Annotated in this window: 46 protein-coding genes and 1 pseudogene (1 of these 47 running past the window's edge); 16 read left to right on the top strand and 31 right to left on the bottom strand. The window is 69.3% G+C overall.

The window, feature by feature from the left end; genetic code table 11:
- Positions 1 to 244 (top strand): annotated as a pseudogene (locus AC07Y4_RS01310) (DNA helicase II); the annotation flags it as partial.
- Positions 245 to 289: 45 nt separating this feature from the next.
- Here the strand turns inward: AC07Y4_RS01310 and AC07Y4_RS01305 are convergent.
- The 3 genes from AC07Y4_RS01305 to AC07Y4_RS01295 form a co-directional block, all read right to left on the bottom strand.
- On the bottom strand, positions 290 to 1,120 hold the full coding sequence (locus AC07Y4_RS01305; protein ID WP_095744262.1) for a BPSS1780 family membrane protein: 831 nt from the start codon (positions 1,118 to 1,120) through the stop codon (positions 290 to 292).
- A gap of 171 nt (positions 1,121 to 1,291) precedes the next feature.
- Positions 1,292 to 2,341 carry a homoserine kinase gene (locus tag AC07Y4_RS01300; RefSeq protein ID WP_487850136.1) on the bottom strand — a complete coding sequence of 350 codons (1,050 nt, stop codon included), beginning with the start codon at positions 2,339 to 2,341 and terminating at the stop codon, positions 1,292 to 1,294.
- Positions 2,342 to 2,414: 73 nt separating this feature from the next.
- Positions 2,415 to 2,789 carry a hypothetical protein gene (locus AC07Y4_RS01295; RefSeq protein ID WP_062468938.1) on the bottom strand — a complete coding sequence of 125 codons (375 nt, stop codon included), beginning with the start codon at positions 2,787 to 2,789 and terminating at the stop codon, positions 2,415 to 2,417.
- Positions 2,790 to 2,886: 97 nt separating this feature from the next.
- Here AC07Y4_RS01295 and polA point away from each other — a divergent pair, with 97 nt between their 5' ends.
- From polA to AC07Y4_RS01265, 6 genes are all read left to right on the top strand, one after another.
- A complete protein-coding gene (polA, locus tag AC07Y4_RS01290) occupies positions 2,887 to 5,700 on the top strand; it encodes a DNA polymerase I (RefSeq protein ID WP_487850137.1) in 2,814 nt (937 codons plus the stop codon).
- Positions 5,701 to 5,763: 63 nt separating this feature from the next.
- Positions 5,764 to 7,050, top strand: a complete 1,287-nt coding sequence (locus tag AC07Y4_RS01285; protein WP_495274102.1) for a M20/M25/M40 family metallo-hydrolase — start codon at positions 5,764 to 5,766, stop codon at positions 7,048 to 7,050.
- 22 nt (positions 7,051 to 7,072) lie between these two features.
- Positions 7,073 to 7,975, top strand: a complete 903-nt coding sequence (locus AC07Y4_RS01280) for a LysR family transcriptional regulator (RefSeq protein WP_062468929.1) — start codon at positions 7,073 to 7,075, stop codon at positions 7,973 to 7,975.
- Between the two features lie 41 nt (positions 7,976 to 8,016).
- Positions 8,017 to 8,376, top strand: a complete 360-nt coding sequence (locus AC07Y4_RS01275; RefSeq protein WP_487850138.1) for a hypothetical protein — start codon at positions 8,017 to 8,019, stop codon at positions 8,374 to 8,376.
- Positions 8,377 to 8,493: 117 nt separating this feature from the next.
- A complete protein-coding gene (locus AC07Y4_RS01270) occupies positions 8,494 to 10,659 on the top strand; it encodes a TonB-dependent receptor (RefSeq protein ID WP_487850139.1) in 2,166 nt (721 codons plus the stop codon).
- A 17-nt stretch (positions 10,660 to 10,676) separates the two neighbouring features.
- Positions 10,677 to 12,251, top strand: a complete 1,575-nt coding sequence (locus tag AC07Y4_RS01265; protein ID WP_487850140.1) for a PepSY domain-containing protein — start codon at positions 10,677 to 10,679, stop codon at positions 12,249 to 12,251.
- Here the strand turns inward: AC07Y4_RS01265 and AC07Y4_RS01260 are convergent.
- Positions 12,184 to 13,410, bottom strand: a complete 1,227-nt coding sequence (locus tag AC07Y4_RS01260) for a D-amino acid dehydrogenase (RefSeq protein ID WP_487850141.1) — start codon at positions 13,408 to 13,410, stop codon at positions 12,184 to 12,186. The genes AC07Y4_RS01265 and AC07Y4_RS01260 overlap by 68 nt on opposite strands.
- Before the next feature lie 201 nt (positions 13,411 to 13,611).
- On the opposite strand from AC07Y4_RS01260, the gene AC07Y4_RS01255 reads away from it, so the two are divergent.
- The 5 genes from AC07Y4_RS01255 to AC07Y4_RS01235 all read left to right on the top strand — a co-directional run bounded on the left by AC07Y4_RS01255 (position 13,612) and on the right by AC07Y4_RS01235 (position 17,667).
- Positions 13,612 to 14,502, top strand: coding sequence for a transporter substrate-binding domain-containing protein (locus AC07Y4_RS01255; RefSeq protein ID WP_062468917.1), 891 nt, complete (start codon positions 13,612 to 13,614; stop codon positions 14,500 to 14,502).
- A 29-nt stretch (positions 14,503 to 14,531) separates the two neighbouring features.
- Positions 14,532 to 15,272, top strand: a complete 741-nt coding sequence (locus tag AC07Y4_RS01250; RefSeq protein WP_307584776.1) for an aspartate/glutamate racemase family protein — start codon at positions 14,532 to 14,534, stop codon at positions 15,270 to 15,272.
- 127 nt (positions 15,273 to 15,399) lie between these two features.
- A complete protein-coding gene (locus AC07Y4_RS01245) occupies positions 15,400 to 16,299 on the top strand; it encodes a dienelactone hydrolase family protein (protein WP_487850142.1) in 900 nt (299 codons plus the stop codon).
- Positions 16,300 to 16,411: 112 nt separating this feature from the next.
- Complete coding sequence (locus AC07Y4_RS01240; protein WP_159274565.1) at positions 16,412 to 17,317, top strand: ZIP family metal transporter; 906 nt, start codon at positions 16,412 to 16,414, stop codon at positions 17,315 to 17,317.
- Positions 17,318 to 17,448: 131 nt separating this feature from the next.
- Positions 17,449 to 17,667, top strand: coding sequence for a hypothetical protein (locus AC07Y4_RS01235; protein WP_062468907.1), 219 nt, complete (start codon positions 17,449 to 17,451; stop codon positions 17,665 to 17,667).
- A 19-nt stretch (positions 17,668 to 17,686) separates the two neighbouring features.
- On the opposite strand, the gene AC07Y4_RS01230 is transcribed toward AC07Y4_RS01235, so the two are convergent.
- From AC07Y4_RS01230 to AC07Y4_RS01165, 14 genes are all read right to left on the bottom strand, one after another.
- Positions 17,687 to 19,072 carry an amidase gene (locus AC07Y4_RS01230; protein ID WP_487850143.1) on the bottom strand — a complete coding sequence of 462 codons (1,386 nt, stop codon included), beginning with the start codon at positions 19,070 to 19,072 and terminating at the stop codon, positions 17,687 to 17,689.
- Between the two features lie 63 nt (positions 19,073 to 19,135).
- Positions 19,136 to 20,767 carry a dipeptide ABC transporter ATP-binding protein gene (locus AC07Y4_RS01225; protein ID WP_487850144.1) on the bottom strand — a complete coding sequence of 544 codons (1,632 nt, stop codon included), beginning with the start codon at positions 20,765 to 20,767 and terminating at the stop codon, positions 19,136 to 19,138.
- 2 nt (positions 20,768 to 20,769) lie between these two features.
- A complete protein-coding gene (locus tag AC07Y4_RS01220) occupies positions 20,770 to 21,720 on the bottom strand; it encodes an ABC transporter permease (RefSeq protein WP_487850145.1) in 951 nt (316 codons plus the stop codon).
- Between the two features lie 21 nt (positions 21,721 to 21,741).
- Complete coding sequence (locus tag AC07Y4_RS01215; RefSeq protein ID WP_062468895.1) at positions 21,742 to 22,683, bottom strand: ABC transporter permease; 942 nt, start codon at positions 22,681 to 22,683, stop codon at positions 21,742 to 21,744.
- Positions 22,684 to 22,812: 129 nt separating this feature from the next.
- A complete protein-coding gene (locus AC07Y4_RS01210) occupies positions 22,813 to 24,405 on the bottom strand; it encodes an ABC transporter substrate-binding protein (RefSeq protein ID WP_487850146.1) in 1,593 nt (530 codons plus the stop codon).
- A gap of 6 nt (positions 24,406 to 24,411) precedes the next feature.
- Complete coding sequence (locus tag AC07Y4_RS01205) at positions 24,412 to 24,951, bottom strand: MarR family winged helix-turn-helix transcriptional regulator (RefSeq protein WP_487850147.1); 540 nt, start codon at positions 24,949 to 24,951, stop codon at positions 24,412 to 24,414.
- A gap of 234 nt (positions 24,952 to 25,185) precedes the next feature.
- A complete protein-coding gene (locus AC07Y4_RS01200) occupies positions 25,186 to 26,643 on the bottom strand; it encodes an N-acyl-D-amino-acid deacylase family protein (protein WP_487850148.1) in 1,458 nt (485 codons plus the stop codon).
- 13 nt (positions 26,644 to 26,656) lie between these two features.
- Complete coding sequence (locus AC07Y4_RS01195) at positions 26,657 to 27,664, bottom strand: ABC transporter ATP-binding protein (RefSeq protein WP_487850149.1); 1,008 nt, start codon at positions 27,662 to 27,664, stop codon at positions 26,657 to 26,659.
- Positions 27,661 to 28,695 (bottom strand): ABC transporter ATP-binding protein, encoded by a 1,035-nt coding sequence (locus tag AC07Y4_RS01190; RefSeq protein ID WP_487850150.1) that lies wholly within the window; start codon positions 28,693 to 28,695, stop codon positions 27,661 to 27,663. Before AC07Y4_RS01190 ends, AC07Y4_RS01195 begins: the two co-directional genes overlap by 4 nt.
- Before the next feature lie 13 nt (positions 28,696 to 28,708).
- Positions 28,709 to 29,623 (bottom strand): ABC transporter permease, encoded by a 915-nt coding sequence (locus tag AC07Y4_RS01185; RefSeq protein ID WP_487850151.1) that lies wholly within the window; start codon positions 29,621 to 29,623, stop codon positions 28,709 to 28,711.
- A 25-nt stretch (positions 29,624 to 29,648) separates the two neighbouring features.
- Positions 29,649 to 30,584: an ABC transporter permease gene (locus AC07Y4_RS01180; protein ID WP_056574393.1), complete on the bottom strand. Its 936-nt coding sequence runs from the start codon at positions 30,582 to 30,584 to the stop codon at positions 29,649 to 29,651.
- A 15-nt stretch (positions 30,585 to 30,599) separates the two neighbouring features.
- Entirely contained in the window at positions 30,600 to 32,177 is a 1,578-nt protein-coding gene (locus tag AC07Y4_RS01175; RefSeq protein ID WP_487850152.1) for an ABC transporter substrate-binding protein, read from the bottom strand.
- Positions 32,178 to 32,226: 49 nt separating this feature from the next.
- On the bottom strand, positions 32,227 to 33,678 hold the full coding sequence (locus AC07Y4_RS01170) for a M81 family metallopeptidase (protein WP_487850153.1): 1,452 nt from the start codon (positions 33,676 to 33,678) through the stop codon (positions 32,227 to 32,229).
- Between the two features lie 33 nt (positions 33,679 to 33,711).
- Positions 33,712 to 34,872, bottom strand: coding sequence for an NAD(P)/FAD-dependent oxidoreductase (locus tag AC07Y4_RS01165; RefSeq protein ID WP_487850154.1), 1,161 nt, complete (start codon positions 34,870 to 34,872; stop codon positions 33,712 to 33,714).
- Between the two features lie 204 nt (positions 34,873 to 35,076).
- On the opposite strand from AC07Y4_RS01165, the gene AC07Y4_RS01160 reads away from it, so the two are divergent.
- Both AC07Y4_RS01160 and AC07Y4_RS01155 read left to right on the top strand, forming a co-directional pair.
- Positions 35,077 to 35,790: a helix-turn-helix domain-containing protein gene (locus AC07Y4_RS01160; protein ID WP_095946835.1), complete on the top strand. Its 714-nt coding sequence runs from the start codon at positions 35,077 to 35,079 to the stop codon at positions 35,788 to 35,790.
- A 43-nt stretch (positions 35,791 to 35,833) separates the two neighbouring features.
- The gene (locus AC07Y4_RS01155) at positions 35,834 to 36,178 is read left to right on the top strand and encodes a DUF2200 domain-containing protein (protein WP_487850155.1); all 345 of its coding nucleotides are present in this window, start codon (positions 35,834 to 35,836) and stop codon (positions 36,176 to 36,178) included.
- Positions 36,179 to 36,191: 13 nt separating this feature from the next.
- Here the strand turns inward: AC07Y4_RS01155 and AC07Y4_RS01150 are convergent, their stop codons facing one another.
- The 8 genes from AC07Y4_RS01150 to AC07Y4_RS01115 all read right to left on the bottom strand — a co-directional run bounded on the left by AC07Y4_RS01150 (position 36,192) and on the right by AC07Y4_RS01115 (position 42,270).
- Positions 36,192 to 37,007 (bottom strand): class I SAM-dependent methyltransferase, encoded by an 816-nt coding sequence (locus AC07Y4_RS01150; RefSeq protein WP_487850156.1) that lies wholly within the window; start codon positions 37,005 to 37,007, stop codon positions 36,192 to 36,194.
- Between the two features lie 208 nt (positions 37,008 to 37,215).
- Positions 37,216 to 37,614 carry a DUF2845 domain-containing protein gene (locus AC07Y4_RS01145; protein WP_487850157.1) on the bottom strand — a complete coding sequence of 133 codons (399 nt, stop codon included), beginning with the start codon at positions 37,612 to 37,614 and terminating at the stop codon, positions 37,216 to 37,218.
- Between the two features lie 11 nt (positions 37,615 to 37,625).
- Positions 37,626 to 37,922, bottom strand: coding sequence for a hypothetical protein (locus tag AC07Y4_RS01140; RefSeq protein ID WP_487850158.1), 297 nt, complete (start codon positions 37,920 to 37,922; stop codon positions 37,626 to 37,628).
- Between the two features lie 132 nt (positions 37,923 to 38,054).
- On the bottom strand, positions 38,055 to 38,513 hold the full coding sequence (locus AC07Y4_RS01135) for a chromate resistance protein ChrB domain-containing protein (protein ID WP_487850159.1): 459 nt from the start codon (positions 38,511 to 38,513) through the stop codon (positions 38,055 to 38,057).
- On the bottom strand, positions 38,510 to 39,436 hold the full coding sequence (locus AC07Y4_RS01130) for a Fe-Mn family superoxide dismutase (protein ID WP_487850160.1): 927 nt from the start codon (positions 39,434 to 39,436) through the stop codon (positions 38,510 to 38,512). Before AC07Y4_RS01130 ends, AC07Y4_RS01135 begins: the two co-directional genes overlap by 4 nt.
- 10 nt (positions 39,437 to 39,446) lie before the next feature.
- Entirely contained in the window at positions 39,447 to 40,820 is a 1,374-nt protein-coding gene (chrA, locus tag AC07Y4_RS01125; protein ID WP_487850161.1) for a chromate efflux transporter, read from the bottom strand.
- 170 nt (positions 40,821 to 40,990) lie between these two features.
- On the bottom strand, positions 40,991 to 41,431 hold the full coding sequence (locus AC07Y4_RS01120) for a surface-adhesin E family protein (RefSeq protein WP_487850162.1): 441 nt from the start codon (positions 41,429 to 41,431) through the stop codon (positions 40,991 to 40,993).
- A gap of 74 nt (positions 41,432 to 41,505) precedes the next feature.
- Entirely contained in the window at positions 41,506 to 42,270 is a 765-nt protein-coding gene (locus tag AC07Y4_RS01115) for an AraC family transcriptional regulator (RefSeq protein WP_487850163.1), read from the bottom strand.
- 133 nt (positions 42,271 to 42,403) lie between these two features.
- Between AC07Y4_RS01115 and AC07Y4_RS01110 the strand changes: the two genes are divergently transcribed.
- Complete coding sequence (locus AC07Y4_RS01110) at positions 42,404 to 43,204, top strand: sulfite exporter TauE/SafE family protein (RefSeq protein ID WP_487850202.1); 801 nt, start codon at positions 42,404 to 42,406, stop codon at positions 43,202 to 43,204.
- A 20-nt stretch (positions 43,205 to 43,224) separates the two neighbouring features.
- Here AC07Y4_RS01110 and AC07Y4_RS01105 read toward each other — a convergent pair whose 3' ends face one another.
- Together AC07Y4_RS01105 and AC07Y4_RS01100 are read right to left on the bottom strand one after the other, a co-directional pair.
- Entirely contained in the window at positions 43,225 to 44,877 is a 1,653-nt protein-coding gene (locus AC07Y4_RS01105; protein ID WP_487850164.1) for an ankyrin repeat domain-containing protein, read from the bottom strand.
- A gap of 176 nt (positions 44,878 to 45,053) precedes the next feature.
- On the bottom strand, positions 45,054 to 45,836 hold the full coding sequence (locus AC07Y4_RS01100; RefSeq protein WP_487850165.1) for a class I SAM-dependent methyltransferase: 783 nt from the start codon (positions 45,834 to 45,836) through the stop codon (positions 45,054 to 45,056).
- Between AC07Y4_RS01100 and AC07Y4_RS01095 the strand changes: the two genes are divergently transcribed.
- Complete coding sequence (locus AC07Y4_RS01095; protein WP_487850166.1) at positions 45,829 to 47,100, top strand: M20/M25/M40 family metallo-hydrolase; 1,272 nt, start codon at positions 45,829 to 45,831, stop codon at positions 47,098 to 47,100. The two genes, AC07Y4_RS01100 and AC07Y4_RS01095, sit on opposite strands and share 8 nt — an antisense overlap.
- Before the next feature lie 40 nt (positions 47,101 to 47,140).
- Here the strand turns inward: AC07Y4_RS01095 and AC07Y4_RS01090 are convergent, their stop codons facing one another.
- From AC07Y4_RS01090 to AC07Y4_RS01080, 3 genes are all read right to left on the bottom strand, one after another.
- A complete protein-coding gene (locus AC07Y4_RS01090; RefSeq protein ID WP_487850167.1) occupies positions 47,141 to 49,366 on the bottom strand; it encodes a DUF3300 domain-containing protein in 2,226 nt (741 codons plus the stop codon).
- 186 nt (positions 49,367 to 49,552) lie between these two features.
- A complete protein-coding gene (locus AC07Y4_RS01085) occupies positions 49,553 to 50,179 on the bottom strand; it encodes a DUF3299 domain-containing protein (RefSeq protein ID WP_487850168.1) in 627 nt (208 codons plus the stop codon).
- 2 nt (positions 50,180 to 50,181) lie between these two features.
- Positions 50,182 to 50,431 carry the 3' end of an ABC transporter permease gene (locus AC07Y4_RS01080; RefSeq protein ID WP_307694440.1) on the bottom strand. The gene runs 1,013 nt beyond the window's last position, so 250 of the gene's 1,263 nt are visible here — the last part of the coding sequence; its start codon lies beyond the right edge, outside the window; the stop codon is at positions 50,182 to 50,184.

Genomic DNA, 50,431 nt, shown 5'->3' with positions numbered 1-50,431 from the left:
CCGCTACGGCGGGGGCGGTGGCAGCGCGAGCAAGGACACCTTCGCCAGCCCACCCGTGCCACCGCAGAAGACCGCGCCGTCGCACGGCCTGCGCTCAGGCATGCAGGTGTTCCACAACAAGTTCGGCGAGGGCACGGTGACCGCGCTCGAAGGCACCGGCGACGATGCGCGGGCGCAGGTGAAGTTCGCGCGCCACGGCGTGAAGTGGCTGGCGCTGTCGGTGGCGAAGCTCACGCCGGTCTGAGGCCGGCGGTCCCGCTTGCCCGAAAGGGCAGCGGGCGATGCCCGCTCAGTTCGCGTCGAAGCTGTCGCGGAACGTGAACCAGGTCGAGGCCAGCGACATGGCCGCCAGCACCAGCGCGGTGCCGATCATCAGGATGTTGCCGATCGCCAGGGCCGCGCCGTCGGAGCCCATGGCGCCGACGCCGATCAGCACGGTGGCGAGCAGGCCGATGGCGATGCCCGCGAGCATGAACACGCCGAACCACGCCAGGCCGAACAGCGCGTAGGCGCCGAAGTTGCGGAACAGCGCGACGATGCTGAAGAAGACGCTCTTCACCGGCTCCACGCGGTGCCAGTGCACCAGCGCCGGCGCATGCCACATGGCCAGCGACAGCGGCAGGTTCAGGCACATCAACAGCGTGCGCGCCGTGAGGAACTCGCTGCTCTTCATGACCTCGGGCGTCACCACCTCGTCGAACAGGTAGGCGCGCATGAGCTGGCCGCCGTCGACCAGCGCCGTCAGCGTGACGGCCAGCACGAAGTACACGGCCGAGATCACGCCCAGCACCACCAGCGAGCGCCATTCGGTGCGCATGGCGTCGAACACCGCGATGAACATGGCCGAGCCCGTGGGGCGGCCCAGATCGCCCGCGTTGCCCAGGCCATCGGCGTTGTCGGTTGCGGCCACCGAGGTCGCGACCATCAGGCCGAGCGTCATGAAGGGCAGCAGGATCGGGGCGAGCACGCTGCCGAGCAGCGGCAGCATCGACACCGTCGAGATCATCGCCATCAGCAGGAAGAACAGCGAGATGAAGGCCAGCGGCTGGCGCCAGAAGGTCTTGAGTCCGAGGCGGACCCAGTCGAAGCCGGTGCGCGCCGGCACGAGGTGGAGTTTCATGTGGGGGGTCAGAAGGTGTGAATGAATCCGGCGTGGCCGAGCAGGCCGCCCAGACGCGCCCAATCAAGGCGCAAAGCGCAGCCATAGCTTGGGCTATGGCGAGCATTTGCAACGCAGAGTGGGTGTGTCTGGGCGGGATGAGCGGGCATGGCGGGTTCGGTCACACCTTCTTTAGGCTGCCAGCGCCGGCTCGAGGACGTGGGCGATGGCGTGCGGGTGGGTGGCGCGCTCGCGCAGCACGCGCTCGAAGTGCGTCGGGTCGTGGGGCTTGAGCATGCTGGCCTCGCGCGGCAGGTGGAAGTCCCACAGGCGCGAGATCCAGAAGCGCAGCGCGGCGGCGCGCAGCATCGCGGGCAGCAGGGCGCGCTCGGAGGTGTTCAACCTGCGCACGCTCTCATACGCGGCGAGCAGGGCGTCGGCGCGGGCGGCGTCGTGCCGGCCGCTGGCCAGGTCGATGGCCCAGTCGTTCAGGCACACGGCCAGGTCGAACAGCCAGGTGTCGGTGCCGGCGAAGTAGAAGTCGAACACGCCCGTGAGGCGCGGCGGCGCATCGGGCTCGCCGCCGGTCGCGAACATCACGTTGTCGCGGAACATGTCGGCATGCACCGGGCCGCGCGGCAGCGCCGCGTAGGCCGACGATTCGGCGACGTGGTTCTGGTAGGCCAGCTCGGCGCGCAGCAGCGCGGACTGCGCCTCGTCCATGTGGGGCAGCACCACCGGGGCGGTTTCGTTCCACCAGGGCAGGCCGCGCAGATTGGGCTGGATGCGCGGGTAGTCGCGCCCGGCCAGGTGCATGCGGGCCAGCATGGCGCCCAGTTCGGCGCAGTGGGCGGCCGTGGGGGCCAGCTCGCTGCGGCCCGACAGCTTCTGCACCAGCGCCGCGGGCTTGCCGGCCACGCGGTGCAGCAGCTCGCAGGGCGCCTGCGCGGGAATCGACAGCGCATGGCCGGTCGGCGGCGCCACGGCCGGATCGGCCACGGGCGCGGGCACCGGCAGGCCGGCACCGGCCAGGTGCTTCATCAGGCAAAGGTAGTACGGCAGCTGCTCGGCGCTCAGGCGCTCGAACAGCGTCAGCACGAATTCGCCCGACTCGGTGGTGGCGAAGTAGTTGGTGTTCTCGATGCCGCCCTCGATGCCGCGCAGCTCGCGCAGGGCGCCCATGCCAAGGCGCTGGACGAGCGCGTCTGCCTCGCCGAACTGAACTTCGGTAAAAACTGCCATGGCGATGCTCAGCGCCGGACGGCGGCTGCGGGAGAAAAGAGGGAGGGCGGGAAGGAGAACGGCGACGTCACGGTCAGAACTTCAGCACGTTCCAGACACGCGGGCCGTTGCCGCCGCTGTTCGCGTCGCCGGTCGTGCCGGGGCGGGCGCTGCCGCCGTCGTTGGGCAGCACTTCGTAACCGGGCATGTTCGACTTGGGCTTGACGTTGATGCTCTGCGTGCGGCCGCCGTAGCGCACCTCGTCGACCGAGGCGCCGCTGTCTTCCGTGTGGATGTGCTCGACCTTCTGGTTGCGTCGGCCGTCGGCCTGCTCCTGATTTTGTAGCGGTTCCGCCGGGGCCGGCTTGGCGGCGGGCGCGGCCGGCGCCTGCGCGAGGGCGGCAACGGGGGTGGCGAAAGCCAGCGCCAGCAGGATGCGGCGGGCGACCAGGAGTGGGGAGCTAGGCATGCACGGATTGTAGGCGTGCACCCGCTGGCGGCGTGTCGGCCGCCAGCCGACCCTGGTGTCGTTCCGGACGCCGGTCCGGGCACGGCAAAATGCCCCGATGACCGACAAGAAAACGCTGCTGCTCGTCGATGGCTCGAGCTACCTGTACCGGGCCTTCCACGCGATGCCCGATCTGCGCGCCGTGCCCGGCGACCCCAAGAGCCCGGCCACCGGGGCGATCCGGGGCATGATCAACATGATGACCGCGCTGCGCCGCGAGGTGCGCGCCGACTACGCGGCCTGCATCTTCGACGCCCCCGGCAAGACCTTCCGCGACGACTGGTACCCCGAGTACAAGGCCAACCGCTCGCCGATGCCCGACGACCTGCGCAGCCAGATCGACCCCATCCACGAAGTGGTCAGGCTGCTGGGCTGGCCGGTGATCACCGTGCCCGAGGTCGAGGCCGACGACGTGATCGGCACGCTCGCCAAGGTGGCGGCCGCGCAGGGCGTCGAGGTGATCGTGTCCAGCGGCGACAAGGACCTGAGCCAGCTGGTCGACGAGCACATCACCATCATCGACACGATGAACGGCAAGAAGCGCGACATCGCCGGCGTGACGGCCGAGTTCGGCGTGCCGCCCAGCCTCATGGTCGACTACCAGACGCTCATCGGCGACACGGTCGACAACGTGCCGGGCGTGCCCAAGGTCGGCCCCAAGACGGCCGCCAAGTGGCTGCTCGAATACGGCTCGCTCGATGCGCTGGTCGAACGCGCCGCCGAAGTGAAGGGCGCCGCCGGCGAGAACCTGCGCCAGGCGCTCGACAAGCTGCCGCTGAGCAAACGCCTCGTCACCATCCGTACCGACTGCGACCTGAACGGCCATATCGAAGGCCTGCCCTCGCTCGAAGGCCTGCCCGTCGGCGCGCCGCAGACGGCCGAGCTGAAGCCCTTCTACGAGAAGTTCGGTTTCAAGAGCCTGGTCAAGTCGCTCGAAGCACAGGAAGTGCCGCCCGAGCTGATCGAAGAGAACGCCAAGAAGAAGGCCGCCAAGGTCGACCGCGACCAGGGCGGCCTGTTCGACGAGCCTTCCGAGCTGGACGCCCAAGAGGCCGCCGCGCCCGCGAGCAACCTCAAGTACGACACCATCATGGAGTGGGCGCAGTTCGACGCCTGGATCGCCAAACTCGAGGTCGCCGAACTCACGGCCATCGACACCGAGACCACCTCGCTGGACGAAATGGTGGCGCAGATCGTGGGCATCAGCTTCAGCGTCACGCCAGGCGAAGCGGCCTACATTCCGCTCACGCACAACTACCCCGACGCACCCGCGCAGCTGCCCATCGACGAGGTGCTCGCCAAACTCAAGCCCTGGCTCGAAAACGCCGACAAGAAAAAGCTCGGCCAGCACATCAAGTACGACCGCCACGTGTTCGCCAACCACGGCATCGAGGTGCAGGGCTACGCGCACGACACCATGCTGCAAAGCTACGTGCTCGAAGTGAACAAGCCGCACGGCCTGTCGTCCCTGGCCGAACGCCACCTGGGGCGCAGCGGCATCTCCTACGAGGACCTGTGCGGCAAGGGCGCGCACCAGATCCCGTTCAGCCAGGTCGACATCGCCAAGGCCGCCGAGTACTCGTGCGAAGACAGCGACCAGACGCTCGACGTGCACCGCACGCTGTGGCCCCTGCTGCAGAAGGAAGAAAAGCTGGCCTACATCTACCAGCTCGAAATGGATTCGAGCGAGGCGCTGTACCGCATCGAGCGCAACGGCGTGTTGATCGATGCGCCCACGCTGGCCGCGCAGAGCCACGACCTGGGCACGCGCATCATGGCGCTGGAGCAGGAGGCCTACGACATCGCGGGCCAGCCCTTCAACCTCGGTTCGCCCAAGCAGATCGGCGAGATCTTCTTCACCAAGCTGGGCCTGCCCGTGGTCAAGAAGACGCCGAGCGGCGCGCCCAGCACCGACGAAGAAGTGCTCGAGAAGCTGGCCGAAGACTATCCGCTGCCCGCCAAGATCCTCGAGCACCGCGGCCTCTCGAAGCTCAAGGGCACCTACACCGACAAGCTCGGCCAGCTGGCCAACCCGCGCACCGGCCGCGTGCACACGCACTATGCGCAGGCGGTGGCCGTCACGGGCCGCCTGAGCAGCAACGACCCCAACCTGCAGAACATCCCGATCCGCACGCCCGAAGGCCGGCGCGTGCGCGAGGCCTTCGTGGCGCCGGCGGGCAGCGTGATCGCCAGCGCCGACTACTCGCAGATCGAGCTGCGCATCATGGCCCACATCAGCGGCGACGAGTCGCTGCTGCGCGCCTTCACGGACGGCGTCGACGTGCACCGCGCCACGGCCGCCGAGGTGTTCGGCACCACGCCCGACCAGGTGTCCAGCGAGCAGCGCCGCTATGCCAAGGTCATCAACTTCGGGCTCATCTACGGCATGAGCAGCTTCGGCCTGGCGAAGAACCTGGGCATCGAGACCAAGGCCGCGGCCTCGTACATCGATCGCTACTTTGCGCGCTACCCGGGCGTGAAGACCTACATGGACCAGATCGTGGAGTTCGCGCGCGACAAGGGCTATGTCGAGACCGTGTTCGGCCGGCGCCTCTACCTGAGCGAGATCAACGGCGGCAACGGCCCCCGCAAGAAGGCGGCCGAGCGCCAGGCCATCAACGCGCCGATGCAGGGCACGGCGGCCGACCTCATCAAGCTCAGCATGGTCAAGGTACAGAACGTGCTTGACGAAGAAAAGCGCGCCACCCGAATGATCATGCAGGTGCACGACGAACTGGTGTTCGAAGTGCCCGAGGCCGAGGTCGAATGGGTGCGCACCGAAATCCCGCGCCTGATGGCCGGCGTGGCGGCGCTCAAGGTGCCGCTGCTCGCCGAGATCGGCGTCGGTCCCAACTGGGACAAGGCCCACTGATCCTCACTGATCCACGTTCGCACGATCCCCAAGAGACAAACGACAGAAAGAAGAAACACGCCCATGAAACTCCAGCCCCGCACCTTCCTGCTCGCCGCCGTCTGCGCGGCCTTCCTCGGCACCGCTTCCGCTGCCCCCGATGCCCGCATCGCCGCGCTGGCCGCCAAGGAAAAGCCCGCCCTGCTCGAGACGCTGAAGGAGCTGGTCTCCATCGAGTCGGGCAGCCGCGACATCGAAGGCCTCGAGAAAATCTCCGACCTCATCGCCGCCAAGTTCAAGGCGCTGGGCGGCGAAGTGGAGCTCATCGACCCGAGCGCCGACGCCTACCGCATGGAAGACACGCCCGAAAAAATCGGCCGCGTGGTGCGCGCCACCTTCAAGGGCACGGGCACGAAGAAGATCATGCTCATCGCGCACATGGACACGGTCTACACCGTGGGCATGCTCAACAAGCAGCCGTTCCGCGTCGACGGCGACAAGGCCTACGGCCTGGGCATCGCCGACGACAAGCAGGGCGTGGCCGTCATCACGCACCTGGTGTCGATGTTGCAGGCGCTGAAATTCAAGGACTACGGCACGCTCACCGTGCTGATCAACGGCGACGAGGAAATCAGCTCGCCGGGTTCGCGCGCGCTGCTCACCAAGCTCGGCGGCGAGCACGATGCGGTGCTGTCGCTCGAGGGTGCGTCGATCAAGGACGACAAGCTCTCGCTGGCCACCGCGGGCATTGCCTCGGTCACGCTGAACGTGGCGGGCAAGGCCTCGCACGCGGGCTCCGCGCCCGAACTGGGCGTGAACGCGCTGTACGAGCTGTCGCATCAGATCCTGCAGATGCGCGACCTGTCCGACCCGTCCACGGGCCTGAAGATGAACTGGACCATCTCCAAGTCGGGCACCAACCGCAACGTGATCCCGGCCAGCGCCACGGCGGGCGCCGACGTGCGCGTGCTCAAGGTGGCCGACTACGACCGCATCGAGCAGCAGGTGAACGAGCGCGTGAAGAAGCAGCTGGTGCCTGACGCCAAGGTCGAGCTGAAGTTCGAACGCCGCCGTCCGCCGCTCGAGGCCACCGACGCGTCGCGCGCGCTGGCCAAGCACGCGCAGGCCATCTACAAGGACGAGCTGGGCCGCCCGCTGGGCGCCGACGACAAGGCGGCCGGTGGCGGCACCGACGCGGCGTTCGCCTCGCTCAAGACCAAGGCGCCGGTCATCGAACGCTTCGGCCTGCAAGGCTTCGGCGCGCACACGGCCGACGCGGAGTACGTGCTGATCGACTCCATCGAGCCGCGCCTGTACCTGGGCGTGCGAATGGTGATGGACATCGCCACCGGCAAGACCACCGTCCGCTGACCGCCACTGACCGCTGTCGGCCATGCGGCTGCGCCACATCGAGGTCTTCAACGCGATCATGCTCGCGGGCAGCGTGAGCGCGGCCGCGCGGCTCATCAACATCACGCAGCCGGCCGTGAGCCGCACGCTGCAGCATGCCGAGCTGCAGCTGGGCTTCCCGCTGTTCCAGCGCGCCAAGGGGCGGCTCACGCCGACCACCGAGGCGCTCACGCTGTACCCGCACATCGAGCGGCTGTTCGCGCAGCTCGACGAGGTGCAGCGGCTGGCGGCGAACCTGCGCGCGGGCAACGACACGGGCGAGCTGCGCATCCTCAGCGTGCTCGCGCTGAGCTACGAAATCCTGCCGCGCGCGCTCAAGGCCTTTCGCGAGATGCATCCGGGCTATGCGATCACAGTCGAGTCGCTGCACTCGCCGCAGATCATGTCGGCGCTGCTGCTGCAGGAGGCCGATGTGGGCTTTGCCTTCAGCCCCGCGGTGCATCCCTCGCTCACGCAGGAGACCCTGGCCGACAGCCGCATGGTGTGCGTCGCGCCCAAGGGCATGCTGCCGCGCGCGCTGGTGCGCAACGGCTCGGTGGCCCTGCACGACCTCATCGACCGCCCGGTGATCGGCCTGGACGGCCGCGACCCGGTCGGCACCAGCCTGAGCCAGGCCTGCCGGCAGGCGGGCGTGGGTTTCCAGCAGGCCGTGGTCACGGTGCAGACCTACCACGCGGCGCTGGCCATGGCGCACCACGGACTGGGCGTGGCGCTGGTCGACGGCTGCACGGCGCGCTCGGCCGACCGTGCCAAGGTCGACGTGCTGACGCTGGAGCCGCACATTCCGGTGCCGGTGCGCGCGCTGCGTTTCGCGGGCCGGCCCGATTCGGTGGCGGTGCGCGGCATCACGCGCTGCATGCGCGAGGCCATCGAGCAGACCGCCTGAGAAAGATGCGGGGCATTCGCCTCGCGCCATAATCCGCGCCCATGCACGCCCTTCGAACCTTCTGCGCAATGCACCGACTGGTGCTGGCGTGGTTCATGGCGTCGCTGCTGGTCGCGGGCGCATCGCCGCTCGTGAACCCGCAGGCGATGGAACTCGTGTGTTCCGCCGCGGGCACCGTCAAGCTCATCGTGCAGAGCGACGACGGCGCCACCGAAGTCGGCATGGCGGCGATGGACTGCCCGCTGTGCATGGTCTCCGGTCCGCCGCCCGCCGCCGTGCAGGTGACGCTGCCCACGCCGCTGCCGCTGGGCCGCGCGCTGCAATCGATTCCCGCTGCCCGCCTTGCGGCAGCCACGGCCTCGCCGCTGCCGGCGCGCGGGCCGCCCACGCATCTCTCCTGAGCTTCGTCGTTCCTGCACCTGACGCCGCCTGAACGGGCCGCGCGGTGCGTTCCCGGTCGTTGTGCGGCCGGCGCTGCGCTTCATTGTTTTCGCCAGCGCCGTCGCAAGAGAGATGCCATGCCCACCCTTTCCCGTGCCCCCGCTTTGGGGCTGCTTGCCTTGTTCGGCGCCGTCCATGCGCCTGCTCATGCCCAGACCGCCGTGTCTTCGCTGCCCCCGATCGAGGTGGCCGACGACGCCCCGCGACCCAACGGCCGGCTCGACCTCGACTCGCCCGCCGACACCGCGAGCCGCCTGGGCCTCACGCCGCGCGAGACGCCCGCTTCCGTCACGGTGGTGAACCGCGCGGTGCTCGATGCGCGCGGCGCGCAGAACACGCAGGAGGCGCTGCGCGCCGTGCCCGGCGTGACCGCGCACGACGCGCCCGGCAACGTCGGCGTGAGCTACCGGGGCTTTGGCAGTGGCTCGATCGCACAGCTGTTCAACGGCATCAACCTGCAGTATTCGATCGCGGCGCGCCCGGTCGACAGCTGGATCTACGACCGCGTCGAGGCCATCGGCGGTCCGTCGAGCTTCCTGTTCGGTTCGGGTGCGCTGGGCGGCTCGATCAACTACATCACCAAGGCGCCCGAGCGCAGCGACTTCGCCGAAGCACAGCTGCGCCTGGGCACGCAGAACCTGAAAGAGGCTTCGTTCGGATTGAACCGCCGCATCGCCGGCGACGGCGGCGCGGGCAGCCACTACGCGCGCATCGACGTGAACCACCGCGACGCCCACGGCTGGACCGACGGCACCAAGAGCAAGTCGACGCAGCTCGCGGCCTCGCTGCTGTCGGACTTCGGCGGCGGCCTGAAGCACACGCTGGCCTACGAATACCAGGACGAAGACGTCATGCGGCCCTACTGGGGCACGCCGGTGCTGAACCCGGCGGGCGGCGAGATGCGCATCGACCGCGGCACGCGCTTCAAGAACTACAACAGCGCCGACGGCCTCTACGCGCAGCGCGTGCAGTGGCTGCGCTCGGTCACCGAGTGGCAGGCCAGCGACGCGCTGCAGTTCAAGAACACCTTCTACGCCTACGACGCGCTGCGTGACTACCGCAACGTCGAGAACTACCGCTACAACGTGCGCAACACGGCCGTCATCCGCTCGGGCACCTTGCTGCAGCGGCACGACCAGGACGTGTGGGGCAACCGCGTCGAGGGTCTCTACAAGGGGCAGCTCGGCGGGCTCAAGAGCGACTGGTCCTTCGGGCTGGACTTCAGCGTGAACCGGCAGACGCGCTTTCCCAACAGCCTGCCCGGCACCGTGAGCACGGTGAACCCGTACGTCTTTGCCACCGAGCGCTTCTTCGACGTGCCGGGCATGACGCCGGGCTTTCGTCCCGACCGCGACAACAAGGTGCGGACCACTGCGCTGTATCTGGAGAACCGCACCGCGCTGCAGCCGTCGTTGCACCTCGTGACGGCGCTGCGTCACGAGCGCATCGACCTCGACCTGGTCAACCGCCGCACCGTGGACGCGGCGAACCCGGCCACCTTCCATCGCGGCTACCGGCCCACCACCGGCCGCATCGGCCTGGTGTGGGACTTCGCGCCCGGCGCCAACCTGTACGCGCAGTACGCCACGGCGGCCGATCCGCCCTCGGGCGTGCTCTCGACCGCGTCGTTCGCCGACGTGCGCAACAACAGCGAGCTCACCACGGGCCGGCAGGTCGAGGTCGGCACCAAGCTCGACTTCTGGCAGGGCAAGGGCACGGCCACGCTCGCGGCCTACAGCATCCGCCGCACCAACATCGCGACGCAGGACCCGGCCAACAGCGCGCTCACGGTGCTGGTCGGCGAGCAGTCGTCCAAGGGCGTGGAGCTGGCGCTCGGGCTGCAGCCCACGCCGCAGTGGTCGCTGCAGGGCAACCTCACGTACGTCGATGCGCGCTACGAGCAGTTCCGCCAGGGCGGCGTGTCGCTCGCGGGCCGCACGCCGACCAACACGCCGGCGGTGGTCGCGAACCTCTGGGTGTCGTACGCCATCACGCCGCGCCTGCAGGCCACGGCGGGCGTGCGGCATGTGGGCAAGGTGTATGCCGATGCGGCCAACACGATGCACTGGCCGGGTTACACGCTGCTCGACCTCGGGCTGAGCTGGCAGGTGAACCGCAACGTCACGCTGGTGGGGCGCGTGCGCAACGCGACCGACCGCGTGTACGCCGCGAACGTCGGTGCCGGCTTCGCCTACCTCGGCGCGCCGCGCACGGCCGATGTGTCGGTGCGCGTGAGCTTCTGAACTGAAGGAGCGCCGCCATGCATGCCAAACGCTGGTTGTTCCTGGTCCACCGCTGGCTCGGCGTGGTCGTCTGCGCCTTCTTCGCGATGTGGTTCGTCTCGGGCGTGGTGATGATGTATGTGGGCTACCCCAAGCTCACCGAGGCCGAGCGTTTGCAGCACCTGCCGCCGCTCGATGCGTCGACGCCCTTGCTGGGACCGCGACAGGCGCTCGATGCGGCTGGTATCACAGGGCCGTTGCAGGACCTGCGGCTGGCCGTGGCCAGCGGCGGGCAGGCGGTGTACCTCGCGGTGCCGGCGAGCGCGGCAGAACCCGGCGCGCGCCGATCACCGCCGGGGCGCGGCGTGGTCGTCGTCGATGCGCAGACCGGCGCCGTGCTGCGCCAGGTCGACCGCGCCCGCGCACTCATCAGCGCGCAGGCCTATGGGGGCGAGGGCGTGGTGCTCAGGTACCGGGGCACCATCGACGAAGACGCCTTCACCCATTCGCGCGGGCTCGACGCGCACCGCCCGCTGCATGTGGTCGACCTGGCCGATGCGCAGGCCACGCGGCTGTACATCTCGGGCCGCACCGGCGAGGTGGTGCGCGACGCGCCGCGCGCCGAACGGCTGTGGAACTACGCCGGCGCATGGATCCACTGGCTGTATCCGCTGCGCGGCACGGGCCTGGACCGCTACTGGGCCGACATCGTCAACTGGCTGTCGATCGTCGGCATCGCCGTCACGCTCACGGGCACGGTGGTGGGCGTGATGCGCTGGCGCTTCCGGCGCACCTACAAGAGCGGCTCGCACTCGCCGTACCAGGGCTTCATGATGCGCTGGCATCACATCAGCGGGCTGCTGTTCGCGCTCGTCACGCTGACGTGGATTTTCAGCGGGCTGATGTCGATGAACCCCTGGCGCGTGTTCGACAGCGGGGCGCCGGCGTTGCGCATGGCGGCGATGCAGGGCGGGCCGCTCGTCGTAGAAGCTGGCGATGCGGCGCCCGCTGCGTTGCTGGCGTCAACGCGTGGCGACATCCGCGAACTGCGCTGGGTGCGCGCGGCGGGGCAGACGCTGGTGCTCGCCAGCACCGCCAGCGGCCGGCCGCTGGTGCGTGACGCGGCCAGCGCGCAGCCGCAACAGATCGACCCGGAGGCGCTGCGCAGCGCCGTCGCACAACTGCTGCCCGATCCGGTCGCGCGCATCGACGTGCTCACTGCCTACGACAGCCACTACTACACGCGCGAAGCGCACACCATGACCGGCGGCAGCGAGAAGCCGCTGCCCGTCTGGCGCGTGGTGTTCGCCGACACGCACGCCACCTGGGTCCACGTCGATCCGCAGACCGGCTCCGTGCTCGGTCGCAGCGACAGCACGCGCCGGTGGAGCCGCTGGCTGTTCGCGATGCTGCACAGCTGGGACTGGCTGCCGCTGCTCGCGCACCGCCCGCTGTGGGACGTGCTGCTGGTCGCGCTCAGCGCGGGCGGTGCGCTGCTGAGCCTGACCGGCGTGGTGATCGGCTGGCGGCGCCTGGGCCGCAAGCTCAAGCGTGCGGCGGGGCCGCGTCCAGCGCCTGCGCGATCCGCTGCGCCGAGCCGAAGGCCAGCGTGAACCCCAGCGCGCCGTGGCCGGTGTTGAACAGCATGTTCGACGGCGCGTGCGGCAGCCGCCCGATGATCGGCAGGCCCTTCGGCGTGGCCGGGCGCATGCCGGTCCAGGGGTGCAGCTCGGCCAGCCGGCTGGCGCGCGGGAACACGGCGCGCGTGGCGTCGGCCAGTGTCTCGATGCGCGTGGCGGGAATGCTCGCGTCGTGCCCCACGAGCTCGGCCATGCCGGCCACGCGCAGGCGCGAGCCGATGCGCGCGAAGACGACCTTGCGCGCGCTGTCGGTCACGTTCACGTGCGGCGCCGCGCCGGGCGCGGGATCGACGTCGACCGTGATGCTGTAGCCCTTGAGCGGATACACGGGCAGGTAGGCGCCGAGCGCACGACCGAGCTTGTGCGAGGCCGAGCCCAGCGCCATCACGAAGGCATCCGCTTCGATGTCGCCTTCGCTCGTTTGCACTGCGGCGACACGGCCCTCGCTGCGCGCGAAGCCGTGCACGTCGGCACCGAGCATGAAGCGCACGCCGCGCGCGCTCAGTGCGCGCATCAGCTCGGCGCACACCTTGAGGCAGTCGGCCGCGCACTCGCTCGGCGTGTGGACCGCACCGGCCATCTGGCCGCGGTAGTCCGCGAGCGCGGGCTCGATGGCCACGCACTCATCGGGCGTGACGATGCGCTGCTCGCTGCCCAGCGTGCGCTGCAGCGCGACCTGTGCGCTCGCCCCTTCGAGCGACGCCGCGCTCGCATAGAGCACCAGCTTGCCCGTGGCGGAGAAGTCGCAGTCGGGCGCGATGTCGGCCTGCATGGCCTCGAAGCCGGTGCGGCTCGCAGCGGCCAGCGCGAGCAGCTGCGCGGTGGTGTCGCGCGAGGTCGCGGCGTTGCACGCGGCCAGGAAGGCCAGGCCCCAGCGCCACTGCAGCGGATCGAGCTGCGGGCGCAGCTTCAGCGGCGAGGTTGGGGAGAACAGCAGCTTGGGCAGCTGCGTCCAGATCGACGGGTCGGCCAGCGGCTGCACGTACGAGTAGCTCAGCTGCGCGCCGTTGCCGCCGCTGGCGCCCGCGCCGGGCGCCGCGCGGTCGATCACCGTGACCTGGTGGCCCTGGCGCTCGAGTTGCCAGGCGGTCGCCAGGCCCACGATGCCGGCGCCGAGCACGCACACATGCATGGAGGCAACTTTCCGGAAGTGAAGAAGAAAGGGAACAGAAGAGACAGCGTGCGACTGTAGAGGCCCCTCGCCGTGCCCGGAAATGCCAAAAGAACCCAGCCCATAACCTTTGGGCATGACCCCGGGGTTAATTGGAATTGTCCCGATGTGTCACTCCTTCTTACACTGGCTGTCTGTTCAATCCAACCGATGAAGGCTCGAATGAAACTCTCCGTTTTGATGGCGTCCCTGGCTGCCGCGGTCCTCTTCACTGCACCGGCCGCGCAGGCTGCCGACACGCTCGCCAAGATCGCCGAGTCCGGCAAGATCTCGCTCGCCTACCGCGAGTCGTCGGTGCCCTTCAGCTACCTGGACGGCCCCAACAAGCCGATCGGGTTCTCGGTGGAACTCTCCAACGCCGTGGTCGAAGCGGTGAAGAAGAAGTTGAACAAGCCCAACCTGCAGGTCTCGCTGATGGCGGTCACTTCGCAGAACCGCATCCCGCTGATCACCAACGGCACCATCGACCTGGAGTGCGGCTCCACCACCAACAACACCGCGCGCGGCAAGGACGTGGCCTTTGCGGTCAACCACTTCTACACGGGCACGCGCCTGCTGACGAAGAAGTCGTCCAAGATCAAGGACTACGCCGACCTGGCGAAGAAGACCGTGGCCAGCACCACCGGCACCACCAACGCGCTGGTCATGCGCAAGTACAACACCGAGAAGAACCTCGACATGAACATCGTGCTCGGCAAGGACCACGCCGACGCGTTCCTGCTGGTCGAGAGCGACCGCGCCGTGGCCTTCGCCATGGACGACATCCTGCTGTTCGGCCTCATCGCCAACTCGAAGAACCCGGCCGACTACGAAGTGGTGGGCGAGTCGCTGCAGGTCGAGCCCTACGCCTGCATGCTGCCCAAGGACGACCCGGCCTTCAAGAAGCTGGTGGACGACACCTTCACCGCCATGATGAAGAGCGGCGAGTTCGAGAAGCTCTACACCAAGTGGTTCATGCAGCCGATCCCGCCGAAGAACGTGCCGCTGAACCTGCCGATGAGCGACCAGCTGAAGGAAAACCTCAAGGCCTTCAGCGACAAGCCAGCGACCTGATCGCACAGAGAGAGCGAAAGAGAAAAGACATGGTCGCAGCCACACAGGTCGTCGGCATCCTCGGGGGCATGGGCCCCGCGGCGGGCGCCGACTTCGTCCGGCTCTTCGTGCAGGCCTGCGCGCAGCAGATGCGTGCGCGTGGCGAGCCGGTGCGCGACCAGTCCTTTCCCGAACACTGGCTGGCGCAGGTGCCGGTGCCCGATCGCACCGGCGCGCTGGCCTCCGACGCGCAGGGCGCGCACCAGCCGCTCGAACCGATGCTGCAGGCGCTGGGCCGACTGGCCGCGCTGGGCAGCCGCGCCGTGGCCATCGCCTGCAACACCGCGCATGCGTGGCACGCCAACCTGCAGGAGCGCTTTCCGCAGGTCGAGCTGCTGCACATGGCGCGCGAGACCGCGCAGCACCTGGCCGCGCAGGGCGCGAGCGAGGTCGCGCTGATGGCCACCGAAGGCACCTACCGCGTGCGGCTGTACGAGCAGGCGCTGGCCGAGGCCGGCCTGGGCTGCCACGTGCCGTCGGCCGACGAGCGCCAGACCATCATGCGCGGCATCTTCGACGGCGTGAAGGCCGGCAACCTGCCGCTGGCTGAACGCTGCTTCTCCGAGGTCGCGCTGCGGCTGGCCGAGCGGCACGGCCCGGTCACGATCATCATGGGCTGCACCGAGGTGCCGCTGGGCCTGCAGGGCTCGGCCGCGGTGGCGGGGCTGCGCCTCGTCGATCCGGCGCAGGTGCTGGCCGAGGCGCTGGCACGGCGGGCCTACGGCACCTAGCGCGAGCCCAGCACAGCCCGGCTGCTTTACCGCCGGGTCACACGGCCCGGCCCGATTTCGCCTACATTGCGGCGTGCGTTTTTCTACGCCACACCCCCTTGTCAGACGATTCAACCGGAGCCCTTGCATGACCTCCTTCGACGACAACCGTTCCGAATTCGATTCGCTGCGCCCCGGCGACAGCACCGAGCAGGGGGCCACGCGCCGCACCGCGCTCAAGGCCGCCCTCGGTGTCGGTTACGCCGCCGCCGTGCTGCCGGTGGCCGCGCAGACGGCCATCGCCACCCCGGCCGACGGCCTGAAGGCCGGCCCCATCAAGTACACCGTCAACGGCTTCGAGGTGCCCGCCTATGCCGCGGCGCCGGCCGGCAAGACCGGGCTGCCGGTGGTGCTGGTGATCCAGGAGATCTTCGGCGTGCACGAGTACATCGCCGACACCTGCCGCCGCTTCGCCAAGCTGGGCTACCTGGCCATCGCGCCCGAGCTGTACGCGCGCCAGGGCGATCCGCGCGGCTACACCGACATTCCCAAGCTGCAGGCCGACATCGTCACCAAGGTGCCCGACGCGCAGGTCATGGCCGACCTCGACGGCGCCCTGGCCTGGGCCAAGGCCAACGGCGGCGACACGAGCAAGGCCGGCATCACCGGCTTCTGCTGGGGCGGGCGCATCGTGTGGCTGTATGCGGCCACCGGCAAGGTCAAGGCCGGCGTGGCGTGGTACGGCCGGCTGGTGGGGCAGGCCAGTGAATTGCAGCCGAGACACCCCGTCGACATCGCCGCCAGCCTGCAGGCGCCGGTGCTTGGCCTGTACGGCGGAAAAGACCAGGGCATCCCCCTTGACACGGTTGATAAGATGAAAGCTGCTCTGGCCACTGGAACTGCAGCGGCCAAGGCATCGAGCTTCGTCGTGTACCCCGAAGCAGGCCACGCGTTCCACGCCGACTACCGCCCGAGCTACCTCAAGAGCGCCGCGGAAGACGGCTGGCAGCGTGCCACGGCCTGGTTCAAAGCCAATGGTGTCGCCTGACCGAAGACGGCGCCCGTAGCCACCTGCCGCCGAAGGCCGTCCGAAGTGACGGCCTTTCTCTTTTTATGAACGGAACAAGGCCGTACCGGCCGTCCCTCTTGCGCAAGCAGCTATGAATTTGATAGTAATTCTCGTGGCGACCCTGGTCGCCGGCATCGGAAGCGTCTGGCTCGCGGCCCTGCTGCTGCGCGTGGGCGTGCGCAGCGGCGGCGGCGGCGTGAACCCGCAGCACCTGCTGAGCCTGGCGGCCGGCGCGCTGCTGGCCACCGCCTTCATGCACCTGCTGCCCGAGGCCTTCGAAAGCCGCATCGAGCCCGCGCTGCTGTTCGCGGTGCTGCTGTTCGGGCTGGTGTTCTTCTTCCTGCTCGACAAGGCCGAGCTGTGGCACCACGGGCATGAGCACCATCACGGCGATGCCGCACCGGCGAAAGAGGGCGCGCATGACCACCACGGCCATGATCATCACGACCATTCGCACGCTCATCACCACCATGCACCCACCACGGGCGGCGGCGGCTGGGCCGTGCTCACCGGCGACAGCGTGCACTGCTTCGGCGACGGCATTCTGATCGCCTCGGCCTTCGTGGCCGACATCCGCCTGGGCCTCGTGGCCGCGCTGGCCGTGCTCGCGCACGAGGTGCCGCACCACATCGGCGACCTCGTCGTGCTGCGCCAGAGCTCGGCCAATTCACGTGCGGCGCTGGTGAAGGTGTCGCTCGCGGGCACGATGACCATGCTCGGCGGCATTGCGGGCTGGTGGCTGGTCGACCAGCTGCATGGCTGGCTGCCGTACTTCCTGGTGCTGGCGGGCAGCAGCTTCGTCTACGTGGCGCTGGCCGACCTGATTCCGCAGCTGCAGAAACGCCTGCCCGCGCGCCAGACCGCGGCGCAGATCGCGTGGCTCGCGGCGGGCATCCTGCTGGTCACGCTCGTGAGCCGGCTCGCGCACGGCGAGCATGGCCACGAACACGGCCACGACGAAGGACACGGCGAGCACGGCCACGTCCACAAGGACTGACGACAACGCGTATGGGCAGCCTCGGGAGACGGGAAACTTTCCGACACCGACGTCAGCCCGTCGATCCACCGCAAGGGGCAAAACAGGCGCACCATAGAGGGCCGTTTACTCATCTGCCGAGGAATTCGATCATGACGCCCCAAGCCGATGCCACCGCGCGCTCCGCCTCGTCGTCCGAAGACGACGATGACGACAGCACGCCTGCCGACGACTTCGACGAACTCGAAGCCGATGCGTCCGACGACCTGTCGGACGAAACGGGCATCGACCTCACCGATGCCAGCGAGCTCGATGCCGACAACGTGCCGGCCGACGAAGAGTTCGACCGCGTGATGAACGCGCCGGACTGATTCGCCTGACCCAGCCCCGTCAGGCCGGTTCAGGCCAGCGCGCCTGCGCCGGACGCACCGATTCGTAGAAGCGCGCCATCTGCAGCACGCCCAGGTCGTCGAAGCGACGCCCGGCGATCTGCAGGCCGATCGGCAGGCCATTTTTCGCATGGCCGCAGTTGATCGACGCGGCCGGCTGTTCCGACTGGTTGAACACCGACGTGAAGTGCGAGTCCTTCAGCAGGTTTTCCGAGCCGCTGTTGATCGCGTCCGCCGCGAAGGGCAGCACCGGCGACACCGGCGACAGCACGTAGTCGAAGGGCTGCGTGGCCGCCACGGTGGCCGCGCGCAAGGCCTGCATGCGCGTGAAGGCGCGGAAGGTGTCTTCGGGCGTGAGCGAGGCGGCGAACTCCGCCGCCTGGTGGATGTAGCCGGCCGCGAGCTTCGCGCGCTCCGGTGGCATCGCGGCCAGGTCGACGCGGCAGCGCATCGTGAAGAAGTGGGCCATGCCCATGCGCATGTCCAGCGTGGTCCAGTCGGCCAGCGGCTCGACGATGGCGCCGGCCTGCTCGAACAGGCGGGCCGCGGCCAGCACGGCTTCTTTCACTTCCGCATCGATGGGCCAGCCGCCCATGGTGTCGGTCCACAAGCCGATGCGCAGGCCCTTCACGTTGCGCTCGAGCCGCTGCCACGCGAAGTCGTTCGGCGGCAGGCTCATGTAGTCGCGCGCGTCGGGGCGCGTCACCACCTGCATCAGCAGTGCGGCGTCGGCCACGGTGCGCGTCATCGGGCCGATCACGCGCGCCGCGGCGGGCGGGTCGACCGGGATGCGGCCGTGGCTGGGCTTGAGGCCGAACACGCCGCAGAAGCTGGCCGGAATGCGCACCGAGCCGCCGATGTCGGTGCCCAGGTGCAGCGGGCCGTAGCCCGCGGCAGCGGCGGCGCCGGCGCCCGAGCTCGAGCCGCCGGTGTTGCGGCCCAGGTCCCATGGGTTGCGCGTGAGCGCGTGGAAGCTCGAGGGCGCCGCGCCGAGAAAGCCGAAGTCGGGCATCGTCGTCTTGGTCACGATCACCGCGCCGGCTTCGCGCAGGCGCGCGGCGGCGGGGGCGTCGGCCGCGGCGGGCGCCAGCACGGTGGCGGCGCTGCCGATCGGCGTGGGCGTGCCGCGCGTGGCGATGTTCTCCTTGAGCGTGACCGGCACGCCGTCGAGATCGCCCTGCGGCTTGCCCTGGGCCCAGCGTGCCTCGGAGGCGCGCGCCGAGGCCAGCGCGGCCTCCGCGTCCAGCCCGTAGGTGGCGTGGATGTGCGGCTCCCAGCGCTCGATGCGCGCAAGCACGGCCTGCGTCACTTCGACCGGCGACAAGGCGCGGTCACGGTAGCGTTCGAGCAACTGGAGGGCACTGAGTTCGTACAGGGGTGTGGTCATGTCTTCGTTTCTTCTTGGGGTGGTGGGATGAAGGTGGGTTGAAAGAGAGGAAGAGGACAGCGTTCAGCCGCCCCCGAACGCATAGCCCTGGCCCGGCGCCGCGGCCAGCAGCGTGCGCGTGTAGGCCTCGCGCGGCGACAGCAGCACGTCGTGCGCGCTGCCTTGCTCGACGATGCGGCCCTTGTGCATCACGATCAGGCGGTCGCAGATCTGGCTGGCCACGCGCAGGTCGTGGGTGATGAACAGGATGCCGATCGACAGCCGCTGCTGGATCTCCGCGAGCAGCTTCAGGATCTGGTCCTGCACCGACACGTCGAGCGCCGACACGGCCTCGTCGGCGATCAGCACGCGCGGCTCGCAGGCCAGCGCGCGTGCAATGCACAGCCGCTGGCGCTGGCCGCCCGAGAACTCGCTCGGGTAGCGGTGCAGCACCTCGGGCTGCAGCCGCACCAGCGCCATCAGCTCCTCCGCGCGCTGCCAGGCCTTGGCATGCGGTACGCCGAAATTCACCGGCCCCTCGACGATCGACTGGCCCACCGTGCGGCGCGGATTGAGCGAGCGGTTCGGGTCCTGGAACACGACCTGCACCATGCGCCGGAACGCCGAGCGCTGCGCGCCGCGCGAGCCCTCGATGCCCGGCACGCGGATGTCGCCGTCGGTCGGCTCGATCAGCCGCGCGATGCAGCGCGCCACGGTCGACTTGCCCGAGCCCGACTCGCCCACGATGCCGACCGTCTCGCCCGCATGCAGCTTCAGCGACACGTCGGCCGCCGCATGCACCGTGCGGCGCTTGCCGGGCCAGCTGCCCGTGCGGTAGACCTTGCCCACGCCGCGCGCATCGAGCAGCGGTGCCTGGGCGTCGATGGGCGCGCGCAGCACCGGCGCCAGCCGCGGCACCGCGTCGAGCAGCATGCGCGTGTAGGCCTCCTTCGGGCGGCGCAGCACCTCGTCCTTCGGGCCGCTCTCGACCTGCCGGCCCAGCTGCAGCACCACCACCTGGTCGGCGATGTCCGCCACCACGCCGAAGTCGTGCGTGATGAACAGCACGGCGGTGCCGTTCTCCTGCTGCATCTCGCGGATGAGCGCGAGGATCTCGGCCTGCGTGGTCACGTCGAGCGCGGTGGTGGGCTCGTCGCAGATCAGCAGGGCCGGGCGCAGGATCAGCGCGATGGCGATCACGATGCGCTGGCGCTGCCCGCCCGAGAGCTGGTGCGGGTAGGCGTCGTAGATGCGCTGGGGCTCGGGCAGCCGCACGCGCTCGAAGATGGCGAGCACGCGCTCGCGGCGCGCGGCGGCGCCCAGCGTCGTGTGCTCGGCCAGGATCTCGTCGACCTGCGCGCCGCAGCGCATCACCGGGTTGAGCGCGGTCATCGGCTCCTGGAACACCATCGCCATGCGCGCGCCGCGCAGGGCGCGCAGCCGCGCCGGGCTGGCCGCGAGCACGTCTTCGCCCTGCACCTCGATGCGCCCGGCCGAGGGACGCAGCGACGCGGGCAGCAGGCCCATCGCGGCCTGCGCGATGACCGATTTGCCAGAGCCCGACTCGCCGAGCAGGCACACGACCTGGCCGGGCATCACGTCGAACGAGATGCCGTGCACCGCGTGCGCGCGGTCGGCGCCGGCGGGCAGGTCGATGGCGAGGTCGCGCACCACGAGGCAGGGCGCGGCGGACGTTGTGGAAGGGGTGGATGTCATGCTCAGCCTCCGCGTGCCTTGAACTTGGGATCGAGTGCGTCGCGCAGGCCGTCGCCGAGCATGTTCACGGCCAGCACCGTGAGCGCCAGGAAGAGGCCGGGCAGCAGCACGGTCGAGGGGTGTGAGGTGAAGTGCGTGCGGCCTTCGGACATGATGTTCCCCCAGGTCGGCACTTCGGACGGCAGGCCGATGCCCAGGAAGGACATCACCGCCTCCACCAGCATCGCCGCCGCGCAGATGAAGGTGCCCTGCACGATCAGCGGCGCCACCGTGTTGGGCAGGATGTGGCGCCCCATCAGCTTCCAGGTCGGCGTGTCGAGCGCGACGGCCGCTTCCACGTACGGCTCTTCGCGCACCGACAGCACCACCGAGCGCACCAGCCGCGCCACGCGCGGCGTCTCGGGCACCACGATGGCCAGGATCACCGTGAGCAGGCTGGGCCGCCACACGGCCACCAGCACGATCGCGAACAGGATGCCGGGGATGGCCATCATCCCGTCCATCACCCGCATGATCACGCCGTCCAGCCGCCGGAAGTAGCCCGCCACCATGCCCACCACGAGGCCGAACGCGACCGAGCCCAGCGCCACCGCCACGCCCACCGACAGCGAGATGCGCGCGCCGTAGGCCGTGCGGCTCCACAGGTCGCGGCCCATGCTGTCGGTGCCCAGCGGAAAGAAGCGATCGAAGCTGTCGCCCGCCAGCGTGGTGAACTCGGCGCGCGCGCCGGGCGGCAGGTGCGAATTCGCGGGGTCCATCGCGTTCGGGTCGATGGTGCCGAGCCAGGGCGCGGCCACCGCCAGCAGCAGCATCGCGGCCAGCAGGATGCCGCCGATGCGCACGCCGCCGTTGGCGAGCAGGCGGCGCAGCAGCGAGCGGGCCGGGGCCCGGGGTGCGGCGGGAGGAACCGCGACAGAGGCAGGCGCGTCGTCGCGCAGGGAGATCGAAGTCATGGCGGGGCTTTCGAAGGAAGGTCAGTACCGGATGCGCGGATCGAGCAGCAGGTAGCTCAGGTCCACCAGCAGGTTGACCACCACGTACACGAGCGAGAAGAAGAGGGTGATCGCCTGGATCAGCGGGTAGTCGCGCGAGAGCACGGCGTCCACCGTGAGCTGGCCCAGGCCGGGGATCGCGTAGATCGTCTCGGTGACCACCACGCCGCCGATCAGGCCCGCCACGCTCAGGCCGATGACGGTGGCGATCGGCACGGCCGCGTTGGCCAGTGCGTGGCGCAGCAGCATGCGCCACTCGGCGATGCCCTTGGCGCGCGCGGTGCGCACGTAGTCTTCGGTGAGCGCCTCCGACACCGCCGCGCGCGTGACCCGCGCGATGAGCGCCGCGTACATCACGGCCAGCGTGACGCAGGGCAGCGCCAGGTGGCGCAGCCACGGGCCCACGCCGTCGCCGATGCGCTGGTAGCCCTGCGAGGGCAGCCAGCCGAGCTGCATCGAGAACAGCCAGATCATCACGTAGCCGGCCACGAACACCGGCACCGAGAAGCCGAGCACCGAGGCACCCATGATGAAGCGGTCGAGCCGCCCGCCGCGCCGCGAGGCCGCGAGCACGCCCAGCGGCACGGCGATCAGCACCGTGAGCACCACCGTCACCGCCGCCACCGAGAGCGTGGGCTCCAGGCGCTGGCCGATCAGGTCGGTCACGCGCATCCGGTAGAAGAACGAATAGCCGAGGTCGCCGCGCAGCACCTGGCCGAGCCAGTGCACGAACTGCGTCACGATCGATGCGTCCAGGCCCAGCTGGGCGCGGATGCGTGCGATGTCCTGCGCGCTGGCCGCGTCGCCGGCGATGGCCGCCGCGGGGTCGCCGGGCGTCATGCGCAGCAGCAGGAAGACGATGACGGCCACGATCAGGAGCACGGGCGCGGTGGCCAGTCCGCGGCGCAACAGGAAGTGGAGCATGTGAATCAGGTCCTTGACGAGGGGCCGGGCGTGTGGCGCGGGCAAAGGAAGTCCCGCCCGGCTGCCGCGCGAGGCGCAGCCGGTCAGGGGTGGCGATCAGAGGGAGAGAGGGGGCGGGCGCGACCCGGCTTACGGCGCGGACGTCTTGCGCACGTTCCAGTACAGCACCGCCGGCGACGGCAGCAGGCCGGTGATGGTGCCGCGGCGCACGGCCGTGGGCGCCTTGCCTTCGCCGAGCGGGGCGAGCACGCCGTGCTCGAGAACGACCTGCTGGATCTGCGTGGCGATCTCCTTGCGCTGCGCGAGGTCGGCGGTGGCGATGAACTTGGTCTTCAGCGCCTCGAGCTCGGGCACCACGGGCCAGCCGAAGTAGCCCTGGTCGCCGTTGCCGGTCAGCGGGCTGTAGCCGATGGGGCTGCTCGCGTCCACGCCGCCCCAGAAGGTGATGAAGGCGTTCCAGCCGCCGTTCTCGGGCAGGTCTTTCTTGGCGCGCCGGGTCACGAGCGTGGCCCAGTCGGTGGTCTGCACGTCGACGTTGAAGCCCACCTGCTTGAGCAGCTGGCCGTACACCGCGGGCAGCTTGTTCAGCGCGGGCGCGTCGCCCGGCAGCAGGATCACCACGGGCTTGCCGTCGTAGCCCGATTCCTTGAGCAGCTTGCGCGCCTCTTCGAACTGCGGCTTGCCGGTGTAGAAGCCCGTCTTGTCGCTCGCATAGAGCGAGCCGCACAGGTAGATCGAGGCGCAGGGCTTGTAGAAGTCGCGGAAGGTGACCTGCGCGCGCAGCATCGCCTCCTGGTTGATGGCCAGCATCGCGGCCTTCAACGCCTTGGGGTTGTTGAACGGCGGCACCTTGTGGTTGTAGAGCACCGTGAAGGGGCCCGCCGGCATCACGTCGACGAGCTCGATCTTGTCGTTGGTGCGCATGCCGGTGTAGCCCGACGAGGGCACGGTCTCGAGCATGTCGACCTCGCCGTTGAGCAGCGCATTGGCCTGCGTCTGCGGGTCGCGCAGCATCACCCATTCGACGCGGTCCACGTGCACCACCTTGCCGCCGGCCAGGCCCGAGGCGGGTTCCTTGCGCGGCACATAGGCGGTGTTCTTGCGGTAGATGACGCGGTCGCCCGGGCGGAAGTCTTCCTTGGCGAGCGTGAAGGGGCCGGAGCCCACCAGCTCGTCGATCTGCTTGTCGGCGGGCGTGTCGGCCACGCGCTTGGGCATGATGAAAGGCACCAGCGGGTTGGGCTTGCCGAGCGCGTCGAGCACCACGCCGAAGGGCTGCTTGAACGTCATGCGAAAGCCGTTGGGGCCGTCGGCGGCGATGCTGTCCATCGTCTCGTACATCTTCTGGCCCAGCGTGTCGCGTTTGGCCCAGCGCGCCAGCGAGGCGATCACGTCCTGCGAGGTGACCGGCGCGCCGTCGTGGAACTTCAGGCCCGGGCGCAGCGTGAAGCTCCACACCTTGTTGTCGGCGCTCGCGCTGTACCTGTCGACCATCTGCGGCTTGATGACGCCCTTCTCGTCCATCGCGAAGAGGGTGTCGTAGATCATCAGGCCGTGGTTGCGCGTGATGTTGGCGGTGGTCCAGATCGGATCGACGATCTTCAGGTCCGACGAGGGCACGGTGCGAAGCACGGTCTGGGCGGACGCGGTGGCAGCGAAGCACAAAGCGAGCGCCGACAGGGAAGCCGCCGCGACGCGGCGCGGTGAAAAATGGATTGCCATGGAGCCTTACTTCTTTCGGGAGGGAGCGGAAGACGAGGGGGAGGAAGACGGGGGCGATTCCTTGCTTTCGCGCAGCTGCACCAGCAGGAATTCGAAGATGTCGCGCGAGCCTTCTTCGGCGTCGATGAGCTTGTGCATGATGCGGCGCAGGTTCTCGATGTCGGCGACGCTCAGGCAGTCGAGAAAGCGCGCTTCCATCTCATGCCCGATGGGCTCGGCGCGCAGCACCATGTCGATGCCGGCCTGGCTGAGGCACAGGCGGATCTGCCGCGCATCCTCGGCGCCGATCTGGCGCTCGACCAGCTCGCGCTGCACCAGCGAACTCACCAGCTTGGAGACCAGCGTCTTCTCGATGGCGCAGGTCTGCACCAGCTGGCCCATGGTGATGCCGGGCGCGGCGCCGATCATGCGCAAGAGGCGCACGTCGCGGATCGACAGGCCGAGCTCGATCTCGTAGATGCGCGAGCCGCGGTCGCGCGTGCGCTGCGACGCCAGGTCGAGCAGGACGTTGAGGTAGTCGTCTTTCAGGCGAAGCGGGGCGTGCATGGCGGGTTGGTAGAAGTCTTCAATAGTTGAAATGTTCAACTATGTGGGCAAACTACGCAAGCTCCGGGCCAGCTGTCGAGGGAAATCCCCTAGGGTCGTGCCGCCAGAGGGGGAAAGCGCAAAGGAGAAAGAAAAACCGGGCCCCTGAGGCCCGGCGTGTTCACCGATCCGGTGCTGCGCATGCACCAGGATGCGAAGGCGGGCGCCGTGCAGGCGCCGCCGAGGTGCGAGGTGTCAGGCTGCGTCCTGGCGCACGATCACCTGGCCGTTGCGCGCACCGCTGTGCACGCCGTGGCGCCAGGTGACGGCGCCGTTCACGATCACCGCGTCGATGCCTTCGGCGGGTTCGGTCGGCGTTTCGTAGTTCGCGGTGTCGCGCACGGTGGCGGCGTTGAAGACCACCACATCGGCGTGATGCCCGACCTTGAGCGCGCCGCGTTCGTGCAGGCCGAAGTTGCGCGCCGTGAGCCCCGTCATCTTCCACACGGCTGTCTCCAGCGGGAACAGCCCCACGTCGCGGCTGTAGTGCCCCAGCACGCGCGGGAAGGTGCCCCACAGGCGCGGGTGCGGCTTGTCGCCCAGCGGGATGCCGTCGGAGCCGATCATGGTTTCGTCGAAGGCGAGCACGCGCTGCACGTCGTCCTCGTCCATCATGAAATAGATGGCGCTGCCGGGCGACAGGCGCAGCGCGGCCTCTTCGCCCGACACGCCCCATTCGGCCGCGATGTCCTTCAGGTCGCGGCCCGCGCATTCGGGGTGCGGCACGCTCGAAGCGATGAGCACGCGGCCGTCCATCATCCCGCGGTCGGTGCGGATCATGGTGGAGCCGGCCGTGTACGGGTAGCAATCGAGCCCGATGCACTGGTGCTTCATCGCTTCCTGGATGAAGGGCAGCGTGACCTTGGTCTTGCCGAAGTTCTGCGTGTTCTGCACCTTGTGGTGCGACACCACCACGGGGATATCGAGCGCGCGGCCGATGTGGAAGGTTTCTTCGAGCGACTCCATCACGCGGTCGCTCTCGTCGCGCATGTGCGTCACGTACAGCGCCTTGCGCGCCGTGAGCGGGCGGCCGACCTCGATGATCTCCTCCGTGGTCGCCTTCACGGCCGGCGGGTAGAAGGTGCCGGTCGACAGGCCGATGGCGCCGGCCTGCATCGCTTCTTCGACCAGCGCCTGCATGGCGGCGATCTCCTTGTCTGTCGCGGGGCGGTCGAGGTCGGACATGGTCACGGCGCGCAGGGTCGAGTGGCCGACCATCGCCGCCACGTTGACCGACGAGGGCGTGGCGCGCAGCGCGTCGAGGTAGGCCGCGAAGGTCGTGAAGCGGTCTTCCGGCGGCGTCTCGAGCAGGCTCAGCGGCATGGGCAGGTCCATGTCGGCGCGCAGCGGCGCGGCGCTGATGCCGCAGTTGCCCGCCACCACCGTGGTCACGCCCTGCGACACCTTGAACGGCATCTGCGCATGCGACAGCACGGCCTGGTCGTCGTGCGTGTGCGAGTCGATGAAGCCCGGCGCGACGATGCGGCCCGTGGCGTCGAGCGTCTGGTCGGCCGTGTGGCCCGCGAGCTTGCCGATGGCGGCGATGCGGCCATTGACGATGCCCACGTCGGCGTCGAAGCGCGGGGCCTTGGTGCCGTCGATCACGGTGCCGCCGTGGATCAAGAGGTCGTAGTGGGGTGTCTTGTCGGTCATGAGGGCAATGCTTTCAACGGAAGTGGCAGGCGACCCAGTGGCCGCCCTGGGAAGTCGAGGGGCGCTCGCTCAGTTCGGGCGTCTTCTCCTTGCACACGGCCTGCGCCATCGGGCAGCGCGTGTGAAAGCGGCAGCCCGAGGGCGGGTTGGCCGGGCTCGGCGGATCGCCCTGCAGCAGCAGGCGGCGCGCCGGCGTGCGTGGGTTGGGCACGGGCACGGCCGACAGCAGGATCTCGGTGTACGGATGGCGCGGTGCCGAGAACAGCGTGTCGCGGTCGGCGATCTCCACGATGTGCCCGAGGTACATCACGGCCACGCGGTGGCTGATGTGGCGCACCACGGCCAGGTCGTGCGCCACGAACAGGTAGGCGATGCCGAACTCGGCCTGCAGGTCCATCAGCAGGTTGACCACCTGGGCCTGCACCGACACGTCGAGCGCCGACACCGGCTCGTCGCAGACGATCAGCTTGGGGTTGAGCGCCAGCGCGCGCGCAATGCCCAGGCGCTGGCGCTGGCCGCCCGAGAACTCGTGCGGAAACTTCTTCGCCGCCTCGGGCCGCAGGCCCACGCGCGAGAACAGCCACTGCACGCGCTCGCGGCGCTCGGCCACCGACACGTCGCCGAAGTTGCGCAGCGGCTCGGCCACGATATCGCCGGCCGTGAGGCGCGGGTTCAGCGAGGCGTAGGGGTCCTGGAAGATGATCTGCAGGTCGCGCCGGCGCTGGCGCATCGCGTTCGCGGGCAGGGTCAGCAGCTCTTCGCCGTTCAGGCGCACCGAGCCCGAGGTGGGCTCGACCAGCCGCATCACCGACTTGGCCGTGGTGGTCTTGCCGCAGCCCGACTCGCCGACCAGCGACAGCGTCTCGCCGTGCCCGACGTTGAACGACACGCCGTCGACCGCTTGGATCGCCGGCTTGGTCGGTCGCAACCAGCGCCGCGGCGAGGTGTAGTGCTTGCGCAGCTCGCGCACCTGCAGCAGCGGCGCCTTGGTGGATGGGGTCGTCGTTGTCGTTGTCGTCATGCGCTCACCTCGGCAGCCTCGTCGGTCCATTGTTCCTGCACCGCGAAGCAGGCGACCACGTGGCCGTCGCCCTGCGTGGACAGCGGCGGCGTCTCGCGGCGGCAGCGTTCGCGTGCCTGCGCGCAGCGCGCGGCAAAGGCGCAGCCGCGCCCGAGCTCGTGCGCGGCGGGCACCATGCCCGGGATCTCGTGCAGCCGCGCGCTCGACGTGCTCATGGCGGGCATCGAGGCCATCAGCGCGCGGGTGTAGGGGTGCAGCGGGCGGTCGAAGAGGTCGACCACGTCGGCCTCTTCCACCTTCTTGCCGGCGTACATGACGACGACGCGGTCGCAGCTCTCGGCCACCACGCCCAGGTCGTGCGTGATCATCACCACGCCCATGCCCAGCTCCTTCTGCAGCCGCTTGATGAGGTCGAGGATCTGCGCCTGGATCGTCACGTCGAGCGCGGTGGTGGGCTCGTCGGCGATCAGCACCTCGGGGTTGCAGGCCAGGGCCAGCGCGATCATCACGCGCTGGCGCATGCCGCCCGAGAGCTGGTGCGGGTACTCGTTCACGCGCCGCTCGGGCTCGGGGATCTGCACCAGCCGCAGCATCTCGACCGCGCGCTGCAGCGCCTCGGCGCGGCTGGCCTTCTGGTGCAGCTGCACCGTCTCGCCGATCTGCCGGCCCACGGTGAGCACCGGGTTCAGCGAGGTCATCGGCTCCTGGAAGATCATCGAGATGCGGTTGCCGCGGATCTGCCGCATCTCGCGCTCGCTGAGCTGCATCAGGTCGGTGCCGCGCAGGCGCACCGCGCCCATGTGGCGGCCGGGCGGCGTGGGCACCAGCCGCAGGATCGAGAGCGCGGTCACGCTCTTGCCGCAGCCCGATTCGCCGACCACGCCGAGCGTGCGGCCCGCGCGCACGGTGTACGACACGCCGTCGACCGAGCGCACCGTGCCCGCGAGCGTGCTGAAGTAGGTGCGCAGGTTGTCGACCTCGAGCAAGGGCTCGCCGGGGGCGAGGGTGGCCTGGGACATGGGGATCGTCATGGCGCGTTCCTCTTCACAGCTGCCGCGCCAGGCGCGGGTCGAGCGCATCGCGCAGGCCGTCGCCGAGCAGGTTGATAGCCAGCACCGTGGCCGCCAGCAGCAGGCCCGGGTACAGGATGATGTGGAACGCCACGGTCACGAAGTTGCGGCCCTCGGCCATCATGTTGCCCCAGCTCGGCGTCTGCGAAGGCACGCCCACGCCGAGGAAGGACAGCGCGGCTTCGGTGAGCACGGCGGCGGCGGCCACGAAGGTGGCCTGCACCACCAGCGGCGCCACGATGTTCGGCAGCACGTGTCGCACGAGGATCACCGGCAGCCGCGTGCCCACCGCGTGCGCGGCCTCCACGAACAGCTGCTCGCGCAGCGTGAGCGCCAGCGAGCGCACCAGCCGCACCACGCGCGGAATCTCGGGCACGGTGATGGCGATGATCACGGTGGTGAGGCTGGCGCGCGTCACGGCCATGAGCGCGATCGCCAGCAGGATGCCGGGGATGGCCATGAGCCCGTCCATCACCCGCATGATCGGGCCGTCGGCCCAGCGCACGAAGCCCGACACCAGGCCCAGCGCGATGCCGAAGAAGGTGGCGAGCACGGCCACCGAGGCGCCGACGATCATCGACACGCGGCCGCCCCACACGGCGCGGCTGAACACGTCGCGGCCCAGCGCGTCGGTGCCGAACCAGTGCTCGGCCGAGGCCGGCTGCATGCGCGCGAGCGGGTCGATGTCCTGCGGGTCGTGGGTGGCGATCCAGGGCGCGGCGATGGACAGCGCGGCCACCGCGATGAGCAGCAGCGCGCCGACGATCAGCGTCGGGTGCTTGCGCACCCAGCGCCAGCGCGGCGGTACGAAAGGAGGGTCTTCGGCGGCATCGGCAACGGCGGCGGGAATCGGCGCATCGACCTCGCGCAAGGGCAGGGCAGTGGACATGGCGTCGTGGGGCTCGTTCTTTGTTCTAGTACTGGATGCGCGGATCGAACAGGCGGTAGCTCAGGTCGATCAGGAGGTTGATCAGCACGTACACCCCCGCCGACAGCAGCAGCACGCTCTGGATCACCGGGTAGTCGTGGCGCTGCACCGAATCGATCACCAGCCGGCCCACGCCCGGAATGGCGAACACCGTCTCGGTGACCACCACGCCGCCGATCAGGAGCGCAATGCCCGCGCCGATGGTGGTGGCGATGGGAATGGCCGCGTTGCGCAGCGCATGGCCCAGCACCGGCAGCACGCCCAGGCCCTTGGCACGCGCGGTGCGGATGTAGTCCTCGTGCAGCACTTCGAGCACGGTGGCGCGCGTCATGCGCGTCACCAGCGCGATGTACACCAGCGCCAGGTTCACGCAGGGCAGCACCAGCGCGCGCAGCCAGGCGCCGGGGCCTTCGGAGAAGTTCACGTAGCCCTGCACCGGAAACCACGGCAGCTGCACCGCGAAGGTGTAGACCAGCAGGTAGCCCACGAGGAACACCGGCACCGAGAAGGCCAGCACCGCGAACAGCATCACGAGGCGGTCGATCCAGGTGCCCGCGCAGTAGGCCGCGAGCGTGCCCAGCGGCACGGCCGTCACCAGCGTGATGAGCATGGTGAGCGCCGCGATCGACACCGTGGGCTCCAGCCGCTGGCCGAGCAGCTGCGTCACCGGCACCTGCGTGAAGATCGAGGTGCCCAGGTCGCCCGTGAAGATCTTGCCGATCCACAGCCCGAACTGCTGCCACAGCGGCAGGTTCAGGCCGAGCGCGGCGCGCAGCTTGTCGATGTCCTCGGTGGTGGCGAGGTCGCCCGCGATGAGCGCGGCCGGGTCGCCCGGCGAGAGGTGGATCAGCAGGAACACCACCACGGCCACCACCGCCATCACCGGCAGCGTGGAAAGAAAGCGTCGAACGATGTAGCCCATGGCGGTGCGCGTGGCTTACTTGTCGAGCATCCAGACGGTGGGCAGGCCGGCCCACATCTTGTCCAGCCCCTTGATGCTGGCGCGCGCCGCGAACGCGGCCGAGTACTGGCCGGCGTTGATGTACGGCACGGCCTCGTAGGCGCGCGACTGGAAGGCGTCGAGCAGTTCCTTGCGCTTGGCCGGCATGGTTTCCTTCAGCCAGGCGGTGCGCAGCTCGTCGAGTTTCTTGTCGCAGGGCCAGCCGGGCAGCGTGTTGCCGCAGGCCGCGCCCAGGTAGGCGTTGCTGATGGGCGAGTTCACGTCGAACTCGCCGGCCACCGTGACGTACATGTTCCAGCCGCCGGCGTCGGACGCGTCGCGCTTGGCGCGGCGTGCACCGATGGACGCCCAGTCCATGGTCTGCGCATCGACGTTCAGGCCGATGCTCTTCATGGTCTGCGCGGCCATCAGCGCCTCGGCGTTGAGGTAGGGCACGTCGCTGGGCACCATCAGCACCACCTTCTCGCCCTTGTAGCCGGCGTCGGCGAGCATCTTCTTCGCCTTGGCGACGTCAGCCTTGCGGTAGGGCTCCGCGCCGGCGGAGGTGTCGTTGGGGCTGCCGCAGATGAACCAGGTGGCGCAGTAGGCCATGCGCATGTCCAGCGGGAAGCCCATGGCCGCGACGAAGCGTTCCTGGTTCACGGCCTGCAGCAGCGCCTGGCGCACCTTCGGGTTGTCGAAGGGCGGGTGCAGCTGGTTCATCACCAGGAAGCCCTGGTAGGCGCCGCCGGAGCCGATCTTGATGTTGTTGTCGGTGCGCAGCGGTGCGATGTAGTCGGGCGGCAGCTGCTCGATGTAGTCGACCTCGCCGCGCTTGAGCGCCGAGATCGCGCTGTTGGCGTCGGGCAGGTAGAGCCATTCGACGCGGTCGAGGCTGGTCTTCTTGCTGCCGGCCAGGCCGCTGGGCGGCTCGCTGCGCGCCACGTAGTTCGGGTTGCGCACGAACACCGTCTTGTTGCCCGGCACCCATTCGTCACGCTTGAAGATGAAGGGCCCCGAGCCGACGACCTCGGTCAGGGGCGCGGTGGCCGGCAGCTTGGCGATGCGCTCGGGCAGGATCACCGGCGGAAAGCCCGAGGGCTTGGCCAGCGCGTCGAGCACCATGCCGAAGGGCTCGTTGAGCGTGAGTGTGAGGGTGCGCGCGTCGGTGGCCTTCCACTCGGCGCCGACGGCCGTCATGGCGCGGCCCAGGCTGTCGCGTGCCGCCCAGCGCTGCAGCGAGGCCACGGCGTCGGCCGAAGTCACGGCGGCGCCGTCGGAGAACTTCAGGCCGGGGCGCAGCGTGAAGCTCCACTGCTTGCCGTCCTTGGAGGTCGTGTACTTCTCGACCATCTGCGGCTGCGGCTTGCCGGTGGCGTCCTGCGCGAACAGCGTGTCGTACACCATGTGGCCGAAGTTGCGCGAGATGTAGGCCGTGGTGAAGGTCGGGTCGAGGATCTTCAGGTCGGCATGCGCCACCACCTTGAGTGTCTTGGGCGGCGTCTGGGCGAGCGCGGGAAGGCTGGCGGCCGAAAGGGCCAGGGCAGCGAGGGCAGCAAGCGTTCGTCGGGTCATCGTCGGTTCTCCGGTCGGTGGGGCGAAACAAAAAAGAAGAAGAGGGAGCTCAGGCGGCGACGCCGATGGGCCACTTCGGCAGGCGAGCCTTGCGGTACGGCAGGGTGGTGAGGTCGAGCGTCACGGCGCCCGGTGCGCCGGCGTAGATCACGTGCTTGGCCACCTGCGAGTACGACGCGTAGAAGTGCTGCGACGACTTGACCACGACGATCTTCTTGGCCGCCAGGTCGCAGCCCAGCTGCGTGAACAGGTCGGTGCCCATGGCCTGGTTGCGCCGCGTGATCAGCACGATCTCGATGCCGTTCACCTCGACCAGCGCGCAGTCGCCCATGGCGGTGGGCGTGTTCGACAGGCCCGTCATCACCAGGTCTTCCTGCAGCGCCTTCACGGTGCATTCAAGGTCGAGCGGGTCGCCCGACAGCGGACTGATCTTGCCGCCGATGCGCATCTGCAGCCTGGCGCCCACGCCGGCGTCGAAAGCGATGCGCACGGCGATCGGGTCCCACATCGGGCCGAGCGCGGCGTTGGTGATGCCGCGCTCCAGCATGCGGCGCAGGATGAAGGTGGAGTCGCTCGCCGCGCCGCCGCCGGGGTTGTCGGCGCCGTCGGCCAGCACCACGGGGCCGCCGTCGAAGGCCAGGGCCTCGTCGAGCGAGTCGTCGATGCTGGGGTAGTTGACCGTGAGGCCGTCGCGCATGGCGATGACTTCGTCGGCCAGCTGGCGTGCCAGCGCATTGGCCTTGGCCTGATCGCCGTCGGTGTAGACCAGCACCTTGGTGCCCATCTCGGGCACGTCGCCCCACGAGAAGCCGTGCGTGAGCGAGACCGAAAGCACACCGTCCTTGCCTTCGAGCGCCTGCATGCGCTGCACGAAGCTGCGCGCCGGTTCGCGCGAGGTGTGGACGGTGACGATGATGTCGCAGTCGACCATCGCGACCACCGGCTTGACCTTGCCTTCGACGGCCGCGGCGCAGATGTCGACCAGCTCCAGCCCGCGTTCGAGCACGTCGGTGTGCGGGTACTCCTTGAAGGAGACCATCACGTTGGCGTTGTCCACCATGGCGGGCGTGAGGTGGTTGTGCGGGTCGAGCTCGGCGCCGATCACCACATCAGGGCCCACGATCTGGCGCACGCGCGCCAGCATGTCACCTTCGCAGTCGTCGTAGCCGTCGGCCACCATCGCGCCGTGCAGGCCGAGCAGCACCATGTCGACCGGCAGCGCGGCGCGCAGGTCGTTCAGCATTTCGTCGCGCAGGGTTTCGTAGGCGTGGCGCGTGGTGATGCCGCTGGGCTGTGCGCCCGCCACCATGCCTTCGAGCAGCGTCCAGCCCTTTTCCTTGCCGCGGATGCGCGCGGCCCACAGCGGGCCCGAGTAGATCGTCAGCGCATCGGGATGCTGGCCGGCGGGAAAGTAGCCGCGGTCCTTGAAGGAAGCGATGCCGGTCGGCATCGGGCCGAAGGTGTTGGTTTCGGTCGCGAGGGAAGCACTGAAGACACGCATGGGATGGTCTCTTGGGGTTGTGGGTTGTTCTTGTCAGGCGGCAGCGGCGGTGCGCAGCCGCTGCGGGCCGAGCATCTCGACCGTGAGCCCGAAGCCCGCGATACGCTCGGGCAGCGGCAGGCCGCGTGCCAGCGCGGCGCAGGCCTCGCCCATGGCGGCCGAGGTCTGGATGCCGTAGCCGCCTTGCGCCGCGACCCAGAAGAAGCCGGGCGCGTCGGGCGCGAAGCCGCCCACCAGGTCGCCGTCGGCCACGAAGGAGCGCAGGCCGGCCCAGGTGCGCGTGGGCCGGCGGATGGCGAGCGTGGTCGCCTCCTCGATGCGGTGCATGGCGATGGCGATGTCCATCTCTTCGGGCTGCACGTCCTGCGGCTCGACCGGGTCGGCGTTGGCCGGCGAGCCCAGCAGCATGCCGGCGTCGGGCTTGATGTACCAGCCCTCGTCGGCGGCGAACACCATCGGCCAGTGCGCCACGCTCTGGCCCTCGGGCGGCGCGAAGATGAAGGCCGAGCGGCGGCGCGGCTCGATGCCCAGCGGGCGCACGCCCGCCAGCTGCGCGATCGTGTCGACCCAGGCGCCGGCAGCGTTGAGCACCACGGGCGCCTCGTACACCGTGCCACCCGCCGTCACGCGCCAGCGTTCGCCCACGCGTTCCATGGCCGTGACCTCGGCGTCGCACACCAGCTTGCCGCCGGCCTGGCGCATGCCGCGCAGGTAGCCCTGGTGGATGGCGTGCACGTCCATGTCGGAGGCATCGGGTTCGTACACCGCGCCGGCTACCTGCTCGGGGCGCAGCGCCGGCACCATCTCGCGCGCCTGCTCGCCATCGAGGCGCTGGGCACCGACGTCCATGGCCCGCAGCAGCTCCCAGTGCGCTTCGAGCTCGTGCAGGTGCTCGGTGCCCGCAACCATCATCGCGCCGCGCGGCGTGAGCAGCGGGTGCTCGGCGAAGCCTTCGGGCGGGTGTTCGAGGAAGGCGCGGCTGGCCATGGTGAGGGCGCGCACCTGCGGCGTGCCGTAGCTCTCCATGAAGAGCGCGGCCGAACGGCCGGTGGAGTGGTAGCCCGGCTGGGCTTCGCGTTCGAGCAGGATCACGCGGGCATGCGGGGCGAGCCAGTGGGCCACCGAGGCCCCGGCGATGCCGCCGCCGATCACGAGGTAGTCGGCCACGACGGGAGTGGTTGTGTTTGTTGTCATCGCCGAAAAGTGTAGGTAGAAATTTGCGGATACGCAAATTGATTTGCGCCAACCAAGGGGAAACCATGGGTGCACCATCGAGGTGAAATTTGCGTACACGCAATTTGCGCATACGCAAAACGCATGCCGGGGCTGTCGCGCCGTGCGTGGCCGGCCGGGCGCGGGGCTGGCAGAATCACCCGGCATACCTAGAGAAAGCCAAGCGTGACTCCACACACAGGGAACCGGGGCGGGGCGAAGCCGAAGGAAGAGCCGCCCACGCTGGACCGCACCACTTTCGGCCATCGCCTGCGCACCGCGCGCAAGCGTTTCGGCTGGACGCTGGCGCAACTGGCCGAGCGCTCCGGCGTGTCGATCACCACCATCTCGCGCGCCGAGCGCGGCCAGCTCGCGCTCGGCTACGAGAACTTCACCGCGCTGGGCCGCGCGCTCGAGATGGACATGAACGCCATGTTCGCGGGCGCGGGCGTCAAGCCCGAGCAACTCGACGGCCCGGTCGTCACGCGCGCGGGCAAGGGCGTGGTCTACAAGGGGCTGGCCATCGCCTACGAGTTCCTGGGCACCACCGCCGCCGGCAAGCAGATGAGCCCCATCGTCGGCACCGTGCACGCGCGCCGCATCAACGGCCCCGAGGACTTCGTGCGCCACACGGGCGAAGAGTTCGCCTACGTGCTGTCAGGCGAGATCGACGTGTACTTCGACAACGGCGAGGTGGTGCGCCTGGCGCGCGGCGACTCGCTGTACTTCGACAGCCGCCTCGGCCACGCCTATGTGAGCGTGAGCCGTCAGCTCGCGAAGATCGTGGGCATGACCTCGGGGGAGAGCGGGCACATGAAGTCGGCGCGCGAGGCGCCTGCGATGAAGCCGGCGCGCAAGACCGTGGTGGCGAAGAAAGCCGCGGGTGGCCGCAAGGGCTGAGCGCCCGCGTCAGCCTGCGGCCCGACTTGAAGGAGACATGACGATGTCCGAGCACAAGATTTTCGCGATGCCGTTCGCCAAGGTGTACCCGATGTACGTCCAGAAAGCGGAACGCAAGCAACGCACGAAAGACGAAGTCGATCAGGTCATCTGCTGGCTCACCGGCTACGACGCGGCGGGGCTGCAGCAGCAGATCGAACAGCAGAACGATTTCAGGACCTTCTTCGCCCAGGCCCCGGCGCTGCACCCGAACCGCGCGCTGATCAAGGGCGTGGTGTGCGGCGTGCGCGTCGAGGAAGTCGAAGACCCGCTGATGCAGAAGATCCGCTACATGGACAAGCTGGTCGACGAGCTGGCCAAGGGCAAGGCGATCGAGAAGATCCTGTGAACGTAGTGCCTGTCTACCCCGTCGCCACGATGACGTGCGCCTGGATCTTGCCCGCCACCGGGCCGGTGCCATGGCGGCTGGCGATCGCCTCCTCCGCGCGGTCGGTCGCGAGTTGGAGCAGGCTCGCGTCGCGCGCCTCGATCTCGTTGCGCAGCGGCGTGCCCTGGCAGTAGGCCACCGCCACCTCGCGTGCCGAGGGCGAGTGGCTCAGCTTCTCGTGCGTCTGGATCTCGATGTCGGTGAACCCCGCGCGGCGCAGGTCGTCGCGGATCTGTGCGACGTCGTGGTAGCCGTGCGGCGTGCGCGCGAGAAAGCGCGGCGGGTCGTCCGGGAACACGGTGGCGACGGCGCGGGTGACGTCGTCGGCGAAGGCGTTCTCTTCGATGCGGTCCCAGACGCTGAACACGAAGCGCCCGCCGGGTTTCAGCACGCGGCGCGCCTCGCTGTAGCCGGCGACCCGGTCCGGGAAGAACATGGCGCCGAACTGGCACAGGACCACATCGAAGGAGGCGTTCTCGAACGGCAGGGCGAGCGCATCGGCCTGCCGCCATTCGATGCGGTTGTCCCTCGCCTGGCGGGTGACGGCGTAGTCGAGCATGGCGGGGTTGAGGTCGGTCACCACGTAGCGCGCACCGGCGCCGAGCTGGGGTGCCAGCATCCGCGTGACCGCGCCGCTGCCGGCCGCCGTTTCCAGCACCGCGCGGGGCGAGAACGCAGCGACCAGGGCGGCCGCGTCGACGGCGTAGCCCTCGAAGATCAGGGGGACCATCAGCGTGTCGTAGAACTTCGGGATCGAGCCCGCGAACACCTTGTCGCTTTCGTCGGCCATGGGAACTCCTTGAAAGCTCTGAACAGAGCGGGCCTGCTCCCTTGCTCCAACGAGTCCGTTGCCTGTTCGGGCATGCGTGACGGGGACGATGGGCCATGGTGGCCCTGCCAGGCATCGTCGTCAACGCCGTTGCGCGGGCGTCCTCCCCTGTAGTGGGTACCGGAGATGTTGCCGGGCGTTTCGGGCGCGCTGATCGGTCGACCGCTCCCTAACGGCCGCGGTCCCCATCGCGCACCGATTCGATCGTGCCGTTGTAGATGCGCACGATGCCGAAGAAGGTGCCCGGCCCGCGGTCGTAGGTCCATTCCTCCATTGGTACGCATTGATTGGCCAGCACCGCCTCGGGGCTGCCCGGCCGATAGGGCGTGAGGACCCAGCCGAGCTGCACCATCGGCACGCAGACCGCTTGCCGGTAGACCGGCTCGCCGCAGGTCTGGAGCAAGGTCGCGGGCGATGCCCCTTTTCCGACGAGGTAGCCGTTGCAGGCGAGGGACTGTGCTGCCGCGGAACTGGCGATCAGCAAGGCGGCAGCGGCGATCGAAACCCCAGTGACCAGGCGTGCGAAACGAGCCGCGCCCCGCATCGTTGACCCTCTTGAATGCTTCATGTGCGCATCACTCACTCACGAACCAGCTGGGCGTACCGCCAGAGGCCCCAGATCGCGCCGACGGTGATGCCGATGCTCACGCTCCAGCCCGCCGGCACATCGAATCCGAGCGCCAGGATCAGCATCAAGCCGACGCTGACCAGCGCGATGAAAGTCAGCGTGACGAAATCGAAGCGCGCGACCTCGACGGTGTCTTCCGCCACGCTGCGGTTGCGCTGGCCGTGCTTGCGGCGCAGGCCGCGGAACAGCAGGACATCGAGAACGAAATCGAAGATGCCGACGACAAGGTCGGCCAGGATGCTCCACATCGGGACGCTCCATTTGCGGTGACACCCTGGGTTGTCGCTGTGCGCTCAAGGGTCCGACCCGGGTGGTGCGGCGGAGCCGGGCGAAATGTTAGCGCGCTTCCGGCACGGCAGGCCATCATCCTCCGACCCGCTTCACGCCGGCATCTTCGGCGGCCAGTTGTGCGTCTCGCCGCGGCCCTCGCTGCACCAGGCATAGAGCGCGTCGTACATCACCAGCCCGTGCTGCAGCATGGCGTGGTCATCGGCGAACACGCGCGACAGGCCCAGCGAGATGGCGTAGAGCCCGGCCGACTGCGGCGTGAGGTCGAGCCGCGAGGTGTCCGCACCGCGCACGATGTCGGCCATCTGGTGCAGCGCAGGGTCGGCGAGCTCGTACTTCGCGAGGAAGGCGTCGAAGCTGCAGCGCTCGCCGACGTGGCTCATCTCCACGCCCGGAATGTCGTAGGGCGTGGCGCCGGTGCTTTGCGCCATCGCCAGCACGTCGGCCGGCGGCACGTAGAGAAACTCGGCCTCGCGGTCGATGAAGCGCAGGATCAGCCACGGGCAAGCGATGCGGTCGATCTTCGGGCGTTCGCGGGTGATCCATTTCATGGCGTGGCTCCTGGGTCGGCAGGCTTGGGCTGGAGCGGCCGGCCGGCGGCCTGCCAGCCGTCGATGCCGCCGCGCAGATAACGTGCATCCAGGCCCGCGGCGCGCAGCCGCAGGGCCGTGCTGCGCCCCACCTCGTGGCCGTACACGCAGTAGACGACGAGCGCGCGGTCGGCCGGAAGTTCGGCGGCCCAGCGATCGACCGCGGCCGGGTCGCGCCAGCGCGCACCGGGGATCATCGACGCGGTCTGCTCGAATACGCCGGCGCGGCGCACGTCGAGCAGCACCGAGCCGGCCACGTCGTCTGCTGTCGCTCCGAAAGGTTCGCTGGCGGCGTGCACCGCCTGCTGGTAGCGCGCGTACACCGGGGCCCAGTCGATGTTGGCCATGAAGGCTTCGACATACGCGCCGGCGGCGGCGCCGTGGTCCAGGTGGTAGGCGTGCTCGTACATGTCCAGCGCCAGCAGGGGCGTGCCGCCCGCCAGTGCGTGGGTGTGATCGGTGGCCCACTGGTTGACGAGCGTGCCCTCGCGCGGCTGGAAGGTGAGCAGCACCCAGCCCGAACCGCCGCCGAGCGCCTTGCCCATGGCGGCGAACTCTTCGCGCCATCGGTCGACGCTGCCGAAGCTGGCCGCCAGGGCGAGTGCCATGGCGGGCTCCATCGTCCGGGCGTCGCCGCCGAGCGAAGCGAAGTACAGCTCGTGCAGCAGCATCGAGTTGCAGGCGATGAGCTCTTCGCGCTTGAGGCCGTTGAGCGCGAAGCCGGGCATGGCGGTGAACGATGCCGTGGCGAGTTGCGCGCGGATGGCGTTGAGGCGCTTGACGGCGCCGCCATAGTTGTTCTGGTGGTGGCTGTTCAGAAGCTTCTGCGACAGCCCGCGCAGCGTGGCGGGGTCGAAGGGCAGCGGTTGGGGGCGGGCGTCCATGGGAACTCCTTCAGCGCGGCAGGGCAGACAGCCACGTGAGCGCCAACCCGATGGCCGCGCAGGCACCGAGCAGTGGCATCACGCCGACCTTGAAGCGGAACAGGGCGAGCGTCGCGGCCACGGCAATCACCGCCGAGATCGCGTCGAAGCGGCCTGCGAAGCCGTGCGGCCAGAGCACGTGGTACGCGAAGAACAGCGCCAGGTTCAGGATCACGCCCACCACCGCCGCGGTGATCGCCGACAGCGGCGCCGTGAAGCCCAGCCGGCCATGCGTGGCCTCGATGGCGGGCCCGCCCGCCAGGATGAAGATGAACGAAGGCAGGAAGGTGAAGAAGGTGACGACCGTCGCCGCCAGCGCGCCGCCGAGGAACAGCGAATCAGGCCCCAGCACCTGCGTCAGCCAGCCTCCGACAAAGCCGACGAAGGCCACGACCATGATGAGCGGCCCCGGCGTGGTTTCTCCCAGCGCCAGCCCGTCGATCATCTGCGCGCCCGAAAGCCAGTGGTACTGCTCGACGGCCCCCTGGTACACGTAGGGCAGCACGGCATAGGCGCCGCCGAAGGTCAAGAGCGCAGCCTTGGTGAAGAACCCGCCCATCTGCGTGAGCGTGCCGTGCAGGCCCTGGGTCGCGACGAGCACGCCCATGGCCAGCAGCCACAGGCCCAGGCCGATGCCCAGGACCTTCAGCAGATGCGCGCGCGAAAAGCGTGCGTGCGCCGGCGTGGGCGTGTCGTCGTCGATCAGCGCCGGGCCGTAGTGCTGCTGCGCGCTGCCGTGGCCACCGCCGAGTGCGAACACCTCGGGCGCCCATCGCGCGCCGAAGTGCCCGATGAGGCCGGCGGCCAGCACGATCGCCGGAAACGGCGCGTCGAACGCGAAGATGGCGACGAAGGCCGCGGCGGCGATGCCCCACATCCACCGGTTCTTCAACGCGCGGCTGCCGATGCGGTGCGCCGCGTGCAGCACCAGCGCGGTGACCGCCGGCTTGATGCCGTAGAAGATGCCGGCCACCACCGGCACGTTGCCGAAGCGCAGGTAGACCCACGATAGCGCGATGAGGATGAACAGCGAGGGCAGCACGAACAGGGCGCCGGCCACGAGGCCGCCGCGCGTGCGGTGCATGAGCCAGCCGATGTAGGTGGCCAGCTGCTGCGCTTCGGGGCCGGGCAGCAGCATGCAGAAGTTCAGCGCATGCAGGAAGCGCTTCTCGCTGATCCAGCGCCGTCGCTCGACCAGCTCCGCATGCATGATCGCGATCTGTCCGGCGGGCCCGCCGAAACTGATGAAGCCGAGCTTGAGCCAGAAGCGAAGCGCTTCGGCAAAGGAAATGGGCGTGGGGGGCGCAGGAAGCGCAGAGGGGGCGTCAGGCAAGGCGGTGTCCACGGAAAACTCCGTTGAGGGTCACCAGCGCTTGGACGGGACACCGTCTTGCTTTGCAGCGCGGGAGGCTGTTTTCCCGCGGAAGGGCATCGTAGCAGCGGCAGTTCCTGCTGGCAACGTGAGGCCCTCAGGCCCTCTTCACGTTGCTGGAACGCACCCGTGCGTTTTTTTGGTCAGCGCACTTGCGCGCACACGCGCTTGAACACGATCCCGCTCACCGTGGTCGGGCCGCCAACGGCCTTCCACTCGCTGCGCCGGGCGAGGTCGATGTCGTGCACTTCCAGCGGCCCGTTGTGGCTCACGACGCGGCGCATCTTTTCGCGCCGGCCCTTGCAGTCGTAGTCGTAGAGATAGCGTGAGGTGCGAAACGGGGTCTTGCCCACGTCGGTCTGCAGCTCGTCATAGCGGTAAAGCGTCCACGCTTCCACGGCATCGCCATGCGGCTTGACCGAATCGCGCTGCAGCAGCACCTGCTTGCGCGGGGTGGTGGCGATCTCGGTCCAGGTGTCGGCGGCGTGTGTGGCAACTGCAGTCAGCAAGGTCGCTGCTGCGCAGGCGGATGCGACGAGGTGGCATGCCAGCACGGCGCGGTGCTTGGGCAGACGAGGCTTCATTGGTTTCACTCCCTGTGAATCGGTGGCAAGCAGGCGAAGAATGCCATGCATCGCCGCGGGCGAGAACCTGTGCCTCAGGCCGCGATGAACGCCGAAGGCTTCTGCCCGAGCCGCTTGCGGAACATGGTGGAGAAGGCGCCCGGGCTGTCGTAGCCCAGCTGAAGCGCCACCGCCGTCACCGGCCGGCCCGTTGCCAGCTGGGCCATGGCCGAGAGCAGGCAGGCCTGGCTGCGCCATTCGGCGAACGCCATGCCGGTGTGCAGGCGAAAGAACCGGCTGAAGGTGCGTTCGCTCTGGTGCAGCTGCTGCGCCCAGGCCAGGGGCGACGTGCGCACGTCGGGCGCGTGCAGGAAGGCGATGCACAGCGCCGCCAGTCGCGGTTCGCCCGGCAGCGGCGCAAAGAAGGGCAGGGCCGCCGCGCGGCCGACTTCTTTCAGCACCAGCGCCATCAACAGGCCGTCGCGGCCGCGTTCGTCGTACAGCGCCGGCACGTCGATGGCCTCGATCAGCAGCTGCCGCAGCAGCGGCGACACGGCCAGCACTTCGCACTGCGGACCGCCGCGCGGCACAGCGGCCGGCTCGATGTAGAGGCTGCGCGTGCTGACGCCCACCATCCGCACCCGGTGCGGTTTGCCGGCCGGAATCCAGACGCCGCTGTGCGGCGGCACGACCCAGGCGCCGTCGTCCGTGCCCACCTCCATCAGCCCGGTCGCGCCGTAGAGAAACTGGGCGCGGCGGTGGCTGTGCATCTCGAGCAGGGTGCCCGGCGCGTAGTCGGTGCCGATGGCCAGCACGGCGCGGGGCGTGGGGTCGAGGGTGTCGAGGGGCTGGTTGCGCACGGCAGCGGATTTGTGGGTTGGCCGGAACGCAAATATTGTTGACCGAACATCGCAAGCGCGCCAGCCCCTCGGACTCTAGCCTCGAGGCTTCTTTCCGTGTCGATGGAGTGAGTGCCTTGTGTCGTTGTATGTGATGTTGGTGGTGTGCGGATGCCTGACGGGCGTCACCACCGTGCTGTTCGGTTTCGGCGGTGGATTCGTCGTGGTCCCGTTGCTCTACCAGCTGCTGTCCCAGCTGAATGCGGCCGACAGCGCCGTCGGGCAGTCGGCCATGCAGATCGCGGTGGCCACCTCCACCTGCGTGATGGTCTTCGGCGCGCTGCTGGCCACGTGGCGGCATCAGCGTGCAGGAACGCTGGACTGGTCGCACATCAGGCCTCTGCTGGGCGTCATCGGTGCTGGTGCGGTGCTGGGTGCGCTGGCCGCCACCGCGGTCCACGGGGAATGGCTGCGCTGGGCGTTTGCGGCGTACCTCGCGCTGACCATCGTGGACTGCTGGCTGCGGCCCGGCTTTCTTGCGCCGGCCGTGGCGAGCAAGGCTGCGCCCTCTCTCGCGGCCACGGCGCTGTCGGGCCTGGCGATCGGCTGGATTGCCGCGTTCCTCGGCGTCGGCGGCAGCGTGATGACGGTGCCCCTCATGCGCCGTCGCGGCATCGAGATGAGCCGCGCGACGGCCATGGCCAATCCGCTGTCCCTACCGGTCGCGCTGGCGGGCACGGCCACCTACGTGGCCCTGTCCGCCACCTCGACGCCGTCGTTCGGGCCGTGGCACGTGGGGTATGTCGACGTGCGCGCGGCGGCGGCGCTCGTGGTGGGTTCGTGGATCGGCATCCGCGTCGCCGCGCTGTGGATCGGGCGCATTCCGGACCGCATCCACGCCAAGGTCTACCTGGCCTTGTTGATCGTGGTGTTTGGGGCGATGGTGGTGCGCTGAGCGCGCGGCACCGTCCGGCTTCACGCCATCGATGCGCCCAGCAGGAAGTCCGTGACCTCGTCCGAGAACACGCTGCGCCGCGCACCGAGGAGCACGCCGTTTGCGTCCTGCGGGTCGGGCCGCGCGGGAGGCATGCCGTGGGCCACCAAAGCCTGGGCGCAGCCGACCCAGTCGCCGCCTTCGACGGGCTCGTTGAGCGAGGCCCACGACAAGGTGCCGCAGGCGTTGTCGCCGAAGCCGTGCGGCGCCTGCCAGTCGGCACCGTGTGCGAGCAGGAACCGGGTGAGCGCTGCATCGCCGCAGAACACGGCGTGGTTGAGTGCCGAGGCGTCCCAGTCGCCGCCGCGGACTTCGAGCGGCCAGCCGAGCGTGACCATCGCCTTCACCGCGTCGCTGCAGCCCTGCGCCGCGAGCTCGGGCAGCAGGCGAAGCTGCGTGGGGTCGAGCGCGCCGATGAGGCCGGGGTGCCGCGCCTGCAGCTCGCGCGCCGTGGCTTCGTCGCCGCGCGCGCAGGCTGCGATGAAGGCTTCGCTGGTGGCGAGCGGCGTCGGGTCGCCGCTTGCGGCCTTCAGCAGCTGCGCGACCTCGGTCAGCCCGAAGCGTAGGGCGATGGTGTGCGCGGGCGTGCCATCGGACGTGAACACGTCCGGGCGCGCGCCGGCGGCCAGCAAGGCCTCGATGTGTGCGGGCGAGCGGCGGCGGCGAAGGGCCCACAGCAGCGGCGAACCCCAGTCCGAGATGGGCGGGCCCTGCGGCGGTTCGTTCGCGTCGCCGCCGTGTGCGAGCAGGAGGCGCAGCGTCTCGACATCGTCCAGGTCGAGCACCCGGTACAGCGCGTTGGAACCCGTCACGCGCGCGCCGGCTTCCAGCAGCAGCTTCGTGCAGGCGGGCTGGTCCAGCGAGTGGTACAGCGATTCGCCGTCGTTCGGGTCGGCCCCGGCGTCGAGCAGCAGCTTCGTCAGTTCGGGGTCGTGGTTCTGGCCGGCCGCACCGTACAGCGCGGACAGGCGCTCGGTGTCGGCGGGCGCTTCGAGCGATGCGGGAGGCCAGCGGTTGCCGGCCGATTGATCGGGGGACGCGCCGGCGTCGAGCAGGAACTTCGCGCACGCGTGCAGGCGTTCGCGATGGCCCGGCAGTCGCATCAGGCCGGAATGCGTGACGGCGACGAGCGGCGGCAGTTGCAGCGGGCCGCCCGCGCGATGGACCCATGCCGGGTCTTGCGCGGAGGCATGGCGCAGCGCGGCTTCATCGCCGATGGCGCAGGCCACCCAAGGGTCGCCACCGGCCACCAGGGCGGGGTTCTCGTCGCGCATGCGCAAGGCCGCCGCGGGCCGTGCGCGGTTCGTGCCGCCGGCGATGTCGCCCGCGTACACGAGGCACAGCCAATGGAGCACCGCTTTGGCCGGCTCATCGACCTGCGCCCTGCGGGCGAGGACAAAGCCCTGCAGGTCGGCCCACGACGCGAAGCCGTACTCGCGCGCCACGCACGACTGGGCATCGTGCAGACGCAAGCCCTGGGCTGCGAGGGCGCCGTCGGTCTTGCCCGTTGCGGCCGGCAGAGCGCTGCGAAATCGGTGAAAGGCCGTGGGATCGTTGCTGCGGTAGAGCGCCAGCAGTTCCTTGGCTTGCTTCTTCAGGTGGCCGATGTCGGGCCGGGCGGGAATGCGCTTCATGGAAACCTCCGTGCATCAGGCGCCGATGACCCGCAAATCCGGCTGCACAAAAGGCTGTGGATCGTCATGAAGAAGGCAAGTGGGTTCAACCCTTCCCGCGGGCCCGGGCGCGGCTTGCACCGCGGCTCGGATGGTAGCGGATCGGGGCAGGGCGACGCCACGCGCCGAAGTGCAGATCACTGCTTGCGTGCCACGATGAAGGGGCGGTTCTCGCCTCCCTTCGTCGCGTGGTTCTCGCTGGCAAGCACCTCGAAGCCGGCCGCCTGCAGATGCGCCCCGAGTTCTGCAGCCCGGAACACACCGGCATGCGGTGCCAGCCCGATCGCGCGCATCGCGGGCAGCAAGGCCAGCCGCAAGAGCGGGGTCATGTCGCCGAGGCAGGGCGTCTTGGAGATGAACAGGCCCTGCGGCGCGAGCAGGGCGTGGATGCGGCGCAGCGTGCCGGGCAGGTCGCGCACCAGGTGGAGGTAGTTGAACCCCAACACGGCGTCGAAGGGGCCTTCGCCCGGTGCCAGCGTCTCGGCGGTCGCCACGCGGAACGCCAGGCCGGGGACCGGGGCGGCGGCGTGTTTCTCTTCGGCGATGGCGATCATGCCTTCGGCGATGTCCGTCGCCAGGTACGCGCGAACGTGGCCCGCGAGGCGCAGGGCCGTCGTGCCGGTGCCGCAGCCCAGCTCGAGCACGCGCGCGTCCGGTTTGAACAGGGCGCGGGTCCGCTCGAGCGTGCGCGCGTAGCCGGCCTCGTCCGCGATGGCGCTCTTCGCGTAGCGGCGAGATGTGCGGTCCCAGAATCTGGCGTCGTTCGCGAGGCTCATGGTCTTGGACAGGCGGCGTGTGGAAGGGTGCGGCGCACTGTAAACCGCCGCCGGGGCGCTGTCGCCGATTTGCGCCGCTTCGCCCGCCATGTCGCTATGCTGGCGCCCGCCAATCACTCCAGGAAAAGAGACTTCCATGACCATGCGTACCTCGTCTTTCTTCTCCCTGCGTTCCGTTGCCCTGGCCTGCGGCCTGGCGCTCGGCGCCGTGGCCACCGCGCAGGCGGCGCCCGATGCGAAGCTGCTGGCGGCGGCCGAGAAAGCACAGCCCGCCGTCATCGACAACCTGAAGGAGATGGTGTCCATCGAGTCGGGCAGCCTGAACGTCGAGGGCCTGATGAAGATGGCCGACGTGATCGAAGGACGCCTGAAGGCCGTCGGCTTCAAGACGGAGCGCCGCAAGGCCTCGGCCGGCGCGGGCGCCGACATCGTCATCGGCACGATCAAGGGCACGGGCAAGCGCAAGATCATGCTGCAGGGCCACATGGACACGGTGTACGCGCCGGGCATCCTGAACAGCCAGCCCTACAAGGTGGACGGCAACCGCATCTACGGCCCCGGCATCGCCGACGACAAGGGCGGCCTCGCGGTGATGATGGCGTCGCTGAAGATCCTGGCCGACGCGGGCTGGCGCGACTACGACACGCTCACCGTGCTCGTGAATCCCGACGAAGAGGTGGGCTCGGTGGGCTCGGGCGAACTCATCGCGACCACGGCCGACCTGCACGACACGGTGCTGTCCTTCGAGCCGACGGCCGCCAAGGCGGTGGCCAAGGGCGAGTCGCTGCTGCTCGGCGCGGCCGGCATCGCGCAGGCCACGCTCGAGGTGAAGGGCCGTGCGGCGCACGCCGGCGCCGCGCCCGAGCTGGGCCGCAACGCGCTGTACGAGCTGTCGTACCAGATGCTGCAGACCAAGGACCTCGCCAAGGACATCCCCGGCGTGACGCTGAACTGGACCGTGGCGCGCGCCACCGGCCCGATCAACCAGATCACCGAGAAGGCGCAGGCGCTGGGCGACATCCGCATCACGCAGCCCGGTGCCGAGAAGAAACTCACCGAGGCGCTGCAGGCCAAGATCGCCAGCGGCAAGCTGATTCCCGACACCGAGACCACGGTGAAGGTCGAGGTGGGCCGCCCGGCCTTCGTCGCGGGCGCCAAGGGCCGCGCGCTGGCGGAGAAGGCGCAGGCGATCTACAAGGAGCTCGACCGCGAACTGGCGCTGACGCCGATGACCGGCGGCGGCACCGACGCGGGCTTCGCGGGCCGCTCGGGCAAGGCCACGGTGGTCGAGAGCTTCGGCCTCGCGGGCTTCGGCTACCACGCGCGCGACGAGTACATCGAGGTCGACTCGATCGTGCCGCGCCTGTACCTCGTGACGCGGCTGTTGACCGAGATCGGCAAGAACTGAGTTCGTAGCGCGCAGTGCGCCCGCGGCAGGGGCCGCGGGTTCACTGCGGTGCGTTGGGATCGCCCGGGCGGCGGCGATGGGTGGCAGCTGCCGCCGCGGCGGCCTGAGCCTGGGCTTGCTGCTGTTGCGCCTGCTGGCGTTGCATCTGTTCCTGTTGGTGCTGCTGCTGGCGGGCCTGGTTCTGTGCGGCCTGCTGTTGTTGCTGCATCTGCTGGCGCTGCATCTGCTCCTGTTGCTGGCGTTGCTGGGCCTGGGCGGCCTGCTGCTGTTGCATCTGCATCTGGCGCGCCTGTTCCATCTGGGCCTGGCGTTGCTGCTGCGCGGCCTGGGCCTGCGCCTGTTGTTGCTGTTGCAACTGCTGCTGGCGACGGGCCTGCTCCTGTTGAGCCTGTTGCTGCATCTGCTGCGCGCGCCGGGCCTGTTCCTGCTGCGCCTGCCGTTGCTGTTGCTGGGCGGCCTGGGCCTGCTGCTGTTCCTGCTGGCGACGTAGCTGTTCCTGTTGTGCCTGTTGCTGCTGCATCTGTTGGCGGCGGCCCTGCTCCTGCTGGTCCTGGCGTTGTTGGCGCAACGCCTGTTCCTGTTGCTGCGCCTGCTGCTGGCGACGCGCCTGCTCTTGCTGGGCCTGTTGTTGGCGCTGCTGGTATTGCGCGGCCTGCTGCTGCTGCATCTGCTGGTGACGGGCTTGGTCCTGCGGGTCCTGGCGTTGACGCAGTGCCTGCTCCTGTTGCGCTTGCTGCTGACGTCGTGCCTGTTCCTGCTGCGCTTGCTGCTGGCGCCGTGCCTGCTCCTGCTGGGCCTGTTGTTGACGCTGCGGGTCCTGCGTGGCCTGCTGTTGCTGCATCTGCTGGCGACGGGCTTGTTCCTGCTGATCCTGGCGTTGGCGCAGAGCCTGGTCCTGTTGCATCTGCTGTTGACGCCGTGCCTGCTCCTGCTGCGCCTGTTGTTGACGTTGCTGGTTCTGTGCCGCTTGTTGCTGCTGCATCTGCTGTCGACGGGCTTGCTCCTGCTGGTCCTGGCGCTGGCGCAAGGCCTGTTCCTGCTGCACCTGTTGCTGGCGCCGAGCCTGTTCCTGTTGCGCCTGCTGTTGCTCGCGCACCTGGTTCTGGGCTGCCTGCTGCTGCATCAGCGCTTGTTGTTGCTGCTGCTGGGCACGCGCCTGTTGCTGCAGCTGCTCTTGCTGCTGCGCTGCCTGCCATGCCGCCGCACCGGTTGGCGGGCCGCTGCGATCGCCTGCGTAGTTGTTGTTGTAGACGTTGCGCACGTTGTTGACCACCGTGGTCGAGCGCGAGACATACGTGCTGTTGTTGTAGACCACCGCAGGCCGGTAGGCCGGTGGCGGCGGTGCCGCGCGGTCGCGCCAGCGCGGCGCGCCCCAGTTCATGTTCCAGGCGTTCCAGCCCCAGCCGTGGCGCTCCAGTGCCGAGCCGACGATCACGCCGCTGCCGAAGGCCAGTGCGCCCACTGCGGCCACCTGGCCGCGGCTGTAGCCGGGCTCGACCACCACCGGCGGCGGTGCATAGGCATAGCCGGGGTAGACGGCCACGGGCGTGTCGTACACGACCTGCGGGTCGTAGCGCGGCACGTACACCACGTCGGGCTGCACGGGCTCGATGGTGATGAGCTCTTCGGGCGCTTCGATCACCGTGGGGCCCGCGTACATGGGCTGCATGTCGGGCGCGGGCGTGTAGTTGGGTGGCGTCGCGGCGCGCGCCACGCGCAGCTTGTCGTTGTTCTTGAGGCGACCGGCCTTCGAGGCGCGCTGGCGCATCACCTGGATCGCGTTCATCACGTCGGCCGGGTCGTTGTAGTAGGCCTTGCCCAGCGAGGTGGTCCACGCGATGTTGCCGGCCATCTGGTCCATCACGGGCCGGAACGCGGTGAGCGACTTCACGCTCGGGTCCCACGGCTGCTGGTTGGCGGCGTCGGCGAGCGGGCCGGCCTTGAGTGTGGGGTTCTGCTGCAGCCAGCCGTGGGCCGCGGTGATCTGATCGGGGTAGGTGGCACCGGCCAGGATCTGCGCGACGAGCTTGTCGGGGTACAGCGCGATGGGCGCGACCAGCTGGTAGAGCTGCTCGGCCGAGGGCGGCGTGTAGGCGGCCGGCACCGGTGCGGCGACGGGCGCGGGGGCTGGTGCCTGGGTGGCCGGTGCTTCAGCGGCGGGAGGTGGTGGTGCGGGCTTGTCGCAGCCTGCAACGAACAACGCTGCGACGCACAGCGAAGCCACGAGGCGCCGCTGAAGGAGGGGGCGGTGGGGAGAGGGTGTCATCTGGCATGTCCTGAAGACGCCGGCAGGGTGCCCGGAACTCCTTCAACGGCGGGCCAGAGCAGGCGATGACACAGCCTGCGCCCCGGATGCAACGGTCTGTGTCGGCGGTGCGCCGCCTGTGCTGTCGGCGCAGGACCACGAGACCACCGGGCGACGTGGCGATCGCCCGGGGAAGAACCTCTGTCGTTACTTGGCGCCGCCCGAGTACTTGGTGACGCTGCTGGCCTTCACGTGGTAGCCGCTCACGCCCATCATCGAGTCGTTGCGCAGCGTCTGCAGCTTGCCCGTGACCCACACGGTGTCCATGGCGCGGAACTTGGCGCCCTTTTGCGGAATGACGTGCAGGATCTGGTTGGCCGGCGGCGGCGGCGTGTGGATGCAGGCGCCGAAGTAGGGTACGAGCAGGAACTCGGTGACCTCGCCCTTGGCCTCTTCGAGCGGCACGATGAAGCCGGGGATCTTCACTTCCACGCCGTTGAGCGCGGGGTTGGTGGGCGCGTTGTTCGACACCTCCTGCATCTTCATCAGCAGCTCGTTGGCGCGCGGGTCGCCGTCGTCGAGCGTGCTCAGGTCGATGCCCTTGAAGGCCTTGGCCGGGTCCCAGTCCTTGGGCACCAGCTCTTCCCAGCTGATCTGGCGCGGCTGGCCCGCCGCGGCCTGGGGCGCGGCTGCGGCCGGCTTGCCGCCCAGCGGGTTGGTCGCGGTGGTGTCCTTCGGTGCGGGCTCGGCGGCCCAGGCGGCGGCTGCGAGGCCGGCGCCGGCCAGCAGCATCGACAGGGCGGTGAGCACGCGGGATGTGGAGGTCTTCGTCATGGTCAGATTCTCGGAGAAAGGCCGTCGGCCAGCGACAGGCGGTAGGCCCGGATGCCGGGCAGCAGGCTCGCGAGCCAGCCGGCGACCAGCAGGCTCGCCGTCAGCAGCCATTCGTTCAGTGTAGGTTCGGACAGGCTCAGCGTCAGCCCGAACTGCGCCTGCAGCCATGGCGAGAGCAGGGCGATGCCGAGCACCGCCATCGTCACGCCCAGCAGCACGCCCAGCACGGTGACCAGTGCGCCCTCGAGCGCC

The sequence above is a fragment of the Variovorax sp. GW460-12-1-14-LB1 genome, assembly GCF_059423605.1.
This window is presented reverse-complemented; position numbering and strand designations above follow the sequence as displayed.

Excerpts from the sequence above, each read along its gene's own strand:
- AC07Y4_RS01240 (WP_159274565.1), top strand. The coding sequence starts at position 16,412 with ATGAATTTGATAGTAATTCTCGTGGCGACCCTGGTCGCCGGCATCGGA.
- AC07Y4_RS01145 (WP_487850157.1), bottom strand. The coding sequence starts at position 37,614 with ATGAAGCATTCAAGAGGGTCAACGATGCGGGGCGCGGCTCGTTTCGCA.
- AC07Y4_RS01150 (WP_487850156.1), bottom strand. The coding sequence starts at position 37,007 with ATGGCCGACGAAAGCGACAAGGTGTTCGCGGGCTCGATCCCGAAGTTC.
- AC07Y4_RS01210 (WP_487850146.1), bottom strand. The coding sequence starts at position 24,405 with ATGGCAATCCATTTTTCACCGCGCCGCGTCGCGGCGGCTTCCCTGTCG.
- AC07Y4_RS01295 (WP_062468938.1), bottom strand. The coding sequence starts at position 2,789 with ATGCCTAGCTCCCCACTCCTGGTCGCCCGCCGCATCCTGCTGGCGCTG.
- AC07Y4_RS01285 (WP_495274102.1), top strand. The coding sequence starts at position 5,764 with ATGAAACTCCAGCCCCGCACCTTCCTGCTCGCCGCCGTCTGCGCGGCC.
- AC07Y4_RS01305 (WP_095744262.1), bottom strand. The coding sequence starts at position 1,120 with ATGAAACTCCACCTCGTGCCGGCGCGCACCGGCTTCGACTGGGTCCGC.
- AC07Y4_RS01215 (WP_062468895.1), bottom strand. The coding sequence starts at position 22,683 with ATGCTCCACTTCCTGTTGCGCCGCGGACTGGCCACCGCGCCCGTGCTC.
- AC07Y4_RS01260 (WP_487850141.1), bottom strand. The coding sequence starts at position 13,410 with ATGCATGTGTGCGTGCTCGGCGCCGGCATCGTGGGCCTGGCGACCGCC.
- AC07Y4_RS01170 (WP_487850153.1), bottom strand. The coding sequence starts at position 33,678 with ATGCGTGTCTTCAGTGCTTCCCTCGCGACCGAAACCAACACCTTCGGC.
- AC07Y4_RS01140 (WP_487850158.1), bottom strand. The coding sequence starts at position 37,922 with ATGTGGAGCATCCTGGCCGACCTTGTCGTCGGCATCTTCGATTTCGTT.
- polA (WP_487850137.1), top strand. The coding sequence starts at position 2,887 with ATGACCGACAAGAAAACGCTGCTGCTCGTCGATGGCTCGAGCTACCTG.
- AC07Y4_RS01185 (WP_487850151.1), bottom strand. The coding sequence starts at position 29,623 with ATGTCCACTGCCCTGCCCTTGCGCGAGGTCGATGCGCCGATTCCCGCC.
- AC07Y4_RS01250 (WP_307584776.1), top strand. The coding sequence starts at position 14,532 with ATGGTCGCAGCCACACAGGTCGTCGGCATCCTCGGGGGCATGGGCCCC.
- AC07Y4_RS01205 (WP_487850147.1), bottom strand. The coding sequence starts at position 24,951 with ATGCACGCCCCGCTTCGCCTGAAAGACGACTACCTCAACGTCCTGCTC.
- AC07Y4_RS01280 (WP_062468929.1), top strand. The coding sequence starts at position 7,073 with ATGCGGCTGCGCCACATCGAGGTCTTCAACGCGATCATGCTCGCGGGC.
- AC07Y4_RS01265 (WP_487850140.1), top strand. The coding sequence starts at position 10,677 with ATGCATGCCAAACGCTGGTTGTTCCTGGTCCACCGCTGGCTCGGCGTG.
- AC07Y4_RS01235 (WP_062468907.1), top strand. The coding sequence starts at position 17,449 with ATGACGCCCCAAGCCGATGCCACCGCGCGCTCCGCCTCGTCGTCCGAA.
- AC07Y4_RS01090 (WP_487850167.1), bottom strand. The coding sequence starts at position 49,366 with ATGACACCCTCTCCCCACCGCCCCCTCCTTCAGCGGCGCCTCGTGGCT.
- AC07Y4_RS01300 (WP_487850136.1), bottom strand. The coding sequence starts at position 2,341 with ATGGCAGTTTTTACCGAAGTTCAGTTCGGCGAGGCAGACGCGCTCGTC.
- AC07Y4_RS01175 (WP_487850152.1), bottom strand. The coding sequence starts at position 32,177 with ATGACCCGACGAACGCTTGCTGCCCTCGCTGCCCTGGCCCTTTCGGCC.
- AC07Y4_RS01105 (WP_487850164.1), bottom strand. The coding sequence starts at position 44,877 with ATGAAGCGCATTCCCGCCCGGCCCGACATCGGCCACCTGAAGAAGCAA.
- AC07Y4_RS01245 (WP_487850142.1), top strand. The coding sequence starts at position 15,400 with ATGACCTCCTTCGACGACAACCGTTCCGAATTCGATTCGCTGCGCCCC.
- AC07Y4_RS01165 (WP_487850154.1), bottom strand. The coding sequence starts at position 34,872 with ATGACAACAAACACAACCACTCCCGTCGTGGCCGACTACCTCGTGATC.
- AC07Y4_RS01200 (WP_487850148.1), bottom strand. The coding sequence starts at position 26,643 with ATGACCGACAAGACACCCCACTACGACCTCTTGATCCACGGCGGCACC.
- AC07Y4_RS01275 (WP_487850138.1), top strand. The coding sequence starts at position 8,017 with ATGCACGCCCTTCGAACCTTCTGCGCAATGCACCGACTGGTGCTGGCG.
- AC07Y4_RS01195 (WP_487850149.1), bottom strand. The coding sequence starts at position 27,664 with ATGACGACAACGACAACGACGACCCCATCCACCAAGGCGCCGCTGCTG.
- AC07Y4_RS01120 (WP_487850162.1), bottom strand. The coding sequence starts at position 41,431 with ATGAAGCCTCGTCTGCCCAAGCACCGCGCCGTGCTGGCATGCCACCTC.
- AC07Y4_RS01095 (WP_487850166.1), top strand. The coding sequence starts at position 45,829 with ATGACCATGCGTACCTCGTCTTTCTTCTCCCTGCGTTCCGTTGCCCTG.
- AC07Y4_RS01255 (WP_062468917.1), top strand. The coding sequence starts at position 13,612 with ATGAAACTCTCCGTTTTGATGGCGTCCCTGGCTGCCGCGGTCCTCTTC.
- AC07Y4_RS01230 (WP_487850143.1), bottom strand. The coding sequence starts at position 19,072 with ATGACCACACCCCTGTACGAACTCAGTGCCCTCCAGTTGCTCGAACGC.
- AC07Y4_RS01135 (WP_487850159.1), bottom strand. The coding sequence starts at position 38,513 with ATGAAATGGATCACCCGCGAACGCCCGAAGATCGACCGCATCGCTTGC.
- AC07Y4_RS01225 (WP_487850144.1), bottom strand. The coding sequence starts at position 20,767 with ATGACATCCACCCCTTCCACAACGTCCGCCGCGCCCTGCCTCGTGGTG.
- AC07Y4_RS01155 (WP_487850155.1), top strand. The coding sequence starts at position 35,834 with ATGTCCGAGCACAAGATTTTCGCGATGCCGTTCGCCAAGGTGTACCCG.
- AC07Y4_RS01180 (WP_056574393.1), bottom strand. The coding sequence starts at position 30,584 with ATGGGCTACATCGTTCGACGCTTTCTTTCCACGCTGCCGGTGATGGCG.
- AC07Y4_RS01100 (WP_487850165.1), bottom strand. The coding sequence starts at position 45,836 with ATGGTCATGGAAGTCTCTTTTCCTGGAGTGATTGGCGGGCGCCAGCAT.
- AC07Y4_RS01270 (WP_487850139.1), top strand. The coding sequence starts at position 8,494 with ATGCCCACCCTTTCCCGTGCCCCCGCTTTGGGGCTGCTTGCCTTGTTC.
- AC07Y4_RS01190 (WP_487850150.1), bottom strand. The coding sequence starts at position 28,695 with ATGACGATCCCCATGTCCCAGGCCACCCTCGCCCCCGGCGAGCCCTTG.
- AC07Y4_RS01220 (WP_487850145.1), bottom strand. The coding sequence starts at position 21,720 with ATGACTTCGATCTCCCTGCGCGACGACGCGCCTGCCTCTGTCGCGGTT.
- AC07Y4_RS01110 (WP_487850202.1), top strand. The coding sequence starts at position 42,404 with ATGTTGGTGGTGTGCGGATGCCTGACGGGCGTCACCACCGTGCTGTTC.
- AC07Y4_RS01085 (WP_487850168.1), bottom strand. The coding sequence starts at position 50,179 with ATGACGAAGACCTCCACATCCCGCGTGCTCACCGCCCTGTCGATGCTG.
- AC07Y4_RS01130 (WP_487850160.1), bottom strand. The coding sequence starts at position 39,436 with ATGGACGCCCGCCCCCAACCGCTGCCCTTCGACCCCGCCACGCTGCGC.